Source organism: Verrucomicrobiota bacterium (assembly GCA_016200005.1).
Lineage (GTDB): Bacteria > Verrucomicrobiota > Verrucomicrobiia > Limisphaerales > PALSA-1396 > PALSA-1396.
On sequence record JACQFP010000012.1, the window covers coordinates 1 to 51583 of the forward strand.

A 51583-nucleotide genomic window follows, 5' to 3' on the forward strand; every position below is an offset into this window, starting at 1 on the left:
CCTTAATTACGGTGGTGACACCAACGGGCCTGGGGCTGCAAGCAGGACAGATTATTCCGGTGGAGCGAACACAAACTTCTGGGAAGGCCAGTTCCACTGGAACCAGCTTTTTGTAAGCTCGTTCCTCAGTGGCGCCATCACTAATGAGGACGGCAGTCCGCGGGCCGGCAATCCCTTCCACTATGTGGTCACACCGGGCCAGGTCGGGATTCCGATGGACTTTACCATCGCGTTCCGCGAGGCGGGTGTAACCCCTGACCTCTTCATGTTCAGCACGCACACCAATTTGCTGAATGACTACACGCAGGCTGAATTGGATCAGCAATACCTGAGTCCTCAGCTCACGGCATCCTCCTCCGGGACCAACGTCGTCGTGTCCTGGCCGGTTTCTGCCTCCTGTTACATTCTGGAGTCCACAAGCAGCCTCTCGCCAGTCAGTTGGACCGCGGTCCAGCAGGGTGCCGCTCTGTCGGGGAGCCGCTACAACTTGACCCTCCCGAGCCCGAGCGGCAACCAATTCTTCAGGCTAAGGCAACCCTGACGAAGGGCATCCAAGCCGGTGAACCGGCACGGCAATATGGGTCGCCAAGCTGCGAATTAGGCTTGGCGACCTTTTTATTACGAGGTTGGCCGACATGGATTTCGAGGAAGCATGGTAAGAACCGTAGGCACGAGCGGGAGGCTGCCGGATAAAGCCAACGCTCCAGGCCCAATAGGAACGCCACCTCTACGGCAGCCGCACCGTGTGATGGAATCTCGCACTATCCGAATTAGTGCGGGAGATGAACCGAGGCTATCCGAACTGCCGAGTGAACAAGAGAGTTGATAGTTGAGGGTTGATGCACAGGAGCAGGGAGCAGGAGTACGAGGAGCACGACAACAGTGCTCCTCGAGAATAGAAACGCGTGTTTTTGCTTCCACGGCCGAGAGCTAACGAACTTGCCCTCTTTCGAGCTTGCCCAGCTTCGAGCCGGATTGTTAATCTGCATTGCCCAATCCCAGGCCACGAATGACTGACCACGCGCGAAAGAACAAGAATACCGGACCACGCTCGCTGCCCGCGCCGTCCTGCCCTCGCCGAGCGCAGAGCGCAGCGAAGTTTCCGCTGACCGGCAAGAAAAAGTTGTCTGCTCAGGGCTTCGGATTGTCCAAATCGGTGTGGCGTTCATTCCTGTTCTCGTTTCTCGCCGTGGCGGTTCTACTGTGTACGATCCCGTTCGCCCGCGCGGTCGAAGCACGCTTTTTTCGGATTGTCGGCCCCGGCGCAACCACCATCACGGGGATTTCTGCGGACGGAAACGTCACCTGGACGAACGCGGTAACGAACGTCATTTGCACCGTTCAGGCGGCTGATTCCCTGACGGGCGCAAGTAACTGGGTGGACTACGTTCAAGTACCCATCAGCAATCACGTCGTCAGCTACCACTTCTTTGATGCCAATCCACCGGTGGGGATGGCGTTCATTCCAGCCGGTTCATTCACGATGGGCAATGCAATGAACCCCAGCGAGGGCGGCGGCGAGGAACTTCCGCTGCACACCGTCTATGTGAGCGGGTTTTTCATGGACAAATACCTGGTGACGGAGGCGCTTTGGAACGAGGTGAAGGCTTGGAACGGTGGCAACGGCTACAGCTATACCAACTCCGGCTCGGCACCGGCGACCAACCACCCGGTTCTCTTTGCTGATTGGTATGATATGGTCAAGTGGTGCAATGCGCGATCAGAGAAGGAGGGGTTGACGCCCTGCTTCTACACGGATGCCGGTCTGTCGGCAATTTACAAGACCGCGGAGGTGACTCCCTACGTGAAATGGGACGCCAACGGGTATCGTTTGCCGACGGAAGCGGAATGGGAAAAGGCAGCGCGAGGCGGGGCCAGCGGGCACCGCTTCCCGTGGACCGGCACCGACGAGATCTCGCACAGCCGGGCGAACTACAACGGCTACTCGCTGGCTTGTGACTGGAATTCCGAACTTTACTATGACCTGTCGTGTGGCTATCATCCGACCTTCAAGGATGCTGCTTATGCCACGAGTCCAGTGGGATACTTTGCGCCGAACGCGTATGGGCTTTATGACATGGCGGGCAACGTCTGCAACCGGTGCTGGGACCGGTACGGGGCGTATTCAAGCGATTCGCAAACCGACCCGCACGGGCCTTCGGCAGGTTCCCTCCGTGTGATGCGGGGCGGTAGTTGGTACAACTATGGCAACATCGCGCGGTGCTCCAATCGCTACCCCTTCAACCCGGCCTGGAACTTCTTCGACGTTGGGTTTCGTTGTGTGAGGGGGCATTAGTTTCTATGCTCTTAAACTCTTAGAAAACTTCCGCAAGCCGTTTGGTTGCGTGAGCTCGGCCGCTTCCAATCACATGTTGAGTCACAGAATTCATGCGGGCGAGCCGAAATACCACAGCTCGATGATTTATTGCCCGATTCTGGAGCGCGATTGACCAATGCTTGTGGTTGACCTGCGGTGAAAAATGATTAAAATATCACCACCCATAAGTATATGAACTGCCAGAATGAATTTAATTTCAGAGAATCACAGACGCTCCGAACCGCATTCACGTTGATCGAACTGCTGGTCGTCATCGCCATCATCGCGATCCTCGCCGGTTTGCTGTTGCCGGTATTGTCGAGGGCAAAGACAAAGGCCCAGGCCATTTCCTGCCTGAGCAACACGAAGCAACTCACGCTGGCGTGGATCATGTACAGCGGTGATAACCGGGATCAATTAATTCAGAATTATTTGGCAGACCAAACGTACGCCTGGGTTCAAGGCGATGTCAACGCGGCTCCCGGCGACACCAACGTCAACAACATTAAGAACGGAAAACTCTTCGCCTACAACACGTCCTTGGGAATTTATGTTTGTCCGGCTGATGATTACAAACGGAATGGGAAGAGGGCAACCCGGGTGCGAAGTTTTTCGATGTCAGGGCAGATGAACAGTGACGTTGACTGGGTCAACCCTGCTTACCCCGTTCGTAGAAAGTACTCGGACATTGTCAAACCTTCGCCAGTGGGTGCCTTGGTGTTCATTGACGAGAGCACCATAACGCTTGAAGATGCTTATTTCGCGATCCAGGTTGATAACCGAGTCTGGCAAAACAGTCCTTCCGATCGGCATGATCGCGGAGCCAACCTGAGTTTTGCTGACGGCCACTCCGAAATTTACAAATGGAAGGAGCCGAAAACTGGCAAGGTTTCGTGGAATGAGCCGGCGCAGAGGCCTGTCGATCGCGACTTCGACAGGGTAGCCGCCACGATCGGCACCAAGAATTAGAATTGATCAGGGCGAGCAAATGGAATGATTGCCGTCCGTATTCTTTCATCGGCGAAGCGATACGTTCCAAAGCCTTGCATTTGTTGGGTGAGGCGATGTCTTCCAGACCGGAAGAAAAGGACAAACAAAATATTTACATTTTGGGAAATCGCCGCTAGATTTTTCGCCAGAAGCCCAGACTGCCAAAACATGAATACCGTCAACCCAGGCGATGCTCGTTGTTTTCACCGCAGAATTCGCGAGCGGTGTGGTTTTACCTTGATCGAACTTCTTGTCGTCATCGCTATCATTGCCATTCTAGCCGGGCTGCTCTTGCCAGCTCTTGCCAAGGCGAAAAGCAGATCTCAGGCTGTCATGTGCATGAACAACGGGAAACAGTTGATGCTGGCTTGGAGGTTATACGCTGACGATTTCCGGGACACTCTCATTGCGGCTGAAGATAGCGTTCCCGGTCGCCCCAACTGGTTTTCCGGCTGGGTGGATTTTACTGGAAGCGCTGTCAATTGGGACATCAACAACGACATGACGAAAAGCCCGATGTGGCCTTACACCGGCAAATCTCAAAACATTTTCAAGTGCCCGGCGGACAAGGCCAGCGTGAAACCTGGGAGCGGCCCTTACGCTGGGCAGAGGGTGCCGCGGGTTCGCAGCATCTCCATGAGCCAGGTGTTTAGCTTCGGAAGCTGGCTTCCCGCTTCGGCTTGGAGAACTTATGGCAAACTGTCCACCATCACCCTGCCGTCCAAGACTTGGGTTGTCGTGGACGAACATCCCGACAGCCTCAACGACGCAGCGTTTGCGGTCCAGTGCCAGGGCGCAGATAAGCCGGGCACCGCGCAAATCATCGACATGCCGGCCAATTTTCACAACGGAGCGTGTGGGCTCTCATTTGCCGATGGGCATTCTGAAATCCACAAATGGCATGGCTCAAAGATTACAAGTGCCCCTGTTCGATACAGCCTGATGGGATTACCGGTCGGGCCTGCTGGCGACTCGTTTGTCGATGTAAATTGGATGGCCGACAATACGACCGTCAAGCAATAAGCCTGAAATATTCTTTGGCATCGGGTTTTCCGAGGTCGTCGCTACTTCAAACCAGCCAAGAACGCCACCAGGTCGCGCGGGTCTTTTCGTGAAAGCACCTTGATCCGATCCGGCAACATCGCCGACAAACCTTTTTCGCGGGATTTGATTTCGCTCTTGTTGAGCTTCACGATGCCGTCCTCGGGCGAGTTGAGTTCCAGTTCCGCATTGATCTCGCGCTTGACGATGCCGGCGTAGAGCATCCCATTTGTCATCCTCACGAGCACCCTCTCAAAGCCCGGCGCGGCTTTTTTGTTGGGATGAATAATCAACTCCAGCAAGTCTGCACGCGGCTGCCGCGTCGCGATGCCGATGAGCGCCGGACCTATGTCGTCGCCTCCGCTTGTTGAAATGTATCCCGCGTGCGTGTGGCCACCTTGTGGCCCCGCGCTACCATTCCGGCCATTGTTGCCCTGCCAGGCGATGTCGAGTTTGGGTTGCGCCAGTCCGATCATGAAGATCAAACTCTATCCCAAAAGCACGCCGATGAACGCACGGAATAGTTTCATAGCGATCGAAGTTCAGCGAACGCTGGCAAAAGCAGGAAGGGTTTTCAATCCTTGCCGCTGCTGCGCGGCCGCTGTTGCAGCGCCGTTTTCCCAAGGAGCGTAATTCACTGTAAGTCATGGTTCAAAACATTGCGCGTACAAAAGGGGCTGGGTATGATCGCCTCCATGCCTTCCTTGCCGTCAGGTGAGTCGGCCGTGATCCTGGTGATCGCGGTTCCCATAATCTACTTCGCAATGGTGTTCCTGGGCCGCCGGTTGAAACGGCGCGATGGCGTGCGCCTCGGTTTGATGTACCAGTTGTTTGCCATCACGCTGGCGTTTTACCTGCCCGTCACAGTGCTGGACATGGATTTCCCCAACCGGACGGAATTGGGGTCGGCGGTCATACTGCTGGGCGCCGTGTTCGTGAACGCACTCCTCAAACGCTTTCTCTTTGAACTGCATTATCAGGAACGGCGCCAGGCCAGCGTGCCGAAGTTTCTCAGCGAAGTGGTGGCACTGTTGGTCGTCGTGGTGGCGTTCATTCTGGTGCTGGCGTTTGGCTATGACGTTCGCATTCCCGGTTTGCTCACCGGCTCGGGCATTGCCGCCGTGATCATCGGCTTGGCGATGCAAGACCTGCTGGGCAATATCATCGCCGGTTTTGCGATTCATTTTGGAAAACCCTTTCGCGCCGGGGACTGGCTCATCATCGACAACAAGCACGCGGAAGTCGTGGAAGTCAACTGGCGCTCCACCCGGATGCGCACCAACGACGACGTTTACCTCGACATTCCCAACCGTGAAATTGCGCGCCTGACCATCGTCAATCTGCATTATCCGACCCGCCGCCATGCCCTCCGGATCACCGTCGGCGTGGACTACTCCGCGCCGCCCACGCGCGTCAAAGACATCCTGATTCACGCCACCGCCAACGCCGTCGGTGTGTCGGGTGATCCGCGCATAAAAGTGTTCCTGAAAAACTTTGGCGACTCGGCCGTGGAATACGAAGTCAAATTCTGGGTTGATGACCACGCCATTTACAACGAGGTCACCGATGCCATTCGCACCAACATCTGGTACAGCCTGAAACGCCACGGCATCAAGATTCCCTTCCCGATGCGGACGGTGCAGATCGAACGCTCGGCCCGCTCGCACGAACAGGAAATGCAGAACAACGCCCGCAACATCCTTCGCCAGCAACCGCTCTTCCAATGCCTCGACGATGCCCAACTGGACGCCTTGCTGCCGCGCGGGCGTTTGGAGCACTTCGGGCGCGGCGAAAAATTAATCCAACAAGGCGAAGACGGCGCGTCAATGTTCATCCTGGTGAATGGCGAGGCAAATGTCGTCGTGGATCGCGACGGGGACTCTACCCAGGTCGCCCGCCTACGCGCCGGGGATTGCTTTGGCGAGATGTCGCTGCTGACCGGCGAAAAACGCAGCGCGACCGTGGTTGCGCAAACGGATTGCGAAGTGGTGGAAATCGGCAAGCCCGTTCTGGCCAACAGCCTCAAGCAACAACCGGAGTTGCTCAACAAACTCAGCGAACTGCTGGCGCGACGCCAGTTGGAAACCGAAGGCATTCTGGCCGAGAACACTTCCCGGAAAGCCATCGCCGCCAGACAAACGGAATACGCCGTGACGTTCCTGGATAAATTGCGGACGTTTTTTGAATTGTGAGCGTCGGCACCGTCTTGACCTTCCCATCAACAGTGCCGGGATCGTCTCCCAAACTTTGTCGCATATGCGACAAAGTTTGGGAGTACCGGATTCCTGGTCACGATGCGCGAGATTGACGCCGTGGAAGCTCCCCAAGGAGAGGGAACAGCCGTCGCCCATCTTCCGTTTGCCCGACGACTTTGTTGCAGTTCCCGCCATGCAACATTCCATAACACCGGCGAACGCTTCTCCTCGGAGGAGCAGGCCGGGATGCGGGCGAGCATAAAAACCATCTTGATTTCACAGGCCGCGGACAGGGCGACCCAGTTGAGCGCACTGTATCCGGCCGGGCCGATGGCACGGCGTTTCAAACGCGAATCGTGCCGGGCAGAATTGATTCTCAACAACACCCGGCTGCGAGTGGGTGGTTATTTAACGATTTCCGCGGATAGTTGGCCCGGCGGACGGACGTCTTTCCCCTCGCGCTTGGTTTCTGAGTCACCCAGATCGTCGCGGCAATTTTCCAGCAACGCTTCGAGGCGCTTAACAACTTCGGGATGTTGATCGGCTACGTTGGTCGTTTCGCCGATGTCGATTTCGAGGTCGAACAGTTCCGCGCCGATTTTTTTGGTCGCGTACTTTCCGGGCTGGCCGCCACCACCGGGGGGTTCGGGATGGGTGTAGTTGTGTGGCGCGTGGAGTTTCCATTTTCCATTTCGCACGGCCTGCAACGCCTTTCCCCAATAGTAGAAGTACGCTTTGTGCGGACTTTTCGCGCCCGGCTGGCCGGACATCAAGGGCCAGAGGTCCAAGCCGTCGATTTTATGTTTGGGCAGGTCGGCGCCGGCGAGTTTGGCCACTGTTGGCAGAATATCCATCGTCGCCGCCACCTCATGACAGACGGTGCCCGCCGGGATTTTGCCGGGCCAGCGCATGATGCACGGCTCGCGCAGACCGCCATCGAACGTGGTGCCTTTGCCCTCGCGCAACGGCAGCGCCGTGCCGGCGTGGTCGCCGTAAAGCAGCCACGGACCGTTGTCGGAAGTGAAGATGACCAGGGTTTGATCGTCGAGACCGTTCTTCTTCAGCGCGCCAAGGATTTGTCCAACGGACCAATCGATCTCCATGATCACGTCGCCGTAGAGTCCGCGCGGCGATTTACCTTTGAACTTGTTGCTCACGTGCAGCGGCACATGCGGCATATTGTGCGCCACGTAGAGGAAGAACGGGCGATGTTTGTTTTGTCTGATGAACTTCACGGCGTGTTCGGTGTACCAGGTCGTGAGTTGCGTTTGATCAGGCGCCTGCTTCACGGCCTTGTCGCCTTCCATCAACGGCAATGGCGGAAACCGGCTGCCGGCGGTGGGATGGTTCGGCCACATGTCGTTGGAGTAGGGCAGGCCGAAGTAATCGTCGAAGCCGTGATGCGTCGGCAGGAATTGCGGCGCGTCGCCGAGATGCCATTTGCCGTAGATGGCGGTGGCGTAACCGCGCGGTTTGAGGACTTCCGCGATGGTCATCTCGTTGGAATTGATGCCGACCTTCGATCCCGGAGCCAGCGCGCCGAGGATGCTGACGCGATTGGGATAACAACCGGTCAGCAGCGCGGCGCGCGAGGCCGAGCAGACCGGCTGACCAACATAAAAATCCGTGAACCGCATCCCTTCCTTCGCCATGCGGTCGAGATTCGGCGTCTGGATATTGGGCGAACCGAAGCAACCGACATCTTGATAGCCCTGGTCGTCGGTGAAAATGATGACGATGTTCGGCGGGCGCTTTTCCGCCGCGGACGTGGTTGAAACGATGAAGAACGCCAGAAGAAGTTGGCTAAGGAATCGGGAAAAATTTGGGAATATTCTTTTCATGAGAAATTATCGGGTTTGCCAAAAATGATTCAGGAAAAGCAAGCGTGGTAGGGCGCGTCACTCCGTGCGCGCCGTCGTTTGCCCACAGTCGATTGCGGCGCGCACGGAGTGACGCGCCCTACCTCCCAAATCCGGCCATTTCGGGAACGTATTCTGTCAATCACTCTAAATCTCCAATGGTTTTTCATTCCGGTACGCCATTCGCGAATTGGTCCTCGTCTTTAAGTTCCTTCTTCAAACGATACAACTCGGTTTTGAGTTCCTGCACCGTGTCGGCGTAAATCGGGTCGGCATACACACTGTTCATTTCGTGCGGGTCTTTCGCGAGGTCGAACAACTCCCACTCGTTGATGTTGTTGAAGTAGATCAGTTTGTAACGTTCGGTGCGCACGCCGTAGTGCGGCTGGACGCGGTGATCCTGGGGATAATGGTAGTAGCGATAATACATGGACGTCCGCCAGTCTCTCGGCTTTTCGCCGCGCAACCACGGCGTGATGCTGCGGCCTTGAATGTCCGGCGGAATCGTGACGCCGGCGTATTCGAGAAACGTCGGCGCGAAATCGACGTTGAGAATCATGCGGTCGTTGACGCTGCCTTGCTTGATCTTGCCGGGGTAACGAATCAGAAACGGCATCCGCAGCGATTCCTCATACATGAACCGTTTGTCAAACCAGTTGTGGTCGCCAAGAAAAAATCCCTGGTCGGAAGTGTAAATGACAATCGTGTTCTCTTTCAGTCCAGCCTTGTCGAGATAATCGAGCAGCCGCCCGACGTTGTCGTCCACGGACGCAATGCAGCGGAGGTAATCCTTGATGTAACGTTGGTACTTCCATTTCTTGAGGGCGTCGCCCGTCAGTGTTTTCCTTTGGCCGTTGATCGTGACTTCCAGCTCCATATCGACGGTCTGATTCCATTTGGCGAGTTTAGGGCCTTTGAGGTCGGGTGGCGGTGGCGGATACTTGATGTCGCTGCGCGTGAGATTCCGGTCGATGCGCATCGTCGCTTCGGTTGCCGCGTCGGAGCGGTGCTTGTAATCGTCGTTGAAAGTTTCGGGTTCGGGAATGTCAACGTCCTCGTACATTTTGGCGTGTTTGGCGTCGGGCTGCCAGGGTCGATGCGGCGCCTTGTGATGACACATGAGGAAAAACGGTCTGTTCTTGGGGCGGGTTTTCAGGAAGTCGATCGCCAGGTCGGCGATGAGGTCGCTGACGTAACCCTGAATGACTTTTTTCTTTCCCATCTCGATCAATTCAGGATTGTGATAACGGCCCTGGCCGGGAAGGATGTTCCAGTAATCGAAACCGGTGGGGTCGCTTGTGAGATGCCACTTGCCGATCATGCCCGTGTGATAGCCCGCCGCCTGCAACAGCTTGGCGACGGTCGGCTGGCTGCCGTCGAAGCGGTTGAACACCGGCACGCCGTTGAGGTGACTATACTTACCCGTAAGAATGGCGGCGCGGCTCGGCGTGCAAATGGAGTTGACGACGAAACAACGCGTAAAGCGCATTCCTTCGTGCGCGAGGCGGTCGATGTTCGGCGTCTGGTTGATCTTGCTGTCGTAGGCACCGATGGCATGCGCGGCGTGGTCATCCGCCATGATGAAGAGAATGTTGGGGCGATCATCCGCGGCGTGAGCCAAGCCGCACCCAAGTTCTAAAACAGCCAAGAATAGCAGCGCGTGTCGAAAGTTGAAAAGTCCTGTTCGCATCAGTCAAGTGGCGCGGGATTGTTTGATGCCAACTCGTCTATTCGCAAATCCCAGTTCAAGCAAGCCACTTTTTTATTTTTTGACGGTTCATTAAGCTGGTCCTGCGCCTTTGCGGCGCTCGCGTTCCCAGCGTTGAAAGTTGTCGCGGATCGCCTGCCGAACGGCGTGCTGCTCCGCCCTTCGATTGGGGCGGATTCGCCGCGCAAGGTGGTCCACGTTGGCATAATCCAGATTGCCAGGCGGTCTTTTTTTTTGCTATGTTGACGGTCGTAGCCACCAAAAATCATAAACCAATGCCGGCATGTTGACAGTGCCCAATCTGCTGAGTGGAGTCCGGTTGTTGCTCGTTCCGCTTTTGGTCAGCCTGGCCTGGAGCGGCAACTCGCAGGCGTTTCTCTGGTGTCTGATCGCGTCGCTCGTCTCAGATCTGGCCGACGGCTTTTTCGCCCGCCTCCTCAAGCAGACTTCCGAGCTGGGCGCCAAACTGGATAGCTGGGGCGATCTGGCCACCTACCTAACGCTGCCGGTTTGCGCGTGGTGGCTGCAACCGGAGGCGCTGCGCCAGGAAGCGGCTTGGTTGCTGGCCGGACTCACCAGTTATGTCGCTGCCATCCTGTTGGGCTTTCTTAAGTTTGGACGGCTGACGAGCTACCACACGTGGAGTGGCAAATTGGCGGCGGTGCTGATGGGCGCGGTGGCGTTGATGCTGTTCGGCGCGGGCAAAGGGTGGCCCTTGCGAGTGGTCATGCCGATTGTCGTTTTGACCCAACTTGAGGAGATGGCCATCACCGCGAGCCTCTCCGAATGGCGCGCCGGCCTGCCGTCGCTCTGGCACGCGTTGCAAATCCGCCGGCAAGTGGAACAAGGAAAGTCGGCGGAATAGAATTATTGCCAAAAACATTTCCGAATTGAAAAGTGAATGACCTTTCAACCGGCCTGCGGCTGCCCTCCAAATACGCCCGGCTGGGATCCTCTCCCAAACTTTGTCGCATATGCGACAAAGTTTGGGAGGGGTGAGTTCAAGGTGCCGATGCGCGTCCAAAGTTGGAGGTGGAAACTCCCACGAACCGGTCAGGGTCACGAATACTGCTCCTGAAACCGGGCGCGTTGGTAGCTCGGCGTCGGCTTTGCCCTTGGCCAGCGTCGCGCAGATGTCGCTGACGTTTTTGTTATGCTCCACCAGTTTGGAAACGATGACCCCGACGTCATTGATGGGCAGCTTGCTGACCATGCCGGAAAGCAGGAGCACGAGTTCGCTGTGGGATTTTTGCCGATGCTCGATGACGCGTTCCAACAGGAATCGCAGCGCCTTGTTCTCCTGTTCGAGAGCGCTGCGCTCAGCTTCCAGTTGGCCGACTCGCAACTTCAGCTCATGCCATCCTTGCTGTATCTCCTCGACCGAAGTTACGGGTGGTTTCGAACTCACTGTCTCTGTCATACCTGACTTTCCCCGATGGCCAGACATCTTTCCACCCTTTTTTGAGCGGCCGATGTGGAGGAGCGGGGCGTAATGTGTCGTTGGTTAGCAGGAATCGCTTGGTGACGCTAACAGAAGTTCTGAAGTCACGATGACAGTGCTGGATCTGGTTAACTCGGCAATCGTTCGTGGCGCAAGCAACTGCGAGCGTGGCGAGCGAGCGTTTGCTGCCAGTGTTGTCGTGGAAGATCAACTCTCGGCGGTCACCACGATTCACCACGTGATAGATCGAACCAGGATACATCTTACAGAAACCATGCTGGATTAGACATTATTTTCGTCTTCTTTTTGACTCTCGATTTGCCGAATCGCTCAGTCAATCCTTTGTAGATCTCCTTGTGGATGCGTGAGGCGGTTGCTGCATGCTCGTTCGAGGGAATATCAGATGTTGCGACAACCAGATTACCGTTGGTCGGCTCCAGCCACACCGCCATGTAAATGATCGGGTCGCGATAGACTCCATTTGATCTGCGCACGTACAATGCCAGAAGGTTCGTAGCTGCCTTGTCCATTTCTAGACTCAAATGGTTAGCAATGGCAACATGCTGAACTGTATCAATCGCTTCGGACAACTCAGTCCGTGTCAAGCTCCCAACCGCTATTGTGGGCGAAAGGGTGACTAGCCGATCCTGCATGGTGAAGCAACCTACCAGACTACCAACCAAAATTAGGCTGTAGAGCAAGTGGTTAATGTTTTTCGTTTTGAAGCGTACCCCAAAACCATTTTTAGTCGTCATAATTCATTACCGATTTCAATTGGGCTAGTGTTGAGGACCATAAGGCAATCCTGAATAATCTGGGTTAAAGGGGGGGACGTTGGAATTGGTCCCGCCTTAATCAAGAAGAGCATAAAGGGGTCATAAAGGGGTCAGTCCCGAATGGCCCTTAGTTAAGCCCTCGATCATTGCGCGGGCGTCCCTTCCAGTAACGGCTGCGGTGGGAGATTTCCACGAACCGCCGTCGGGGTTGGTTGAGCAACGGGTAGGGTTTGGGCCGCCGTTTGACGGCAAGGGGTCAGTCCCGCAGATTCTCATATTTTTGCGTAACCACTGGCCGTTGCACAGACAAGCTGTCACATAGTGCAAGTCCTGAGTATTTACCCCAAGCGGAGTTTATGGCGGTTGTTCGATTCATTTGTGTTTTTCGCAATTTGCAGGCGGTTCGCTATATGCGTCCACGTTCCCATGTGCAATTGCACGGCAATCCATTTCGTCTAGCCACGCCTACTCTACTGCAATTTAACTGGCATCTGGAAGACAAAAGCATACAGCCGCGACAGCGTCGCGCCGGTGTGTTGCGCGCGCACATCCGAGCCAAATTGGAACGTCGCCGCGGCATCGAATTTTTGGAACATCATGCAGTAGGTGCTGTTCGCCATGACGCCCAGCAACTCGCCAGTTTTGCTGAACACCAGGTCGCCGCGCGAGGGATTGAATTTGCCGAACAGGCCCTTGAGGAAACTGTTGTCCAATTTCACGTAGCCCGGCGTGGACAGATCGATCTGGAACTTGCATTCGCCGTAATAGCCTTCTCCGGCGCCGACCAGCACCGCATCCTGGAACTTGAACGGGTCGGACGAGATGCGATAAACCTTGCCGCCCAGTTGACGGGCCTCCGTCGGGGTGACCGGTATCAAGAGCACGCGCGGGTCAGGCCAGCCGAAGGACAGGGAACGGATCGGCAACACCGTGCTGTTGCGGCTCAACGATCCCGTGAGTCCTTCCCAATCCGTGCCCGGAACCGCCAAGGTCAGCGGCGTGTCTTGCACGTGGCACAACGCGAACGTATTGGTGCCATCGGTGACCAGCACGGTTTGCGTTTCCTTGCGCTTCGTGGATTCACCGAACACGCCGGGTCGGGAAGCGTTGAACTCGGCTTTCACCCGGTTGGTCAGAAAGTCGCTGAAAATGGTGTTCGGGGCCAGTGGACGATTCTCCCGGATTTCCTGGGTCAACTCGCCAGATTTTGCGGCCAGGGTTTTGACGCCCTCGGCCAGTTTGGTTTTTTCTTCGCGCTCGATCTTCACTTGTTCCTGCATTCGGGCAGCTTGTTCGGTGGCATGACGTTTCTCCACTTCGGCCACCTGGAGCTGGCCGGCCAGACGTTGTCTTTCTGCGAGACCAACCTGGTTGCTCTTGGATAATTGCGCCATTTGTTGCTCCAGAGCGGCGGCTTGTTCCTTCTGCTTTCGCAATTCAGCTTCCATCGCGGCGAGTTTTTCCTTCGAGATCAAGGCATCGCTGGAGCTGGCCTGCACTTGGCGGGTCAGGGATTGGATATTGGTCTGGGCCGCGGCAAACTGCTGCTCCTTCGCTTGAAGTTGTTGCTGGAAAGTCTGCACCTGTTTCTCGCGCTCGCCGACCGTTTCGCGGGTCTGTTTGAGTTCGCCCAGCAACAGATCGCGCTCCTTGCGCTCCGCATCCAGCGCGAGTCGCATGACGGCAGCGAGGTCTTTCCCGCTGTCCACTTGATTGGTCGCGATGTCCACCTTGACCTGCGGCGCCGCGCCCTCCTCGGCCACCTTGTTGATATCGACGGTGGAAAACGCCAGCAGGCTCACCAGCAGGAAATCGCAAATGACGATCAGAATGCTGCGGTTCATGACATGGTAGTGAACGTGGGTTCGGCGGCCGGCGCCATGCGCGCAGTGGTCGCGGCGTCAGCTTCGAGCAACAATTTCCGGCGCAACGGGCGCAAATTGAAAATCTTGAACACCGACACGAAGATGATGCCGAACGACGTGGATGAGTAAGCGGCCATCAAGCTCGGCTTGATGACGCCCATCGACACCAGGATCAGCGAGATGATCGTGCCGGCGAAGCCCAGATAGAGGCCAGCGTCGAACAAGTGGTCTTCATTTTCGAGCAGCTTGAGCTTGAGCCGAGGTGTTATGTTCTGCCGGCGGATTTCCGCCAGCTTGACGAGGCAGGCCGTGTAGATCAGCGCCTGCAGCACGAAGAACAACAGCAAGGTTAACAGACTTAGTTGGTTCATAATCGATGCATGAGCGCCGGTGTTTCCGACAGGGACCACGCTGCCCACCGTGGGCAGGCGCAGTCGAAAGGGGAACTCCACTTTCTGACTTTCCTGAGCGAGAAACGGCTCGCTCAAGAGCAGCACAACAAGCAGAAACCCCAGCGCAAATAAACTTTCGCGGGCCAGATGAAACCCGCCCACCTGCAGCGGTCGCTCCAAAGCAGACACTGCCGGTCTCGCAAAATGCATGGCCGCAGCCAGCAGAAAACCGCCGATCAGGTATAAACTCCATTTCAAAGTCAGCGCAAGCCACGGTTTGCGCAAGGAATAATCTGTGGCAAAGTTAAAAAATGCGGACGGCGGAGCAAGTGCCGGCACGCGCTCGTGAAAGCTCGAAGCATACAGTTGTTGTTTGCGCCGCAACAGTTCATTCACTCCACCCTCGCCAAACCGGAGACTCGCGCCGAGGTCCTTCAGTCCGCTCTGACTGAACTGCATCAGGTATTTTGCCACGTCCGCCGGTTTGCCGGAGAGTTGCACGGCAGAGAAAAGCACGGGCAGTTGTGCGTCGGCTTTGCGGACATGATTGGCCAGCAGACGCAGCGTCTCGGCATCTTCAATCTTGCCGACGAATGCAGCGAGTTGACCCAAGTTAAATCGTTGACCGAGCGACATCAAATCCATCAGCACTTGTTCGAGCGGTTGCGAACTTCCACCACGATTCGCTTCCGCGGCCAGCGCCAACACGGCGTTGCTCAACGCCGGCGTCAAGCGACCTTCCTCCACCAGAAGCCCGCCGACCGAGAGCGCCGCATCGAAAGCCTGACCTGAAGCTGACTGCGAGGGTGGGAACAGAATCGTATTAGTCAACGCGCGGCAGCGCAGCAACTCTTGCACGCCGGGACGCGACGAAGCCTTCAACAGTTCGAGGACTTTGCCCCGGTTTTCTTGTCGAATAATTAATTCGATGAACGGCAGCGGTCCTACGTTCTTTCCGAACAGCGCTGCAACGCGAGGTTCGGGAATTCCCCAAACCTGCAAGTTCGGATTCTGTTTCGCCAGGTTCGTCACAGCCAGGCCGAGTTTCTCGCGATCGGAAATTTCCTCCTTCTGTGCCGTCTGCAACAGCAACTCGGCTGCTCCCAGATTTTTCTCATTCACCAACGCCAATCCACGCTCGACCAAAGTAGTGGTGTTCCAGCCGGCCTTTTGGACGACGCTGGCATCCACGGCCCGCAGATGCATCGGCACCAGCAAGCCGCCGACCAACATCCCCAGGCCGAGGACGGCGCACAACAGAAACAATAGCCAACGCTTCATAGTAAATTCGTTCAAACGTAATGCAGGCCCATCTGAAATCAGCATCCCTGGTCAATGGCAATCCCAAGCTCTCTTCAACTCGGGAAAAACCTGCATCAACCTTAGACTACACCGTTCGAAATCTTGTTCAATCGGAAATTTGGACGAGGTGAGGTGGTTGCGAGTATGAACCGTAACGATCCGCTGCTTGAGCAAGTTAGATTCGATCACCCACAAGCGCGGAAGAACGCAACTTTTTTGCCGCGAGGACGCAGCTGAGAGGCAGAGTTAATCGCAATACGATTAAGATTGCAGAAGGAAAATCAGACCACGAAAGCCGCAGGCACAGCCTGCCGACTACGCTTTAACGAGGACCGCCTTGTTCTCTTTCAAATATTTCTCAACCGTCGCTTTGCCGCCAACGGAGTTGGGGATTCTCACGGCGTCGGGTTTTGCCAGCTTGTAATGCACCAGCCATTTGCCGATCATTCCCACCTGAAGATTCAGTTCTGCGACTCGCCACACTTGACCGGTTTCCAGTGGTTTCATGGGTGTGCGGCGCGTCGGCTTGGTTTTTCTCATACCCGATTGTGCACCAGAGTTTTCAACTAGACCAGACAAATCGCAACGCGCCCAATTGAGATCAAGTCGTTAAAATACCTTTGACGCAACGCAGCGATGAAGGCCAATAATGGGCCAACAAACACCCACTCATTATGAAACTATTATTTGGAATTCATGGTTTTCTCGTGGCGTCCACCGCACTTTCAGTCGTTGCAAGCGACTGGCCGCAATGGCGTGGCCCAAACCGCGACGGCATTTCCAAGGAAACCGGCTTGCTGTCGGAGTGGCCCAAAGAGGGACCAAAGTTGGTTTGGCAGGTATCCGATATTGGTCGCGGCTACTCAACGCCTTCGGTGGTCGGCGACCGGCTCTACCTGCTGGGAAACGAGGGCATGGACAACGAATTTGTGCAGGCGCTCGCCGTCAAGGATGGCAAACGGGTCTGGTCCACGTCCCTCGGAAAAGTGGGGAATCCAAAACAGATGCCCAATTTCCCCGCCGCGCGCTCAACACCGACGGTCGAGGGTGAAGTTCTTTATGCGCTCGGCTCGGATGGCGATCTGGCCTGTCTTGAAATCGCCTCGGGAAAAGTGCAGTGGAAAAAGAATCTCCGCACTGACTTCGCCGGCAAACCTGGCGAATGGGCATACTCGGAGTCGCCATTGATTGACGGTGACGCGCTGGTCGTCACGCCGGGTGGTGGCGAAGCCACGTTGGTCGCCTTGAACAAAAAGACCGGGGAGATCATTTGGAAATGCCCCGCGCCCGGCGGCGACTCGGCCGCGTACTCTTCGGCCATCATCGTCGAAGCGGGCGGCGTGAAGCAGTATGTGCAAGTCCTGCAAAAAGGGTTGGTGGGCGTGGAGGCGAAGACGGGCAAATTTTTGTGGCGCTATGGCAAAGCCGTCAGCAAGTACGGCGCGAACATCCCGACACCCGTCGCCAGCGATGGTTACATCTACTGCGCCTCCGCCGGCACCGGTGCCGGGGCCGTGAAATTGAACTCCAAAGAAGGAGTCCTCGAATCTGAGGAAGTGTATTTTACGCCGAAGCTGCCCACCGCCATCGGCGGGGCGGTGAAGGTCGGCGATTATCTTTATGGCACTACGGGCCAGGCGATGTTGTGCGTTCAGTTTGCCAGCGGCGAGGTGAAGTGGGAAGAGCGCGCGCTGGGCGCGGCCTCGCTTTGCTACGCCGAAGGTCGGCTTTATCTGCACGGCGAGAACGGGGAGGTGGCGTTGGTCGAAGCCTCGCCCGAATCGTATCGGGAAAAGGGACGGTTCACGCCACCCGACCCACCGAAACATTCGCAAGCAATGGAAAAGTCGTGGGCCTACCCAGTGGTCGCCAACGCCAAGCTCTACCTCCGCGAGCACAACATGCTTTGGTGCTACGACGTGAAGGCCGGCAAGTAACTGGCCACTCCGATCGCCGGCCGTGAGAATCCATCACGAAACATCCGTCGAGAAGTTCGGGGCCATTGAACCTTCCGGTTCGTTCCACCGGTGGCTGCAGCTATGGAATGACTATTCGGTAGAAGCGGGTTGGCATTCGTGGTGCGTTCGCGTCCTCGAATTCAAACTCGCCTGAACCGCCGTCCGTCGCCACGCCGATTTTCTCCCAATCAATAAGATTAGTGGACGCTTCGATGACGTAAACGGGGCCTGGCGGCGCGGTGAAATGCATTCGCAGTTTGCCGTTGGCGTTGCGAGAAAGCTTTCCGATCTTGCCGTGCAGCTTATCTGAGGAGCAGCCGCCGCTCAGGATGCCAATGACCTCTTGCGCGGCCTGGTTTAGTTTCTGGGCCAGTGTTGGATCGGATGGTGCGACTTGAGCACCCACCTTGTTTTGGAACGCCTGAAGTTGGTTGATGGCCGCCGTCGCGTTGTCGCGGTTGAGGGACTCAATCGCCGCCAACAGTGATGCGATCAACGGCTGCGGTTTGGGAGCGTGTGAATTGACAGAGGTCATCAACCGTTCGACGGCTCGCGCCGAGGTGATAACTTCCACCGTGAAAGTTTGAGCGTTCGTGGACATGCCATCGTCAACGACCAGACGGAGCGAGTTGGTGCCCACCGGCAAAGTCACAACGGCTACAACTCCGGTGGCAAACGCGCTCGTCGCGGTGCCTTGGAACCAAAAGAATTGCAAAGGATCATCGTCGGGGTCGGACGAGCGTGACCCGTCCAACACAATTATCGGATTGCAATGTGCCGGAGCGATCACAAGCGGCGGCGTGGCGGTGGCGTCGGCCAGCGGCGGGCGGTTGACAGTCAACACCGCGTTGGAACTCTCGGCCACGCCAAACGCATTCGTGATCCGCACGGAGTATGTCCCGGCTTGGGCGAACTGCACGTTGGTCAAAACGATGGACGCGCCGGTCGCGCCGGGCAGGTTTACGCCGTCTCGCCGCCATTGGTATTTAAGGATCGGATTGCCGCTGGCGGCGACGGAAAATGTGGCGTCCGCGCCCTCGTTGACCCGGATGCTCACGGGCTGCGAAACAATGACCGGCGGTTCCTGGCACTTGCCGACGCCGCGCGACAGCATGATGGTTCGAATTTCCGCAGCGCTTAACGCCCGCGCATAGAGGCTCACTTCATCCAGCGCGCCGGCACCAGCTCCCCGAAAGGGGTCGAGGAATGTTTGATAACCAAGATAAACGTTGGCTGTGGTCTTGGGTGTGAACGTGCCCAGGTTTGTTCGGGTCACAGCACTGCCGTCAAAATAAAGGGCTGCTACTCCGGTTGCCTTGTCGTAAGTCAAGGCCACGTGTTGCCATACGTCGAGTGTCGCCAGCCCCTCCGGTGAACGGACCACGTGCGGACGGCCTTCCGAGTCCACCAGATTGGCTTCCCAAAAAATTGACGAGGATTTTGGCGCGGCACGAGTTATTGAGAGGCTGACGCCTTGCGTGACGATGCCGCTGTGCCATCCCACGAACTGACGCGAAGTAGAAAATACCAAACGGCTGCCGGAAAACTGTGGGGAGATCCAGGCTTCGATTGTCAGCCCCGGGCCCGCGCCGACGTTCAGATTGCTCGAAGCCGGAATTCGCACAAACCCGGTGTTGAACTGGATCGCTTTGCCCACGATTCCGGCTGTGTAGGTCACCGAGTTGGTGACGACACCATGACTAGCGTCCACGCTGTCGAGCACATTGGATTCGCCGCGCCACCATGCCACAAAGTCGGATGGCGGCGGCACGCAGGTCGGGGGCGGGGGCACACACTTGCCCGCTTCATCGGCTGCCACAATCGCCTGAATCTCGGTCGCAGAAAGCGCGCGCTGGTAGAGAGTCATTTCATCCAATCCACCGGAATAGAGCGAACGGGCCGAAGTCCCGCTTGGACGATACGCTAAATAGACGGGAGACCGGGTCAGAGGTTCCAGAGAACCAATATTCGTTTGGGTCACAGGAACTCCGTTGAGGTACACCGACGTCAGCCCTGCGACCTTGTCAAATGTCAGTGCGACGTGCTGCCACACCGAGGTGCCAATAATTCCGGGTGGCGAGCGGAGCACGATGCGGCGAATCGGTGTGGTGTTTGTATCCGTAAGGTAAGCTTCGAGTGCGGAGCCGTTCATGGCGAGGCCGGCGCCGATGCTGCCGTGGCTGTCGTTCCACTCGAGCAGCGGTCGCACTCCGGACACTGAATCGGGTCTGATCCAACCCTCGATGCTCAACCCGTCGCCAGCACCGAGGTTTAGATCGGCAGATGGAGGAACGAACAAGTAATTAGTCAGGCCGAAGCCGAACGAGCCGGAAAAGAATCGGAACGCGGCGCCCACTTTTCCAGTCGTGTAGAGAATCTCATTAAGCCGCGAGCCTTGAGGCAAGCCGTCGTTAATCCCAATGCTGTCCACAGTGTTGCTTTCGGCTCGCCACCAGGCCACCGCGCCGGTCGGAGCAGGAGTGCAGACCGGTGGAAGTAACGCGGTCACCGTCAACTGCGCCTTAGAACTGGTCACCGAACCCGAGCCGTTGCTGACGGTGACAAAGTACGGACCGGCCTGGTCGGACTGCACATTGGTCAAGGTGAGCGCCGCGTTGGTCCGGCCTGCCAATGCGTTGCCGTTGAAGAACCACTGATAATTCAAAGGCGGCGTGCCGCTCGCGATGACTGCAAGTGTGACGATGCTCCCGGGACGTTTGACCTGATCTTGAGGTTGGGTGGTGATGGACGGCGGACCACTCGGAGTCGGCGCGCACTTACCAGCGCTGCCGGCGGCGTAAACGGCTTGCAGTTCGACGGCCGACAAGACATGACGGTAAATGCTGACTTCATCAATCAGTCCGTCGAAGGCGGTCAGGTTGCCGGCCAACACCGCGCCGCGTCGCAGGTTGCCGATGCCAATGTGGTTCTGGTGAATGCCCGTGTCGCACGTGGGATCGGAGGCGCCCAGCACGCGGTTGTGTGGAGAATCCTGTGTGCTGTCGAGCACGCCGTTGAAGTAAATCTCGATCTTTCCCGTCGTGGTGCTGCGCGTCACGGCGATGTGCGTGAACGTGTTCAACGGGATCGCATTGCTGGAAATAAAGTTTGAATCAACCCCGGTGGCGGCGTTGCCAATGCGGACCACCAAGCGGCCATCCGGCAGCACCCCGGTGTGCCAGTCATCCACGACTCCGCACACTTCGTCGGAGACGAGCACGGAACCGAAGTTGTCGCCGAACGTGCCGCGCACACGCTGCAAGGCCCAGAGTTCAAGTGTGAAGCTCTCCAGCGGGATCGGGGGTATCTCAACGAAATTCGTACCGCGAAAGTCAAACGCGTTGCCAACTTTTCCCGGACTTAAGAGCACCGGGCCGAGGAATTCGGTCGTGATGATTCCATGATTACTGCCAGTGGTATCGTTGGCGTTGGTTTCGGCGGGCCACCAGCTTATCAGTCCGGCGGAAGGCTGAACACAGGAAGCCACGAAAGAATAACGGGCGCGGATCATGTGATTGCCGTTTACATAGGTATTCAACGGCGTGACCAAAGTGCTCGTTGCGATCGGCTCTTGCAAATCCAGCAGGCCGACACCGCTCGAGTTCTCGACAATCCATGACTGGCCCGGCTGCGGATGTGAGAGATCAACTCCAATCGCCGGATCGAAACCCGAGTCCCGGTCTGACAAGTAAGCGCCAACAAAGAATGAGCCTGTGACGGTGGTTGCGGGGATGTCATAGCTTTGAAAACTCGTGTTGTTCAGAATGACCACGTTTGGCGTAATGAAGATGGGGTAGATCATCAAAGGACGCGCATCCGATGGATTGCCATCGCCGTCGGGGTCGGAATATAAAGCAACCGTCGGGAAAACCCGGCTGGATAGTGGATTCCAAATCACGGAGATTTGATTTATCGCTACTGTGCGACCGGCGGTATGGAAATGATTAAGCGCCAAGAAGTCTCCTCCCGGCGTTCCGCCAAATGTATTCACAGTTCCGTCGTCCAAAGAGAATTGCTCCGCTTGAATAGCCGCGGGCAGAAGCTGCACCGCCAGACTGACGAAGAACGCTAACACGGAGGATTTGCTCGACTCGGAGTTGTTCCAGCTGCACCTCGAACTTTGAGCGTGTTTCCTAAATGCAGCGTCGCATGCCATCACGTCAGTGATATTCATAGGCGGAATTGTGGGCCTTGGCTGCAATTCTCCGTTTGTGCCGGGCAAATCCACCATGACTTTCCCATGAAGCATTGCGGACGGGTTGACAGCCAAGAACCAATGGAGGGAGAGAACAAACGCCCGATGATGTCTGCGAGAAGGTAGGAATTCCACTCCAACAGCCATTCCAACACCGTGTCTTCAACGGTGGGATGTTTCATGTTCCCGTGCTTAGATTGTTCAAGACCCGCAGTGGACATTTAACGCAGAACTCGGCGCGAATCTCAACAAAAATCTCGGCGACGCGGTGCTTGTGTGCGCGGCTTGGACGATTTCTTGGCTGGCTACAAACTACCGGACGGATCCCGGAAACTGTGCTCATTATGCCGGGTCAAAAAGGTTTGCCTGTCGCACTGATTGATTGCTAACTGGGCGGCATGACTTTCCTGCCTATCGTCGAGCGTGAACTGCGCGTGGCCGCGCGGAAACGCAGCACGTTCTGGCTGCGGGTGGTCGCGGCGCTGGTGGCGTTGGTCATCGGAGGTGGGTTTCTCATCTTGAGCACGTTCACAGGTTCGGTGTTTGGGGCCGCAAGCTTGGGCAAAGGATTGTTTGCCACGCTGACGTGGCTCAGTCTGGCGGTGGCATTGTCGGCCGGGTTGTTCTTCACGTCGGATTGTTTGAGCGAGGAAAAGCGCGATGGGACGCTCGGCTTTCTGTTCCTTACCGATCTGCGCGGCTATGACGTCGTGCTGGGCAAGCTACTGGCGACGTCGTTGCGGGGTTTTTATGCGCTGCTCGCCGTGTTCCCGATTCTCGCCATCACGCTGCTGATGGGGGGAGTCACGGGTGGGCAGTTTTGGATGACGTTGCTGGCGCTGGTCAATGCGCTGTTCGTGTCGCTGGCGGCAGGAATGTTTGTGTCGGCGATCAGCCGCTATTCCCAGAGGGCGCTGGCGGCGACGTTGTTTTTGTTGTTCGTCATCGTCACGGTTGGCCCGGCGATTGACGGGACATTCGCCGCCATCAAAGGGCGCGCCTTCAATCCGGTTTTAAGTCTGACGAGTTCCGGCTATCTTTTCGTGTCAGCGGGCGGTTCTGGCCAGTCACCATTCTGGCTGGGACTGGTCGCCAATCAAGCTGTTGCCTGGACACTTTTCGGCCTGTCTTCCGTGCTGCTCCCGCGCACATGGCAGGAACGGGCGCGGAAGATTTCAGCGGTCAAGGCAAACTGGTCGTACGCCTGGAAATTCGGCGGAGCGAAAAGTCGTCGGGTGTTCCGCCGAAAACTGATCGAGCCGAATCCGGTTCTGTGGCTGGCGTGCCGGGAGCGCTGGCAGTCCTGGGCGTTATGGATGCTTACCATTTTGATAGCGGGAGGATTTGTCGCGACGTTCGCGAGCAAGCACCGAGAGTTACTCGCGATGATCTGGAGTTCCTGCGCCGGTCTCTTGACTCTGGTGCTGTATCTGGGAACCGCATCGCAGGCTGGCCGCTTTTTTGTCGAAGCGCGACGCAGTGGTTTGATCGAATTGTTGCTGGCGACGCCGCTGACGTCGAAGCAGATTGTGCAGGGCCAGGGGCGCGCGTTGCTGCGAATGTTTGGCGCGCCGCTGGTGGTGTTGGTGGCGGTTCAGTTGCTTGGAACATTTTTGGCTCAGCAGATGACTTGGAGCCGAATCGCTGCTGTTACTCCTCCCACGCCAACGGTAGCGACAACGACCAACACCACAACTAACACGACGTTGGTAACGAGGACGACCGTGACGACGAGCAGGCTTGGAACCACGACGGCGGTTTCCGTTGGCGGATTTGCCGGGCCAAATGAAATCGTGATGCTGGTCATCTCCGTTGCAGGCACGCTCACGTTCCTCGCGAACCTGGCGGCATTGTGTTGGTTCGGCATGTGGATGGGAATGAATTCGAGGAACAACAACCTGGCCACGTTGAAGACGATCGTGTTCGTTCAGGTGATCCCCTGGTTTGTGCTTTCCTTTGCGTCGATGATGATCGTTCCGCTGCTGCTGTTGCCAGGCTTGATGAAGGGAGTTCCGTCCGCGACGTCGCAGATGATGACCTGGTATCCGCTGCTGGCCTCGGGGGTGGCGACTGTGCTCTATCTGGCCAAAGACGTTGGATTCTCGCTTTGGGCGCGGCGGAAATTGTATTCGGAATTCCGCGAGCAGGCCGTGCGGTCCGTGTCGCCGATTCTGCCGGCGCTGCCGCCACCGTTACCGGACGTAAATGTGCCGCCAGTAATTGCGCCGGGTTAAACCGCCAACCAAATGGTTCGGGAAGGCACAGCGGGATGAAGTAACGGGCGGCTCGCCTGGCCGCCGCCCGTTTCCGCATTGGCAGATCAGTTGGGGAAGGTGCGGTTCAAAAAGATTGTCGCGCCTTGAACGCCTTCGATGAGTTGACCGCGGGGGTCGAAGTTCAACAGCACTTCGCCCGGCTGGTCGGGTTCGGTGTCAAACTCGAGGTGGCCTTGGAAATCTCCTGCCACGTTGACCACGGTGATGGTGCCGCGATCCACGCCAGCGACACGCAATGTGTAGTTATCCGCAGGCAGGTTTTCGATTTCGACGCGGAAGTTCTGGCGGCAGTCACTGTCCTGACGAAAGCGCGCCTTGCCCTTGGCATCAGCGTCGATGCCGGAGTTGATCAATGGCACTTCGTTGTCCACGAGGCTGCACGCCCCGCCGTTGGTGCCTCCGCTGAACGTGGACGAGAAAAACGTCGTCGCCCCCTGTTTGATTTCGATGACTTGATTGCGCGGGTCGAACGTCAGCGGTAGTTCGCCGGGATCATCGGTCTCCGTGTCGAACTCGATCTCGCCTTTCGTACTGGCATTGGTGCTGACCACATTGATGCTGCCGCGCAAAGCGCCGGCGACGAACAAGTCATAGCTGCCGACCGGGAGTTTTTCGACTTCCACCCGGAAATCGCGTTCGCAATTGTCACGCACGCGGAAACGCGCCGAGCCAGTCGCGTCGGCATCGGCACCAGTGGAAGTCAAGCTGACGAGGGATTCCGAGACGGTGCAATCGTTCACGCCGGGAATTTGTGCCGCCATGCCGCCGGTGAAGAACAAATTGCCGCTTTGCAGGATGTCGATGGTCTTGTTGCGCGGATCGAAGTCCAACAGCACCGCGGGCGGGCGCGGCGAGGATTCGAATTCGATTTCGCCTTTTCCTTTTGAACCGACCGTGATGGTGCCGCGCAATACTCCGTCCACGAACAATTGGTAATCACCGGCGGGCACGTCTTCGATTTGGACCTTGAAACTGGAGCCGCTGGTTTTGTTGTAGAAGCTGGCCTCGGCATGGCCGCTTCCGGCCAGAGCAGTGGGTGTCAGGTCTGTGCTTTCACTCACGAGCGAACCGTCAGGTTCACCTTCGCCGGAGAACAGCAATTCCAAGACAGAATTCGTATCGTCGCTAATGCTGACCTGTTTACCGCGAGGATCAAAATCCAGCAATCGGGACGCACTGCTCGGCGGATTCTGAAAGTCCAGCGTGGTCTTGCCTGAGGAACTGCTGGTGAACGTGGCCCGCGTGACGCCGCCAACAATGAGGCGATAATCTTTGTCTGCCTCAAGCCCCTTGCACTTGATCAACACCTTCGACTTGGATGATTTGAGAGATGAGTTGATGGTGGCGGTCGCACTATCGTCAAAACCGGTGTTGTCAAACGAGCTTTTGCCTTTTGATTGTTGCTTGGCGGACGAACTTAGCGGCGCGCCGAGAGACAACGCTGCGATCAGCACTGCAACGGACGTGATACTGAGTGGTTTCATGATTTTGTACTCCTCATTAACGGTTGATGATGTTCAGGTCATGTTGTGACGGGTTTATGCGCATCAATGCTTCCGTGCCTCGGTGCGAACCTGCTGTGAATTCCGGAAGTTCGTCCGCGACTGGAAATCGACGCAGATAATATCATCCGCGTTTGCGAGGAACTTGCTACGCAGCTATTGGCAATTCCTGAGCGGATTTTGTCGTGCTCAGAAGCGGTTGTCCTGTTTTCGGATGTGTCGTCCTGGATGCCGAACGTGCCGTGTCGCCATGGCGGAGCGCGAATTGGGGATGGTTCTCAAACGTTGTACGTGGTGCTTGAAACCTGGCCGCCGTGGCCGGTCCAATTGGTGTGGAAGAATTCGCCGCGTGGTTTGTCAAGTCGCTCGTAAGTGTGCGCGCCAAAATAATCGCGTTGGGCCTGGAGGAGATTCGCCGGCAACCGTTCGGAGCGATAGGCGTCGTAGAAATTCAGCGCGGTGGAGAAGGCCGGCATCGGAATACCTTTTCGGGCTGCGACGGCGATCACGTTGCGCCACGAACGCTGGCAATCCTTGATGGCTTTCCTGAAGAACTTGTCGAACAACAAATTCGTGAGCTTCGGTTTGTTGTCGTAAGCTTCCTTGATTTTGCCGAGAAAGCGGCTGCGGATGATGCAGCCGCCGCGCCACATGAGGGCGATGCCGCCGTAGTTGAGATTCCATTGGTATTCCTGGGCGGCGGCGCGCAGGAGCATATAGCCTTGCGCATAGGAAACGATCTTGGACGCGTAAAGCGCCCGGCGAATGTCCTCGATGAATTTCGTGTGGTCGCCTTTGATGGATGGCTTAGGGCCTTTTAGCTTTTTGGCGGCAGCGACACGGTCCTCTTTGAGCGCAGAAATGCAACGCGAATAAACCGCCTCGGCAATCAACGTGATCGGGATGCCGAGTTCCTGCGATGAATTCACGGTCCATTTTCCGGTGCCCTTCTGACCGGCGGTGTCGAGGATTTTATCCACCAACGGCGCGCCGTCCGCGTCTTTGAACGCGAGAATGTCGCGGGTGATCTCGATGAGATAAGAATCCAGATCGCCTTTGTTCCATTCGGTAAAGACCTTGTGCATGTCCCCGGCGCTCAGGCCGAGGCCGACTTTCATCAAGTGATAGGCTTCGCAGATGAGCTGCATGTCGCCGTATTCGATGCCGTTGTGGACCATCTTGACGTAATGGCCGGCGCCGTTTTCGCCGACCCAATCGCAACAGGGCGAACCGTCTTCAACCTTGGCGGCGATGCCCTGGAAGATTTCTTTGACGTGCAACCACGCCGCGGGCGAGCCGCCCGGCATGATCGACGGGCCACGCCGCGCGCCTTCTTCGCCGCCAGAGACGCCGGTGCCGATGTAGAGCAGTCCCTTGGACTCGACATATTTTGTGCGCCGGATGGTGTCCTCAAAAAGCGAATTGCCGCCATCGATGATGATGTCGCCCGCTTCCAGGTGCGGCAGGAGTTGCTCGATGAATTCGTCCACGGCGCGGCCGGCCTTGACCATGAGCATCACACGGCGCGGTTTTTTCAAAAGCGCGACCAGTTCCGGGATGGAATGAGCGCCGAGGACCTTGGTGCCTTTGGCTTCGTTGGCGATGAAAGCGTCCACCTTTGAGATGGTGCGATTGAAGGCGACCACCGTGAAGCCGTGGTCGTTCATGTTGAGGATGAGATTCTGACCCATGACGGCCAGGCCGATGAGTGCAATGTCTGCTCTTGGTTCCATGTTGTCGTCCTTCCAAAAATTGCGACCTGCACGATACAAGAGGCTGAAGCGCGCGCCAGCTGTTTTTTTGATTTAGGAATCAAGAAAAGTCCGGACGATTTTTTTTCTATTTACATCGCGCTGAGTTGTGCCACTCTGCCCGCCATTGGCCTGAGACAAGAGAGCGGTGGGTGATTTTCACAGTTTGATGATCCAATGAAGATGAGCACGATGCGCACACTAACTTTGCTTTGCCTCGCTCTGGCGGAGACGCAGGCTGGTTGGGCGGCGGAGGCCGACCCGCCCAATGCGAAGCTGACCGAGCTAACGGAAATGAGTATGGAAGACCTCATGAACATCGAGGTGACCTCCGTTTCGAAGAAGCCGGAGAAGCTGGCGGACGCGGCGGCGGCTGTCACGGTCATCACGCAGGAGGACATCCGTCGTTCCGGCGTGACCAGCGTTGCCGAGGCCTTGCGGCTGGCGCCCGGACTGCAAGTGGCCCGGCAGGACGCGCACAATTGGGCGATCAGCGCGCGCGGTTTTAACGAAGTGTTCGCCAACAAACTGCAGGTCTTGATTGATGGGCGCAGCGTTTACACACCGCTTTTCTCCGGCGTGTTCTGGGACGTGCAAGACCTGATGCTGGAGGATGTGGATCGCATTGAAGTCATTCGTGGTCCGGGCGCAACCTTGTGGGGCGCCAACGCCGTCAACGGCGTCATCAACATCATCACCAAACCGGCGAAGGAAACCCAAGGCACGCTGCTCGTGGCCGGCGTCGGGACCGAAGAACAGGGCTTTGGCGCTGTTCGCTATGGAGACAAGCTCGGTGAGAACACTTATTTCCGCGTCTATGGCAAATTCGCCAACCATGATGACTCCGTTATTCCCTTCGGCGGCGACGCAAACGATGGCTGGTACAGTGGACGTGGCGGTTTCCGGGTGGACTGGACGCCTTCCGATACGCATTTGCTGACATTGCAAGGTGACGCCTACGAAGGTCGCGTCGAACAAACATTTACGAATGCGACGCCCACGCCGCCGTTCGTTCAAACTGTGATGGACAATTACATAACGCGAGGCGGAAATATGCTGGGCCGTTGGACGAGAACGTTCTCCGAGGACGCCAATCTCCAACTGCAGGTGTATTATGACCGCACGGAGCGCGACACCGCTATCTTTTCCGAAAAGCGCGACACGTTCGATTTTGACCTGCAGGATCGCTTTGCGCTCGGTTCGCGCAATGACCTGGTGTGCGGCGCCGGCTATTCGCTGTCGAGCGACAAGATTGGAAACACCTACACTCTGAGTTTCTCGCCGGCCCGCCGCAACACGCAATTGTTCAGTTCCTTTGTGCAGGACGAAATCAAGTTGTGGCCGGAACGATTGCGGCTGACGCTGGGCTCGAAATTCGAACACAACGATTACACGGGCTTTGAAGTGCAACCCAACGCGCGATTGCTTTGGACACCGCACGAAATGCACACGGTGTGGGCGTCCGTTTCGCGGGCGGTGCGCACGCCATCCCGCGCGGAAAACGATGTGCGATTGAACCAGCCGGGACCGTTCCCAGGCACGGTCACTTCCATTCTCGGAAGCCGCGCGTTTGAATCCGAGGAATTGCTGGCCTATGAACTGGGCTATCGCGTCCGGCCCCACGAGCGGTTGTCGTTCGATATGGCCGCGTTTTACAACGACTACGACAAGCTCCGGTCGTTCGAACCGGGCGCGCCCGTGCCGGGCGTGCCGGTCATCATTCCGCTGACAGTCAACAACCTGCTGGAAGGTGAGACGTATGGGGTGGAGTTTTCTCCCACCTGGCAGGCAACCGACTGGTGGCGTTTGCAGGCCGCCTATTCGTGGCTGAGTATTCAGCTCCACAATCGGCCCGGCAGTGCGGATCCGATCTCGCATGGCGCGGAAGGGCGCAGTCCGCAACATCAGTTTTTTGTGCGCTCGTTGATGGACTTGACGCGCCACTGGGAATTGGACGGCGAAGTGCGTTACGTGGACGGCCTGCCGAATTTGAAGATCAGCAGCTACGTGGTGATGGATGTGCGACTGGCCTGGCGACCCAACAAAAACCTTGAGCTTGCCGTGGTGGGCCAAAACCTGCTGGACAACCGGCATTCGGAATTCGCGCCAACCTTGTTGCGCACTCAGGCCACGGCGGTTGAGAACAGCGTTTATTTCAAAGTCACATGGCGTTTCTAGGTGTTGGCAAAACCGACCGTTGGGCGGGCGTCCCAATCGGACCTCGGCGCGCAGCTTGGGAGAGGAGGATGTCCGGCCGTCTTTGGTTGCTGGCGGGCAGGCTCCTTTTTCTTCTCGTACTTTTAGCGCCGGAAGGCATGGAGTGCCTGGCGCAAACTCCGGCGCCCACGGAATATCAGGTCAAGGCGGCCTTCCTGTATAACTTTGCCAAGTTTGTGGAGTGGCCATCGGTCTCCGCGGCCTCGAACGACGCGCCGTTTGTGGTCGGCGTGCTGGGTCGAAACCCCTTTGGTGCCGATCTTGATCAAATCCTCAAGGACAAAATCGTCAATCGCCGGCCGGTGAAGATCAAACAGTGCGAAACCGCGCAAGCGGCGCGGAACTGTCAGATTCTGTTCATCGGTGCCACGGAGGAAACGCGGCTGCCGCAAATTTTCGAGGCCCTCAAAGGCGCCGCCGTGCTGACAGTCAGTGATATCCGGCGATTCGCCGACCGCGGCGGGATGATTTGTTTCGTGATGGAGGAAAACAAAGTCCGCTTTGAAATCAACAAGAGCAACGCCCAACAGGCCGGACTCACCGTCAGCGCGCAACTGTTGAAATTGGCGAAAGTGGTGCACAACAACCCGTCGGAGAGGAAAGAATAACATGTGGGATTGGTCGCGCATTTCGCTGCGCCGAAAGATGATGTCGATCATTGTGGTGACCAGCAGCGCTGGCTTGCTGCTGGCCTGCGCGGCGTTTGTGACCTACGAACTGATTTCCGTCCGCCAGGCCATGCCGCGCGAATTGTCCATCCTGACCCACGTCATCGGCCATGACAGCATGGCGGCGCTTTCCTTCAACGATCCCAGGGATGCCGCGCAAAACCTCTCCGCCCTCCGCGTGCAACCCCACATTGTCCGCGCCTGCATCTACGACAAGGACGGGCAGGTTTTTGCCGAATACGTCCGGGACGGCAAGAGCGGCAGTAAGTTGTTCCCGCCCGTCGAGCACCAAGGCTCGCGTTTCGAGAACAATTACCTGGTGATGTTTGATCCGATGGTGCTGGATGGCATGCCGATCGGCACCGTTTACATCCAGTCTGATCTGGAAGCGATGCATTCCCGACTGCTGCTCTACGGAGAAATCGCGGCGGCCGTTCTGCTCGCCTCGCTCCTGCTCTCGCTGTTCCTTTCCCAGCGGCTGCAACGCGTCGTCACAGAGCCGGTGTTGCATCTGGCCCGGGCGACGCAGGTCGTCTCCGAGAAGAAGGACTACTCGGTCCGCGTTGCCAGGCAAAGCCAGGACGAACTGGGTCTGCTCGTGGACGGGTTCAACCAGATGCTGACGCAAATCCAGGAACGCGACCGGGCCTTGCACGAAGCGCGCGAGGAACTCGAACAGCGCGTGGAGGAACGGACGCTCGAATTATCCAAAGCCAACACCCAGTTGAAGGAGGAAATCGCCGAACGCCGCCGGGCCGAGGAGGAACACCAGAAATTGGTGGCTCTGGTGGAGAACAGCAACGATTTCATTGGCCTGGCCACGCTGGACGGCGAGGTGTTGTTCCTGAATGAAGCCGGTCGCAAACTGGTCGGGCAGGACCAGCTCGCGCAGGTCCAGGGCACCCGCATTATAGAATATGTGCCGGCGCAATCTCAGGCTCAACTGCGCGATGAAATTTTTCCCGCGATCAAGGCCGGGGGCGTGTGGCAGGGCGAGACTCAACTGCGCCATTTCAAGACCGGCAAGCCGATTTCCGTGAACATGAGTTCCTTTCTCATCCGCAATCCACAAACCAATGAGCCGATCTGCCTGGCCACGGTCTCCCGCGACATGACCGAGCAGCACAAGCTTCAAATCCAGCTCCGTCAATCGCAGAAAATGGAGGCGGTCGGGCAATTGGCAGCGGGCATCGCGCACGATTTCAACAACATCCTGACGGTGATTCAGGGGCATGCCGGCCTGTTGCTGGGCAACCCCGACCTCGACGACAACGCGATCGCGTCGTGCAAGCAGATTTCCGTTTCGGCGGAGCGGGCGGCCAACCTGGTGCGTCAACTCCTGGCGTTCAGCCACAAACAGATCATGGTGTCCCAGTTGCTGGATTTGAACGAGGTCGTCAGCGGCGTCATCAAAATGCTCCACCGGGTGCTGGGTGAGAACATCACCCTGAACTTCCAGCCCGGCCCCCATCTGCGCCCGGTCCGCGCGGATGCCGGCATGATGGAGCAGGTCATGATGAATCTCGCCGTCAATGCGCGCGATGCCATGCCCAAAGGCGGAAACCTGGTCATCAACACGCGCGCCCAGGAAATCGACGCGGCCTACGTCCAGCAAAATCCCGAAGCGCAAGCCGGCGACTTTGTCTGCCTGAGCGTCAGCGACACCGGCTGTGGCATGGACGCCGAGACGTTAAGCCATATCTTTGAACCGTTCTTCACGACGAAGGAAGTTGGACGGGGCACCGGGCTGGGATTGTCAACGGTCTATGGCATTGTCAAGCAACATCAGGGTTGGGTCGAAGCCACGAGCGAGCCGGGCCAAGGCGCTCTGTTCAAGATTTTTTTGCCGGCCAGCTCCGAGGGGGCCGAACCATTGCTGGACAAAACCACCCCGCCTGCCCCGCCCGCCGCGCGCGGCGGTTTGGAAACCGTCCTGGTGGTCGAGGATGAAACCCCGCTGCGCGTTCTGGTGAGAAATGTGCTGAAGCGCTACGGTTATCAGGTTCTGGAAGCGGAGTCCGGCGTGGAAGCCCTGCAGATCTGGCTGCAACAGCGCGGCCAGATTGATTTGTTGTTGACCGATATGGTGATGCCCGGCGGCATATCGGGCCGGGAACTGGCGGAAAAACTGCGAGCCGAGAAACCGCCACTGCGCGTCATCTACACCAGCGGTTACAGCGCGGATTTGGTTGGCGAAGGGACGCTGCAGTTGGACGGATCAAATTTTCTTCAAAAGCCTTTTGATGCCTCCCGGTTGGCGCGAATGGTGCGTGAGAGTCTGGATCTCGGTCGGTCGAAGGCCGACGGGAAAGGCTGAAGCCGACACCGGGCAGACCACCGGAACCACACACCGCTCAAGCCGCCCGGCCGCCCAATTGCAGCCGGGGGTCCGTTTCCAGCATGGCTTTCAAATTGGGCCAGTTGGCGCCATTCATGTCGTTGAACGCATTTAAATAGACCGCCGTGGCTTCCGGCGGATGTTTGGCGAGCAACGTATCGACCGCGCTGCGGAGCTTTCCATCGTCCATGGACGCGGGCAAATCCTCGACGGCACCCTGATCATGGGTCAAACCCAACGCGTCCAGGAAATCCACGAGCATGGCTTTCTGTTTCTTGATCAGCCACGAGCGGATCAGGTTTCCCGCCACCAATTCCATGGACGGCCGGGCCAGGGCGGTGAGGATGCCGGTGTGGCGTTGGGCGCGCGGTTGACGTTCGAGAAAAATGGGCCGCACTTTGCGTGAATCGGCGACCGCGTGGAGCGTGGCGCGGTAAAGGTCCTTGTCCTCTTCGAACGCGAAGGTGAGAATTTCGCCCGCGAGCGCCGGGGACATGAAGCCGAAAAGTTCGTGGCAGGTCAGCATGGGTCTGGTTCAAAATTCTGATTTCAACTGACAGTCGTCGCCGTGATCTTGTACCGTTTTGCCAGTTGTTCGCAAGTTTCCTGTTCCAACAATAACGTCTTGCCGCCTTCCAATGCCAGCACGGAAATTCCTCCCGCGGCGCAGACTTCCAACGTCTGCGGCCCGAGGCAAGGGATGTCAAAACGCCAATCGTGATTTTCCTTGGCGACCTTGACCGCGACGGCGCCGCCGTCTTTGCCAGCCAGTTCCCCGCCGCGCGCAAGACATCGGTCCGTCCCTTCAAATCCTTCGACGGCGAGCACGGTGCCGTTTTTCACCACCACCGTCTGGCCGATTTCCAGCCGCGACATCTCTTTGGCGATCCGATAACCGAACGCCACATCAGCCCGTTGCTCCGCCGACAACTTCGGGCCGAGACGGAAACCTTCGCCAGGCATCAACGGTTTCAGCCACGGCGTGGCGATGATCAACTCGACGCCGTCCTTTTTCAATTCGTCGGCAATGGCGCCAAAAATCGTGTGGGCATTTTTTTCCTTGAGCTTGAACAGCATGGCGACGGCCCGCAAGTCAGGGCGGATGTCGAACAGATTCTTGGGCGCAATTTGTCCCACCATGACGCATTGTTTGACGTTCCGCTCGGTGAACGTGCCGATCAATTTGGAAAGCTGACCGACCTTGAGCCAGACGATCTCATCGACGAGCGCCGCGAGGCCGGGGTCGGTTTCGCCTTCAAAAGCGGCAGCGACCAGCCGTTGGACGCCCATTTGGCGCGCCTGTCGGGCGAAGATCAATGGCAGGGAGCGGTTTCCCGCGATGATGCCCAGAGATTCCATGCGTGTCAGTAGTCGGCAGTCTGTAGTCGGTGGTTGTTCAACTCAGTTCGATGGCGGACATGCTACGTGGCAAGTGAGCAACTGACAACTTTTTTGCTTTGACAGTACGGCAAATTCCCAGTGACATCCTCGGACAAATAGAAACCATCAAATCACACAAATTATGCTAAAGCCCGTTTATCTTTGCTCGTCCATCCTGACCCTCGTTTGCTCACTGTCGCTCACTCCGTCCGCGCCTGCCGCCGGGGACAAGCCGTGTTATGAGTTGCGCACCTATTACGCGGTGCCGGGCAAGCTCGACGCGTTGCACGCCCGCTTTCGCGATCACACCTGCAAACTGTTCGAGAAACATGGCATTCAAAATCTCGGCTACTGGGTGCCTTTGGATAATTCTGAGAACAAGTTGATCTACCTGCTGGCTCATCCCAGCCGCGAGGCGGCCAAGACATCGTGGAAGGAATTCATGGCCGACCCGGACTGGCAGGCGGCTTACAAGGCTTCCGAAGCCAACGGCAAGCTCGTGAACAAAGTGGAATCTGTCTTCACGCAAGCTACGGATTATTCTCCGACGGAAGACCAGAACTCCGGCAGTGAGCCACGCGTATTCGAGTTGCGCACTTACAAGGCCGCTCCGGGAAAACTGAATGATCTTCATGCCCGCTTTCGCGATCACACCTGCAAACTCTTCGAGAAACACGGCATTCAGAACATTGGCTACGGCGTTCCGATGGACAAGGACAAGGGCGCGGATGACACACTGATTTACTTGATCGCCCACAAGAGCAAGGCAGCCGCCGCTGAATCCTGGAAGGCGTTTGCCTCCGATCCCGATTGGAAGAAAGCCAAGGCCGAGTCCGAAGCCAAAGCCGGCGGCCCGCTGACGGTTGAGGGTGGAGTCAAATCCGTTTATTTGAAAGCGACCGACTACTCGCCGATCAAGTAAACAGCCTGCTCGTTTTCACAATAGCTTCTCGGCGTAGGATGACTTGGTTTGACTTGCCTACGCCTCTGACGTAGTTTCTTTCGCGTGGTCTTTATCGAAACACCCACGTTCACGAAGCGCGTCCTTCAACTCATGGAGGACGAACAGTATTCGGCGTTGCAGTTGTATCTGGCGGCGCATCCTGATGCCGGGAAGGTAATCCGGGGGGTCAGGCGGAATGCGGAAGATTCGGTGGGCGGGTGGCGGGCACGGCAAGCGCGGCGGCTTGCGGCTGATTTATTACTGGTGGGTTGCCCAAGACCGCATCTCGCTGCTGCTCGTCTATCCGAAGAGCGAGCAGGATGACTTGAGCGCGGATCAAGTGAAACAGCTTCGGAGAGCGTTGGAGATTTGAACTTATGAAGAAAGAACTATTCGACGAACTGCTGCAAAGCGTAAAGGAAGCCGCGGGCATCGAGCGCGGCGATGCCCGGCCCTCCCGCAAATTCGAAATCAAGACTGCCAATGACGTGATTCGCGTCCGGAACAAGCTCGGTGTCTCGCAGACGCGGTTTGCCCGCTTGCTCGGCATAAGCGAGGACACACTTCAGAATTGGGAACAGGGCCGCCGCAAACCCACCGGCCCGGCCAAAGTGCTGCTCAAAGTGGCGGCGAAGCACCCGAAGGTTATTTTGGAAGCGGTGGCGTAAGAGAAGCCACCGTCGGGCGAGTTGTTCAAGGCCGCAAGCGAGGCGCCGACGAGCCGCTGATTTACCTGGTGGCGCACAAGAGCAAGGAAGCCGCCGCTGAATCGTGGAAAGCGTTTGCCTCCGATCCCGATTGGAGGAGAGCCAAGGCCGAATCCGAAGCCAAAGCCGGTGGCCCGCTGACGGTTGAGGGTGGAGTCAAATCCGTTTATTTGAAAGCGACGGACTATTCGCCGATCGAGTAACCGGCTGTTGGCGGTTCTTTGTCGCCAGCTCTTCCGTCGGGTAAGTCCAGATTTCGGCGAGCGTCGGATGATAATGCGGCATCGCCGCCAGTTCGTGAACCGTCATGCGCTTCTGCATGGCGGCGATGATTTCATGAATCAATTCCCCTCCCATCGGGCCGACGCAACAGCCGCCGATGATTTCGCCGGTGGTTGGATTGGCGAGCAGTTTCACAAAACCATCGAGCGCTTCCATGATAAGCGACTTGCCGTGGTCGTTGAAGGGATGGCTGGCGGCTAGAAATGGAATGTTACGCGCCGTGGCCTCATTTTCTGAGAGGCCAACACAGCCAATTTGCGGATCAGTGAAAATGACGGTAATTAATAGGCGATGGTCGATACTTCGCGGCCTGTCGGGATTAGCGATGTTATGGGCGGCGATTTCTCCTTCCTGGACCGCAATGTGAACAACTTCATGCCTGTTCGTGCAATCGCCCGCCGCGTAAATGTGCGCCGCGCTGGTTTGCATACGGTCGTTGGTCACGATGCGACCGCCTTCGGTGGACACGCCGGCATCGTCCAAGTTCAAAGAGCCGGTGTTTGGAACGCGCCCCAACGCAAGAAGAACTTCTTCAGCGGCAACGCGAACGGTCCGACCTTCGTGTTCAAACGTAACTCCCTTCAATTTTCCTTCGCACCAGGCATCGGTCAGTTTGGTGTTGTTGTAAAGCGTGATGCCTTCTCGGCGGAAAACCTTTTCAAGTTCAATGGCGGCGTCGGTGTCGAGGTGGCGCAGGATGTGTTCACTTCGTTGGATCAAAGTGACATTGACATCGAAACGCGTGAAGAACTGGGCGAACTCAACGCCCACAGCGCCGCCACCGAGAACGATCAGAGATTTCGGCGGTCGGGTCAGCGTCAGTGCCGTGTCACTGCTAAGGTAGTTGGCTCCGCAAAGCTGGGGCAGGGGAGGTGGCGCCACGACTGAGCCGGTGCTGATGATGAAATGTCCCGCCGTAAGATTCCCTCTCCTGTCGAGCGCGACCGTGTGCGGGTCAACGAATCGCGCGGATGCTCGAATGAACTTGAATCGGCCATCGGTGAGTTGTTTGCGCCGGTCATCCGCAAAGTTTTTGATCATCGCATTCTTGCGCGCCATGACTTGCGAAAAGTCAAAGCCAACGTCGCGTGCATGAATTCCCCATGTGCCGGCGTGGCGGGCAAGATGGATTACATCGGCGGCGTAAAGCAGCGCCTTGCTTGGCATACAACCGCGTAGAATACAGAGGCCACCGACCTCATCGCCGCCCTCGATGACGACGGTGCGCAACCCCGCAGCCGACGCCGTTCGCGCCGCGGCGTAGCCGCCACTCCCGCCGCCGATGACGGCAACGTCGTAGTCGAACTGATTCATGCTGCAGAAGATTAACCAGGGCGAGGCAGCGTCAAATGATTTTGTGGAAAGCTGGAGTCCCGTGTGTCGTCACCGACGTTAGGAGCCAGACACTGCGTTCTGGCAGTCTTATTTCTTCTTTGTCGGGAAGGGACAGGCCGCGCAACCCGGTAATGATACGAATTTGCTGTTTGACGCTTCGGGGGAATGTGGCCTGCGCCTCAACCGTTTAGGGGTTCCTCTTCTTGAACTCTCGCTTAATCTCCCTGAGTTGTATCGCGATGACGAAAACCAAGAGAACGACCGCAATCTCCAAAAGACGGTCTGCAGGAAACCGACCGAGCAAAATGATCTTATAGCCAAATGCTTTCGCGATCCTGTCGATCACGGCGAGCCCGAGCAACACGAACGCCCCCAAGAAGAAGAGGCGGGATGCCATCGAAATCACCTTTTCAAGAGTCATAGCTGTTCTCGATCTTCATATTCGGGGAGGCTCAAATCCAGGCTATTTTCGCGGAATCGTAAGCGTTTTTTCATGGATCCTCCCTTGGTCAATGTTCACAAATACGGCCGTGATCGTCCTGTCCGATTTCTGAAACCAGAGCCCGACCCACGCGGGATTCTCTGCGTTTTGGGTCACGCCGATCAGCGGTCCATAATCATCCGGGATCGCGTCAGCAAATTTGGTTGGATCGAGCTTCAACTGTCCCGCCCCATGTGTGTTGACCGGCTCGATCTTGGTGCATGAGAGTGTTGCTAGGCACAGGATGAGAACGCATAAAGTGCCAAGAAGCCTTTTCACCAAAGATAGAAAATTACTGTTTGACGCTTTGCAGGAGACGAAGAATTGCTTCTGCGTCTGGTTCATGTTTGAGGCATCGTATGCCTTCCCCACCAACTGTCAACATTTTTTTGGGACTCTTTAGGCACTAGGCACTCACCTCCGGCTCTTCAATCGCTGCTGCAAGTGCTTCGGCCACCGGCGGTAGAAACCTTTGATCGTGGAGGACAGCGCAAGCGGCTGCCTGCCTACCGTTCCGTGCCGCTGACTGATTGACAGGATTCGTTGTGCTCCTAACAATTCGTGACTTGAGCAACATCATTTATCCCCGCAGCCCGCGCGAAGTCATGGCCGGGTGGACATATCTGCCTCGCTTTGTTGATAAAATCCGCCTGCACCTGGCGGGGAAGCTGCACCCGGATTACCAGGAAAATTTCACCAAAGGTTTTGATGGCGCGTGGCTCAAGGCCGCCGGTTTGTCCGCCGAGCAATTCATCGAAGTGGTTAAGAATACCATCACTGACGGAGAAGTGTGCGATTGGGTGATCAAAAACGTGAAGAAGACGGAGGCTGAAAAGGCCACGCATCGAGATGCGATCTTGAATTATGGCAGGAGCGGGGACTCGGCGTTGCAGGCGAGACTGAAGCTGCGCAAAGAACAGGCCGGCCTGACTCACCGCGATGACATCGAGACATTCGTTGATTTCATCGACGCGGATGAGAAGAGGATCTAGTTTTTTTTGGGTTTGCACGATCTGGTGAAATCTTTGACCATTGGCGCCGGCAACAACCAGTCACACGCAACCAGTCAGAATATGAATCAAGCACTCAACTATTTCCGGCGCGACGCGGCTGAAGTTAAACCGTGGGCCGAAACCTGTGGACAAATCCGTCCGCTGATCGAAGAAAAGGATGGCGCAGCGGCGGAATTGCACCACCTCGAAATCACCGACGCCAAACTGCATTATCACGAGCGCACTGACGAAATTTACTATGTCTTCGGCGGTCAGGGTTGGATGCAACTCGACGACAGTAAGATTGACTTGCATGAGGGTGTGGCGGTTTATGTGCCCCGTGGCGTCAAGCACAGGGCCTGGGGCAATCTGAAGGTGCTGGTCGTCTGCATTCCCCGCGGGGTGTTGCACGACGTTCACGAAATCGAACCGACCTGACGGAGTGACGTGGTGCCGCGCTCATTATCTCGAGAGTCTTCGATCGTGCGTGCAGCGATCAGATGAGACTTGACGCCGCCTGCGGAAGCGCGAGCCTCCCGCTCCATGAGAATCTCGACATTTACTGGACGCTGGCTGAGGTCAAAGTTTCTGCCATCGGTCGCTCTTGTAATCTTTGGACCGTTAGCTTCACTGGCCCCAGCCAAGGAGCCGGCGCCCGGGCCAGAGTACGCGTTGCCGGTTTTCCCTCGCGAAGACTCGTTCCAGAAAGATCCCGAGACTGGCACCGACATGTTGTTTCTCACCGACGCAAAGTCCAAGGACACGCATCTGTACTTTCATCAACGCTCGTGGCTGGCGGACGGCTCGCTGATTTTTTTCTACTCGGCGCGCGAAAAAGGCGGATTGATGGCCTACGTCGTCGAGACCGGCGGACTGGTGCAACTTACGGCCGCAGACGGTTCGAAGGTAGGCAGTGCCTCGGCGGCGGTGAACCGTAATAGCGTGTTGTGCACGGCGGGGGAACGTGTGCTGGAAATCCAACTCGCCATCACAATCCAGGTCAAAGATGCGCACAAACATGCGCAAGTGATGGCGCGTGAGCGGCACCTGGGCACCGTGCGCGGCATGGATGGGACGCTCAACGAAAGCTGCGACGGACGCTACGTTGCCGTGGGTCAGCCGGCGGTGGCTGGCGGGGCCAAGGCGGGCATCGTGATCATCGACGCGCATACCGGCAAATCGGAACGCCTATGCGATGTTCCGGACGGCGTTACCTATCAGTGGCACGTGCAATGGAGCACGACCAATCCCTACTGGCTCAGCTTCGCCGGTGAACCTGATCGTCTTTGGGTGGTGGATATCCGCGACCGGAAACCGTGGTGCCCCTACAAGGCGCTTCCCGACGAACTGGTCACCCACGAATCGTGGTGGGTGAACGACCAGTTGATTTTCTGCGGCGGCGTTCAGCCGAAACCGACGGAGGAGTCGCACGTGAAGGTGATGGACCTGCATTCCGGCACCATCCGGATTATCGGCGCCGGCAGTTGGTGGCCGGGTGCCGCGCCGAAGGACATCGCCAAACGCAATTGGTGGCACACGTCCGGCAGCCCGGATGGACGCTGGATCGCCGCCGACAACTGGCATGGCGACATCATGCTTTTCGAAGGGAAGACAACGCGACCCCGCCTGCTCACGACGAATCATCGCACCTACGGTCAGGGTGAGCATCCAGAAGTCGGCTGGGACCGCAAGGGACGGCAGGTGGTTTTTGGTTCGCACAAACTCGGCGGGATGACGGTTTGTGTAGCAACGATTCCGGACGCCTGGCAGAAGGAGTTGACCGACATTCGCGTCGGCTTGGAGGCGAAATAGTTGAGCCGTCTGGCAATTTGTAAGCCGTCGCAATGCAGTTGAACACGCCCCTCACCCTCGCCCTCTCCCCATCCGATGGGGAGAGGGCGAAACTGCGGTGACGTTGCTGCAAATCACCGAACGGTGCGTGTCGTCCCTACGCGCGAAAACCTTCCCTCTCCCCGTCCGACGGGGAGAGGGCGAGGGTGAGGGGTTCGTCGGTCTGCATCGTTCCGGCCAAGCTGTGCGACACGCTCGTGTTGCGCGCACAACCCTCCTATGGGCCTTACTAATTTGGCGCATCCAGCGCACAGAGCTCGACCCAATAGTCTATGAGATTCTGGCCGGCCTGGCCGGTCTTTTGGGATTTGAGGAGGACGTTGAGATCTTTGAGTTGCGCGTTCGCCTTGGCGCGCGCGGGATGTCCCGCTGGCACTGTGGCATGGTTGTTGAGGCGGTCGATGGCGACTTGATAGTTCCGGTACGCAGCCAACTGGGCCTGGATCAAATAAACCTGCACGGGATGATCCCTCTCCACCTGTTCGCGGGCGCGTTCGATGTTGGCCACGGCGCCGTTATCACCGATAAGCAGCGCGATAACATCGAACAAGGACCCGTTTGCGAGGATCTTCGCGTAGGCCTGATCGGTCTTGATCAAACCCGGCAGCGCAGTAATCACTGCGCGATCACGGGGATAAATCTGATCGCCTCCGCTCTTCGTCGCCAGTTCCGCGGTGGCGATGGCCTTGTCAAACTGAGCGAGCCGCCACTGGCTGAGTGCCCTCAGAGTTTGTGCTGTGCCCCACAATCCCTCGTTGCGAAGTTGATCCTGGTCTTTGCTGTTCTCGAGTTTGTCGAGACTGAGCAACGCGCTCGCGTAGCCGCTCCGCACTGCGCCAAGGCTGGCCACGGCATCGGAAGCCTTGGCGTCGAAACGCAACGCGTTCTCGGCAGCGGCGGCTTGGTTGAATGCGTCCTGGGCCTCGCGCAGCCGGTTAACGCTGGCGCAACCGACGGCCAGTACCACGAGCAGCGCGATGGATGTGCCGGTCATTGTCCGAGCAATGGCGCGGTGCCGTTGGAAACTGCGAGTTGTCTTCATAGTCATTCGTGCGCTTCGGTTTGGTTCACGGAGCGGCCAGCACCGTCTGAAGCTTGGCCTCAAGCACCGGCAAATCCAGCGCGCCTCCCGCAGCGAGCAGATCAATCTGCTGTTTGATGAATGCCGCGAAGGCGGTCACTTTTTCTGCGGACAGCTTGGCTTTTGCAAGCTGATTGAGGCTGAGATTCACGATGGTGACAATTGTCTCTTTCCGCACCACCTGCCACGCCGCACTGGCCTGGAGTTGGCCGTCAAAAATTGTTTTGAAAATTGCGTCCAGAGCGGCGGTCACGAGCGGCTGGGCGCTGTTCGGAAGTTTTTCGAGGAATTCTTTCCGCAAACCGACTTTCATTACCACGGCCCGCAATACTTCGACGGCGGTGGCGGAACTCAGCCTGGCATCGGCGCGAATGCGCAAAACGCCGAGAGCGGCGTCGAGCGCCAGCTTGAGATTGTCGTTGACCTGTCCTGCCTGGTCGAGCAACCAGGTCGGATTCGCCGCCAGTTCGTCGAGCACGGCTCCAGCAACGGACAGAACGTCAGCGCTGCTGAATTGAAATTTCCATTTTTCATTCGCAGCCGGCGGGCGTGACAGAATCCGCAAGGTGGTGCTGGCCGCGGTGAGCAGGAGGTGTTTCTGCGGATTGTTTTCGAGGTCCGGCCAGAGCAAGGCCAGGTTCTCGCCGGTCTTTTCCAGAATCAGCCGCGTGAGTTCCGGCAACAGATCAGGCGTGAGCAGCGTGTCGAATTGACTGAGTTCGGTGGCAATGGCGGAGAGCAGTTTTTGCAGGCCGGCATTCTTGGATTTGACCAGGATTTCGGGATGTTCACCAACGACCGCGAGCGCGGTCTTGGTGATTTTCTCAAGACCCTGACGGCTGAGGAGGCGATCCAATTTCACGCCAGAATCATCCAGCACCAGACCCAGGACCGATTCACCGACTCGGCTGACGAGCGCAGCCTGGCCTTCTTGCTCGATGCCCAGGTAACGCTTGGGATTGGAAAGCACCAGGCCGCCCGCACTGGAGAGTACGCTGCGGAAAACCAGTTCCGCCCAGTCGCGCACGCGCTCGGCCTTGACGAGGTCCGTGCCACCGAGCTGGTCGAGACGCCGGGCCACATCCGTGCTCACCGATTTCGTCGTGACCTTCACAAGTTCCTGCACCTTGGCGTCGGCAGAAAGCAATTCGCTGTTTTCAGAAATCGTTTCCAATGCGGCCACAAACAATCGGCCCGGCAACTCGCCCAACTTTTCCTCGCTGAACTTGATCTCATGCAGTGCGTCGAGAAAACCGCCGATGGCCTTGCCCTGGCGGGAACTCTTGTCGAGCGCGCCGGGAACGTTGCCGAAGTAATCAACTCCAATCTCCACCAACGTGCCGGCAATGCGCTGGAGCGTCGAGGGATTCGGGTTGTCGCCGCGTTGCCATTGGCGGATCGTGATGAGCGCGTTCAGGTCGCGCGCATTGAGCGTCGAACCATCCCCGCCCACGCCGAGTCCGTCGCGTTTCGCCCGGTCGAGATTTTCGAATTCGATGTGATAAGTGCAGACTTCCGCTTCTTCCTCCGCGGTAAGAGTTTTGCCAGCCGTCTTTCGCTTTTGCAGCAAGGCGGCGAGTTTTGGTCGGTCGGCCAGGTACGCCTGCCCCTTGACATCGAAATAGTTGGCGGCTGAGACGATGTTGATCTCGCTGAAGAAATTTGGCAGCGGCAATACCAACTCGCGGTTCTTGGTCGAGTCCACGTAAGCCTGACGCATCTGCTGGCCCAATTTAATGGAACTGCGGATGGCAAACAAAACGAGGGCGGCAGCATCACTGATCATAAGGTGTCCCTTTCGTGCACTGTGGCTTGAGCGATTGCACAATTTCGCGGTGTGTGCTTAAGCCAATCTGAGATTGGAGCGGGTGAAGGGAATCGAACCCTCGTCTCAGCCTTGGGAAGGCCATATTCTACCATTGAACCACACCCGCTGTCTTCGCTGTCTTTCTAGCAAACCGGCGATGGGGACGCAACTATGCAGTTTGACCTTCGCATGGCTTGACGCTTCCACCCTCTCGGCGTAACAGTTGAACAAAGCGTCGCTCGTAAACATCGAATCCAGAAACCATGAATACAAAAATCAATCGCCGCGATTTTATCAAAGCCGGCAGTGTCACGGTTGCACTGGCCGCCCTCTGCCCGAATTGGTTGGGCGCCGCACCCGCCAAGCGCGACATCAAAAAAGCCATCATGTACGGCACCATTGGCTTCAAAGGTTCGGTCATGGAAAAATTTAAGGCCATCAAGGAAGCAGGTTTTGCCGGCGTCGAGCCGATGAGCCACATGAATCAGGACGAAGTCGTCAAGGCGCTCGAAGAAACGGGACTCAAGGCCGCGAGCGTTTGCTGCAACACGCATTGGGGCAAACCGCTTTCCGACCCCAACCCCGTCGTCCGCGAGGAAGGGTTGGCCGGATTGAAACAGTCCTTGCACGACGCCAAACGCTACGGTGCCACGTCGGTGCTGCTCGTGCCGGGCGTGGTGAAGGACGGCGTGAGCTACGAGGATTGCTGGATGCGGTCGATCGCGGAGATTCGCAAGGCGATTCCCGTGGCCGAAGAAACCGGCGTCAAGGTCGCCATCGAAAATGTCTGGAATAATTTCATCACCAAACCGGACCAGGCCGCCGCCTACCTCAACGAGATCAACAGCGCACACGTCGGCTGGCATTTCGACATCGGCAACGTCATCAAATACAGCCCGCCGGAGACATGGATACCGGTCATCGGCAAGCGCATCCTCAAACTGCACGTGAAGGAATTCAGCAAGACCAAAGGTTTCGGCGTTAAATTTTTCGAGGGCGACAACAACTGGCCCGCAATCATGAAGGCGCTGGATGACGTGGGCTATAAAGGCTGGGGCATCTCCGAACAACCGGGTGATCAGACGAAGGATAGCGAGAGCTTGAAAGAGTTTTCTGAGCGGATGGATAAGGCCCTTGCCAGTTGAATTGACATGGCAATAGCCAGGTGAGCTGCGAGTCGATCCGCGCGGCCAAATCCCCATTCAATTGTTTTGAGCACCCAATCGAATCCAGCCGTTCGCGCTTCGACCCCATCGCCACTTGTAACCAGGGCGATCACGGTTTATTTTGTCGGCAAGTCGCGAACACAAGATGCAACAGTTTCTGATCATTTGCAGTTCCGTTTGGTTGGTGGTTGCGTCCCCGTTACACGCCCAGACAAAGCTCGAACTCCCTACCATCACCCCCGGCTCCGAACACGTGCAGTTGGTCACCAACGGCGATTTCCAGGCTCGGGGGATGGTTCTCCTCGGTAGTCACCCGACTCCCGATGGCTGGTTGCGAGTGGGCGACATGTTCGCCGATCCCGGGATGAACATGGACGCGGCGGACAATGGTGTCGTTGCCAGCGGCTACGTCAGCAACAGCTCGCCGGTGGGGCTGTATCAACGCTCGGTAAATCTGGCAGCGAACACTGAGTACGTACTCAGCGGTTACCTTTGGAACATGGGCGACGCGGCGAACCACGTCACCGCGGTCTTCGACCTGAATGACGCTCCCCAGGAAGCGCAGATCACGTTGAGCTACGGCGATCCGAATGCCGACCTCGGTTACTTCGTGTGCGATTATTTCAATACCGCCGACACCGGCACCGCGCTGACCGTCCGGGCTTTTTATGACGGCTTCACCGGCACTGGCACCTCGCCCTCCTACTTTCCGTTGGCGGCTCAGTGGGACAACGTCGCAATCACGAAAGCCTCGGATTTCGTCCTGCCCCAGACGAACAGCATCGTCGCTTTGCAGCCCGCACAGACCGGCAACACGGTCTCGCTTTCCTGGCCGCTGACGGGAGTGGATTTGATTCCGCAGGCCGCGACGAATCTGACTCCGCCAACGCTCTGGAAGACCGTCACCAACACGGTCGTGATCAGCAACAATCTGAACAGCGTCACGTTGACGAACCCAAGCGGACAGAAGTTTTTCCGCATGGTGGACGCGGTTGATCCGACGACTCTGAACCGCAAACTGTTGATGGGTTATCAAGGCTGGTTTGTTTGTCCGGGAGATGGTTCGCCGGTCAACGCGTGGATTCACTGGTTTCGGAGTCAAACTCCGACAGCCACGAATGCGACGGTCGATTTTTGGCCGGACACTTCGGAACTGGACGCCGACGAACTGTTCGCGACCAGCATGACGTTGACCAATGGCAGCCCCGCAAAACTCTATTCTGCGTTCACCCAAAAGACGGTCGTCCGCCATTTTAAATGGATGCGTGATAACCATCTTGACGGCGTTTTTCTCCAACGGTTTTCCTCGGAATTGTCCGACCCAAACTTCTTCGCCTTACGAAATCAAGTGGCGGCCAATGTCCGCGTCGGAGCGGAGACTTACGGCCGCATCTTCGCCGTGATGTATGACATTTCCGGCCAGCCAGCGTCCTCTCTGGTCAGCCGGTTGACGAACGACTGGGCGTATCTCGTCAACACGATGAAGATCACCAGCAGTCCGCGTTACGCACGGCACAACGGCAAACCGGTGCTCGCCGTCTGGGGTTTTGGTTTCACTGATCGCCCCGGCACACCGCAAGACGCGCAAACGGTGATCAACTATTTCAAGTCCGCTGGCGTGACCTTAATGGGCGGCGTGCCGACGTATTGGCGCACGTTGACCGCCGATTCGCAGACCGACCCGGCATGGGCGACGGTCTATCGTTCGTTCGACATCATCAGCCCTTGGGCCGTCGGACGTTATGGAACAACCAACGAAGCCGACAATTTCAAGCAGAACCTCATCGTTCCCGATCTGGCGGATGCGAACTCACACGGTCTGGGTTACATGCCGGTGATCTTTCCCGGTTTCTCGTGGGTCAACTTGATGCAAGGCATGAACGGCTCCAAGTTGAATCAAATCCCGCGCATCGGTGGCCGGTTTTACTGGCGGCAGGCCTACAACGCCGTCTCCGCCGGTTGCACGATGATTTTCGGAGCGATGTTTGATGAAGTGGATGAAGGCACGGCGATGTACAAGCTTGCGCCGACACCGAATGAACTTCCGGTGCAAGGAACGTGGGTGCCGCTGAACATCGACGGTGAGGCGCTGCCGAGCGATTGGTATCTCCGTCTCGCAGACAAGGCGACGCGGATGTTGCGCGGCGACATTCCGCTGCAATCGTCCATGCCGATTACTCCTTAGCCAATACCGGGCAGAAGTTGGAACATTGATAGGGCGCGTGCGAGAAAATGTGTATTGAGGTTCGACATGTCCACGGTTAGTTTCGTGCGTGATGGAAAACAAAGGCGTAATGAGAGTTGTGGGACGACGCCAGCCTTACTCCGGCGGCCTGCAGGGGGCGCAAGGGTTTTTTGAAATGGTTATCAAGTTGCGTGGAGACCAGCCCTTCCTGCCCAAGGGGGTCTATCGCTTCAAAACTTACGATGAGGAGCGTGAATGGACGCTGAAAATGCTCACCCGACCGAGAGCCGTCCACCCACAGTAATCGACCTGCTCACCGTGTGCCGCAGCCTCAACGAGCAAGGCGCGACCTACATGGTGGTCGGAGGATTTGCGGTCAACCAGCATGGTTTCTCCCGCACGACGATGGATATTGATGTTCTCATTGATGACTCACCGGAGAACCAGGTCAAAGCCAAGCGCGCTCTCGAAATTCTTCCCGACAAAGCCGTTCTTGAACTCGGCGACGATGACCTGCGCAACTGGGTCGTCGTGCGCGTGTGTGACGAAGTGGTGGTGGACTTGATGACAAAGGCGTGCGGTGTCAGTTACAACGAGGGAGCATCGGAGATCGAAATCCACACGATTGACGGTGTGCCCATTCCGTTTGCCTCCGCGAAGCTGCTGTTGCGCACCAAGCAAACCTATCGCGAAAGGGACGCGGAAGACCGGGCCTTTCTGGAAGCCAAGATTGCGCGCGAAGGAAAGTGAATCTCTCCCGTCACTTCGACTATTGTGCTCCGGCGAATTATTAACCGCTGCGTCTGGTGATGCCGTGAATCGCAGCGCCGCCGCCGGCGAGCGTCAGGCATGCGCCGAGCAGCAACAGGGCGATGCTTTCGTTCGTCATTGAACCTTGATGTCGCCATTGCGCCAGCGCCGGCATGACAAAGCCCATCCCGACGAGGATCGCGATGACTCCGATGATGATCTTGAGTGTTCGTTTCATGTTTTTTTCAGTGCGTCTATTAACCGGCACCTTTTCTCACCTTCACTTTGCGTCGTCGAAAATATTCGCGAGCGTTTGCGGTTTGCGAGATACGCCCAGCAATGGCCGGAGTTCACCCACCGGTGAGGTAAACGAGGGGCTACGGCGACCCATGGATTCAAATTGCCACGACCACAGACTCCCATCGGCGGCGAGGCTCACAAGCTCGCCCATCATCGTTGCATTAACCGCGATCCAGTCCGAGTGCGTGCCAAGGCGGGCACAAGAAGCTGCGTCAGGATAGGTTATGGGGTCATCCGAAAAAGTCCACTTCCATAACGAGCCGTCGTTCTTGAGAGTTACCACTGATTCGCCGTCGCCAGCCAGCGCGATCCAATCTGTTTCCTTACCGAGTTGGAAATTTTGCTCTGCCATTGTCCACGTCGCTTTATTCGGCGATGGCTGCCATGCACCTGTAACGCGAAACGTCCCATCTTCGCGAACTCCTACCATGAAATTAGCTCCTCTGCGTGAATAAGCCGACACGTCACCACGTGACGAGAACAATTCGAAGTCAGCCACTCGGTAAAGCCATATTTCCTCATCAAGCTGGATTGCGTTTTTGACAGAACCAGCTCTCGAAGCAAAGCGCCAGGATTCCCCATTTGTTTTGCGGAAGTAAGTTTGGTCGCCATTGGAAAAAATCTCCGCCCAGTCTGAATCCGCCCCCAAGCGCTGAGGCTTAAAGGTGCGCAATCCCGGCCAGGGCTTTTTCCAACTTAACCGATTCGTTCCCAAGCGCCACAACGTGCCGTCCTCTTTCAAGAGGGTTGCGGATGTATCAGCTTCGCGCGCGGCACTCTTCCAGTTGTTGTCGGCGCCAAACCTCACCAACCCGGCTGGACTTGCTGTGTGCAATGCTGATTGTTCAAGCATGACCGGGTTTGTTGGCTGCTTGGAAACCCACAGGCTGCCATCTGATTTGACACCGACAGCCTCCCACCCATTGCAGATTGCAAAGCTTGACCAGTTCGTACCGTCGAAAAATCGGCCGCCAGGGAGTAGTGTGAAGCTCCTCCCCTCGCCAAGCAACAACGCGCCGAGACTTGGATCTTTGAACTCGAAACGGTCGGTCCAGATTCGCCCATCGGAAAGTCGTACCAGGAAGTCGCGACCACCGTTCCAAACCCCTTCGCATCGCAACGTCACACCTGGCGACGGCGTCAATCGCGCCACGCCGTGCGGTGGTTCAATGGGCGATACGAGTTCCCACACACGGTGGTAAGTCGCGCTCGCAAGTGTGACAACCGCCACAAGCGATGCGAGGAGGACGATCCCGTTTCGCCGCCACACTTTCCAGCCGACCAGCACTTGCTTGAAATTCCCATACATCAGCCACGCGAGCGCAACGGTGAGAGTCGGAATGCCGATCAAATAAGCGAGCCAGCCACGCCAGAGCAGTGCATCGACAATCGCTTCTGGATCGCTTCCGTTGATAACCAGAACCGAGGCGACAACGATGCCCAACGCCGTCGGCGCGAGCGCTTGCAGTGTGTTACGCGCAAGTGTCGAGGCAAAGAACGAAATCGTCGTAACTCCGATGACGATTGCGAGCTGCGGTAGTAAGGGCAGAAGAGAGTCGATGAAGCTCAATACCGCCCAGAGCAGATTTCCGTGGAGAACCTGTCCGTTGGAGGCGAGCGCGAAATTGCTGAATTTGGACTGAATGTCGGGAACGATCCGCCCGCCTTCGAACAGCAACGGAACGATAACACCAAAGCCGCATGAGAGCATCAATACGACCAGGAACTTGATGGCGAACTGTGTTCGTCGTCGTGACGAAAGACATAGCTGGGATTCAAAGGTTCCCAGCTTTCGCTCCTCGGCAACCGCTGCGCAGCCGATCAGCAACGGCATCACGACCCACAAAACCCAGAACTGGCCGGTGAGGAATTCCATCATCGGAGAATCCTTGAAACCGCCAGCCGCTTTTCTCGCCGCGACCATTCCCAAATGCAGGAAGGCGAGAATACCCGCGATCACAAATTGGGATTGGTGAAGTTGAATTTCCTTTTTCAGCAACGCCAGGCGCGGACCCCGGCTTTGCGTCGCTTTGGCGGCGACAAACATTCGCGGCAACTTCAGCCAGGCGGGCATGGCGATGTCGCCACCAGTCCACTGAACATCCTGCGCGCGCAGAAACATCCGTCTCGCCCAGAGAAATCCTGCGATGCTGTAAACCGTCAGGACAGCGGTTATCGCGTAGGTCGGATTTGCGCCGGCGAAAAACTTTTCTGTGAAATACCTCGTCGCCACCGTCAAGCCGGCCGGCACAAGCAGGGTAAACCAAAACGCCGCGGCCACCGTTCGGAACAGGAGCACGGTCCACAGCCCCCCTGAAAAAGCCGTGAGCAAGATCAGCCCGGTCGTCATCGCCAAATCCCCCAAGTCCGGTTTCGCGGCATTTAAGGCAGCGTGGCTTCGCCAGCCAAGGAAGGACAGCCACCAGACGCCAAGAACGAGCACAAGTGCGCCCGCCAGCGCCATCGTTTTCGTCCACCAGAGGCGCGAACGCGAAACGGGTTGCGCCAGCAGATTGGCGAACGTGCCCGAGGACATTTCCCGGCCGAACGAGTCCAGCGCCATAATCACAACCACCGCCGGGCAAAGCAGGAAGGGAAATACCGCTTCGAAAACCGAAAGCGGGCTGACCAAAGCTGAGTTGCTCGGTGCCAACCAGAGCGAGAGAGCCAGCAGCACGGCGATGCTGAAGCTCGGCAGCAATAGCTTGATTTCCTTTCGTACTAGCGCGTTCATGATTTCGATGGCACGAGGGTTTTGGCCGACACGAAAATTTCCTCCAGCGAAAGTGATTCCATCCGCAAGTCTTCCGGCTGATGGGCTTTCAACTTCGCGATCACTTCTTCGCTGCTGCCATTGGCCAGGATTTCCAGTTCGCGGCCGGTTTGTTTCACACTCACCGCGCTGGGCAGTTCGAACTTCGCAGGCGGTGTCGCGAAGCGCGCACGGATCTTCCTGAACCGATCGCGGGCACGGTCGGCTTCCATGGTCAGCAGTTCGCGGCCTTCCTCAATGATCGTAAATTCGTCAATCAATCCCTCAAACTCCGAGATGAGATGCGTGGAGACAAACACCGTGCGACATCCCGGATCGCCGGATTGATACGCGCCGATGACGGTTTCAATAAATTCGCGGCGCACGATGGGGTCGAGACCGGAGGTCGGTTCGTCGAGCAGGAGCAACTCGGGTTCGGGACAGATCGCGCCGATGAGGGCGAGCTGCGTCTTTTGACCTTTGGACAGTGTAATGGCTTTCTGGTCGGCATTCAGGCCAAAACGTCGGAGGAGGTCGGCTTCGGTATTGCGATTCCAATTCGCGCGGAATGATGCATGGTAATCCAGCGTGTCGCGCACGGTCATCCACGGATAAAACGCGACTGCGTCCGGCACATAGGCGAGCCGCGATTTGACTCCGACTTCATCCTTCTGTGGGTCGAGGCCGAACACGTGCACGCAGCCGCTGGTGGGGCGAAGCAGATTCAACAGGCATTTGATCGTGGTGGTCTTGCCCGCGCCGTTGCGCCCGAAGAAGCCG

40 protein-coding genes, 1 tRNA gene and 1 pseudogene are annotated in these 51583 nt (G+C 57.2%); 21 read left to right on the plus strand and 21 right to left on the minus strand.

Annotation, left to right across the window (positions count from 1 at the left end):
* From HY298_03660 to HY298_03675, 4 genes are all read left to right on the plus strand, one after another.
* On the plus strand, window positions 1-541 hold a 541-nt coding region (locus tag HY298_03660), incomplete at its 5' end, for a hypothetical protein (GenBank protein MBI3849379.1).
* A gap of 468 nt (window positions 542-1009) precedes the next feature.
* A complete protein-coding gene (locus tag HY298_03665; GenBank protein MBI3849380.1) occupies window positions 1010-2296 on the plus strand; it encodes a formylglycine-generating enzyme family protein in 1287 nt (428 codons plus the stop codon).
* Between the two features lie 213 nt (window positions 2297-2509).
* Window positions 2510-3286, plus strand: coding sequence for a prepilin-type N-terminal cleavage/methylation domain-containing protein (locus tag HY298_03670; protein MBI3849381.1), 777 nt, complete (start codon window positions 2510-2512; stop codon window positions 3284-3286).
* Between the two features lie 189 nt (window positions 3287-3475).
* Complete coding sequence (locus HY298_03675) at window positions 3476-4330, plus strand: type II secretion system protein (protein MBI3849382.1); 855 nt, start codon at window positions 3476-3478, stop codon at window positions 4328-4330.
* Between the two features lie 41 nt (window positions 4331-4371).
* Here the strand turns inward: HY298_03675 and HY298_03680 are convergent, their stop codons facing one another.
* Window positions 4372-4824: a hypothetical protein gene (locus HY298_03680; protein MBI3849383.1), complete on the minus strand. Its 453-nt coding sequence runs from the start codon at window positions 4822-4824 to the stop codon at window positions 4372-4374.
* A 207-nt stretch (window positions 4825-5031) separates the two neighbouring features.
* Here HY298_03680 and HY298_03685 point away from each other — a divergent pair, with 207 nt between their 5' ends.
* On the plus strand, window positions 5032-6540 hold the full coding sequence (locus HY298_03685; GenBank protein ID MBI3849384.1) for a mechanosensitive ion channel: 1509 nt from the start codon (window positions 5032-5034) through the stop codon (window positions 6538-6540).
* Window positions 6541-6947: 407 nt separating this feature from the next.
* Here HY298_03685 and HY298_03690 read toward each other — a convergent pair whose 3' ends face one another.
* Both HY298_03690 and HY298_03695 read right to left on the minus strand, forming a co-directional pair.
* Window positions 6948-8384: a sulfatase gene (locus HY298_03690; GenBank protein MBI3849385.1), complete on the minus strand. Its 1437-nt coding sequence runs from the start codon at window positions 8382-8384 to the stop codon at window positions 6948-6950.
* Between the two features lie 184 nt (window positions 8385-8568).
* Window positions 8569-10092, minus strand: coding sequence for a sulfatase (locus HY298_03695; protein MBI3849386.1), 1524 nt, complete (start codon window positions 10090-10092; stop codon window positions 8569-8571).
* A 301-nt stretch (window positions 10093-10393) separates the two neighbouring features.
* Between HY298_03695 and HY298_03700 the strand changes: the two genes are divergently transcribed.
* The gene (locus tag HY298_03700; protein ID MBI3849387.1) at window positions 10394-10975 is read left to right on the plus strand and encodes a CDP-alcohol phosphatidyltransferase family protein; all 582 of its coding nucleotides are present in this window, start codon (window positions 10394-10396) and stop codon (window positions 10973-10975) included.
* A 288-nt stretch (window positions 10976-11263) separates the two neighbouring features.
* Window positions 11264-11536, plus strand: a complete 273-nt coding sequence (locus tag HY298_03705; protein ID MBI3849388.1) for a hypothetical protein — start codon at window positions 11264-11266, stop codon at window positions 11534-11536.
* Window positions 11537-11814: 278 nt separating this feature from the next.
* On the opposite strand, the gene HY298_03710 is transcribed toward HY298_03705, so the two are convergent.
* The 4 genes from HY298_03710 to HY298_03725 all read right to left on the minus strand — a co-directional run bounded on the left by HY298_03710 (window position 11815) and on the right by HY298_03725 (window position 16393).
* Entirely contained in the window at window positions 11815-12306 is a 492-nt protein-coding gene (locus HY298_03710) for a hypothetical protein (protein MBI3849389.1), read from the minus strand.
* Between the two features lie 491 nt (window positions 12307-12797).
* Window positions 12798-14171, minus strand: coding sequence for a hypothetical protein (locus HY298_03715; GenBank protein MBI3849390.1), 1374 nt, complete (start codon window positions 14169-14171; stop codon window positions 12798-12800).
* The gene (locus tag HY298_03720; protein MBI3849391.1) at window positions 14168-15865 is read right to left on the minus strand and encodes a hypothetical protein; all 1698 of its coding nucleotides are present in this window, start codon (window positions 15863-15865) and stop codon (window positions 14168-14170) included. Before HY298_03720 ends, HY298_03715 begins: the two co-directional genes overlap by 4 nt.
* Before the next feature lie 336 nt (window positions 15866-16201).
* Window positions 16202-16393: a hypothetical protein gene (locus HY298_03725; GenBank protein ID MBI3849392.1), complete on the minus strand. Its 192-nt coding sequence runs from the start codon at window positions 16391-16393 to the stop codon at window positions 16202-16204.
* Window positions 16394-16560: 167 nt separating this feature from the next.
* Here HY298_03725 and HY298_03730 point away from each other — a divergent pair, with 167 nt between their 5' ends.
* The gene (locus HY298_03730) at window positions 16561-17823 is read left to right on the plus strand and encodes a PQQ-like beta-propeller repeat protein (GenBank protein ID MBI3849393.1); all 1263 of its coding nucleotides are present in this window, start codon (window positions 16561-16563) and stop codon (window positions 17821-17823) included.
* A 100-nt stretch (window positions 17824-17923) separates the two neighbouring features.
* Here HY298_03730 and HY298_03735 read toward each other — a convergent pair whose 3' ends face one another.
* A complete protein-coding gene (locus HY298_03735; protein ID MBI3849394.1) occupies window positions 17924-21919 on the minus strand; it encodes an immunoglobulin domain-containing protein in 3996 nt (1331 codons plus the stop codon).
* A gap of 518 nt (window positions 21920-22437) precedes the next feature.
* On the opposite strand from HY298_03735, the gene HY298_03740 reads away from it, so the two are divergent.
* The gene (locus HY298_03740) at window positions 22438-24273 is read left to right on the plus strand and encodes an ABC transporter permease subunit (protein ID MBI3849395.1); all 1836 of its coding nucleotides are present in this window, start codon (window positions 22438-22440) and stop codon (window positions 24271-24273) included.
* A gap of 86 nt (window positions 24274-24359) precedes the next feature.
* On the opposite strand, the gene HY298_03745 is transcribed toward HY298_03740, so the two are convergent.
* Both HY298_03745 and gnd read right to left on the minus strand, forming a co-directional pair.
* Window positions 24360-25799, minus strand: coding sequence for a hypothetical protein (locus HY298_03745; GenBank protein MBI3849396.1), 1440 nt, complete (start codon window positions 25797-25799; stop codon window positions 24360-24362).
* Between the two features lie 296 nt (window positions 25800-26095).
* Window positions 26096-27550, minus strand: coding sequence for a decarboxylating NADP(+)-dependent phosphogluconate dehydrogenase (gnd, locus tag HY298_03750; GenBank protein ID MBI3849397.1), 1455 nt, complete (start codon window positions 27548-27550; stop codon window positions 26096-26098).
* A 195-nt stretch (window positions 27551-27745) separates the two neighbouring features.
* On the opposite strand from gnd, the gene HY298_03755 reads away from it, so the two are divergent.
* The 3 genes from HY298_03755 (at window position 27746) to HY298_03765 (ending at window position 32770) form a co-directional block, all read left to right on the plus strand.
* A complete protein-coding gene (locus tag HY298_03755; protein MBI3849398.1) occupies window positions 27746-29746 on the plus strand; it encodes a TonB-dependent receptor in 2001 nt (666 codons plus the stop codon).
* Between the two features lie 68 nt (window positions 29747-29814).
* Window positions 29815-30393, plus strand: a complete 579-nt coding sequence (locus tag HY298_03760; protein ID MBI3849399.1) for a YfiR family protein — start codon at window positions 29815-29817, stop codon at window positions 30391-30393.
* A 37-nt stretch (window positions 30394-30430) separates the two neighbouring features.
* On the plus strand, window positions 30431-32770 hold the full coding sequence (locus HY298_03765; GenBank protein MBI3849400.1) for a response regulator: 2340 nt from the start codon (window positions 30431-30433) through the stop codon (window positions 32768-32770).
* Between the two features lie 37 nt (window positions 32771-32807).
* On the opposite strand, the gene HY298_03770 is transcribed toward HY298_03765, so the two are convergent.
* Both HY298_03770 and HY298_03775 read right to left on the minus strand, forming a co-directional pair.
* Window positions 32808-33317 carry a hypothetical protein gene (locus HY298_03770; protein ID MBI3849401.1) on the minus strand — a complete coding sequence of 170 codons (510 nt, stop codon included), beginning with the start codon at window positions 33315-33317 and terminating at the stop codon, window positions 32808-32810.
* Window positions 33318-33340: 23 nt separating this feature from the next.
* Window positions 33341-34150 (minus strand): LpxI family protein, encoded by an 810-nt coding sequence (locus HY298_03775; protein MBI3849402.1) that lies wholly within the window; start codon window positions 34148-34150, stop codon window positions 33341-33343.
* A 163-nt stretch (window positions 34151-34313) separates the two neighbouring features.
* Between HY298_03775 and HY298_03780 the strand changes: the two genes are divergently transcribed.
* The 3 genes and pseudogenes from HY298_03780 (at window position 34314) to HY298_03790 (ending at window position 35782) form a co-directional block, all read left to right on the plus strand.
* A complete protein-coding gene (locus HY298_03780) occupies window positions 34314-35093 on the plus strand; it encodes an NIPSNAP family protein (GenBank protein MBI3849403.1) in 780 nt (259 codons plus the stop codon).
* Between the two features lie 84 nt (window positions 35094-35177).
* A pseudogene (locus HY298_03785) lies at window positions 35178-35487 on the plus strand (type II toxin-antitoxin system RelE/ParE family toxin).
* 4 nt (window positions 35488-35491) lie between these two features.
* The gene (locus tag HY298_03790) at window positions 35492-35782 is read left to right on the plus strand and encodes a helix-turn-helix domain-containing protein (protein ID MBI3849404.1); all 291 of its coding nucleotides are present in this window, start codon (window positions 35492-35494) and stop codon (window positions 35780-35782) included.
* A 195-nt stretch (window positions 35783-35977) separates the two neighbouring features.
* Here HY298_03790 and HY298_03795 read toward each other — a convergent pair whose 3' ends face one another.
* From HY298_03795 to HY298_03805, 3 genes are all read right to left on the minus strand, one after another.
* Window positions 35978-37417 (minus strand): NAD(P)/FAD-dependent oxidoreductase, encoded by a 1440-nt coding sequence (locus tag HY298_03795; protein ID MBI3849405.1) that lies wholly within the window; start codon window positions 37415-37417, stop codon window positions 35978-35980.
* 208 nt (window positions 37418-37625) lie between these two features.
* On the minus strand, window positions 37626-37859 hold the full coding sequence (locus HY298_03800) for a hypothetical protein (GenBank protein MBI3849406.1): 234 nt from the start codon (window positions 37857-37859) through the stop codon (window positions 37626-37628).
* 42 nt (window positions 37860-37901) lie between these two features.
* Window positions 37902-38264, minus strand: coding sequence for a hypothetical protein (locus HY298_03805; protein ID MBI3849407.1), 363 nt, complete (start codon window positions 38262-38264; stop codon window positions 37902-37904).
* Between the two features lie 200 nt (window positions 38265-38464).
* Between HY298_03805 and HY298_03810 the strand changes: the two genes are divergently transcribed.
* The 3 genes from HY298_03810 (at window position 38465) to HY298_03820 (ending at window position 40723) form a co-directional block, all read left to right on the plus strand.
* Entirely contained in the window at window positions 38465-38911 is a 447-nt protein-coding gene (locus HY298_03810; GenBank protein ID MBI3849408.1) for a DUF5069 domain-containing protein, read from the plus strand.
* An 81-nt stretch (window positions 38912-38992) separates the two neighbouring features.
* On the plus strand, window positions 38993-39349 hold the full coding sequence (locus HY298_03815) for a cupin domain-containing protein (GenBank protein MBI3849409.1): 357 nt from the start codon (window positions 38993-38995) through the stop codon (window positions 39347-39349).
* 291 nt (window positions 39350-39640) lie between these two features.
* Complete coding sequence (locus HY298_03820) at window positions 39641-40723, plus strand: hypothetical protein (protein ID MBI3849410.1); 1083 nt, start codon at window positions 39641-39643, stop codon at window positions 40721-40723.
* Between the two features lie 268 nt (window positions 40724-40991).
* Here HY298_03820 and HY298_03825 read toward each other — a convergent pair whose 3' ends face one another.
* The 3 genes from HY298_03825 to HY298_03835 all read right to left on the minus strand — a co-directional run bounded on the left by HY298_03825 (window position 40992) and on the right by HY298_03835 (window position 43777).
* The gene (locus tag HY298_03825; protein MBI3849411.1) at window positions 40992-41804 is read right to left on the minus strand and encodes a hypothetical protein; all 813 of its coding nucleotides are present in this window, start codon (window positions 41802-41804) and stop codon (window positions 40992-40994) included.
* 25 nt (window positions 41805-41829) lie between these two features.
* Window positions 41830-43629, minus strand: coding sequence for a hypothetical protein (locus HY298_03830; protein ID MBI3849412.1), 1800 nt, complete (start codon window positions 43627-43629; stop codon window positions 41830-41832).
* A gap of 74 nt (window positions 43630-43703) precedes the next feature.
* Window positions 43704-43777: transfer RNA gene (locus HY298_03835), tRNA-Gly, on the minus strand.
* Between the two features lie 136 nt (window positions 43778-43913).
* Here HY298_03835 and HY298_03840 point away from each other — a divergent pair.
* The 3 genes from HY298_03840 (at window position 43914) to HY298_03850 (ending at window position 47751) form a co-directional block, all read left to right on the plus strand.
* The gene (locus HY298_03840) at window positions 43914-44795 is read left to right on the plus strand and encodes a TIM barrel protein (protein ID MBI3849413.1); all 882 of its coding nucleotides are present in this window, start codon (window positions 43914-43916) and stop codon (window positions 44793-44795) included.
* Window positions 44796-44961: 166 nt separating this feature from the next.
* Window positions 44962-47001, plus strand: a complete 2040-nt coding sequence (locus HY298_03845; protein MBI3849414.1) for a hypothetical protein — start codon at window positions 44962-44964, stop codon at window positions 46999-47001.
* 255 nt (window positions 47002-47256) lie between these two features.
* On the plus strand, window positions 47257-47751 hold the full coding sequence (locus HY298_03850; protein MBI3849415.1) for a hypothetical protein: 495 nt from the start codon (window positions 47257-47259) through the stop codon (window positions 47749-47751).
* A 40-nt stretch (window positions 47752-47791) separates the two neighbouring features.
* Here the strand turns inward: HY298_03850 and HY298_03855 are convergent, their stop codons facing one another.
* The 3 genes from HY298_03855 to HY298_03865 all read right to left on the minus strand — a co-directional run.
* Complete coding sequence (locus HY298_03855) at window positions 47792-47989, minus strand: hypothetical protein (protein MBI3849416.1); 198 nt, start codon at window positions 47987-47989, stop codon at window positions 47792-47794.
* Between the two features lie 42 nt (window positions 47990-48031).
* Entirely contained in the window at window positions 48032-50785 is a 2754-nt protein-coding gene (locus HY298_03860) for an ABC transporter permease subunit (GenBank protein MBI3849417.1), read from the minus strand.
* A partial coding sequence (locus HY298_03865) for an ABC transporter ATP-binding protein (protein MBI3849418.1) occupies window positions 50782-51583 on the minus strand: 802 nt, incomplete at its 5' end. The genes HY298_03865 and HY298_03860, both read right to left, overlap by 4 nt.

Bases quoted from the DNA above. Each gene is read 5' to 3' on its own strand.
- HY298_03665 (MBI3849380.1), top strand. From the start codon at position 1,010: ATGACTGACCACGCGCGAAAGAACAAGAATACCGGACCACGCTCGCTG.
- HY298_03670 (MBI3849381.1), top strand. From the start codon at position 2,510: ATGAACTGCCAGAATGAATTTAATTTCAGAGAATCACAGACGCTCCGA.
- HY298_03675 (MBI3849382.1), top strand. From the start codon at position 3,476: ATGAATACCGTCAACCCAGGCGATGCTCGTTGTTTTCACCGCAGAATT.
- HY298_03680 (MBI3849383.1), bottom strand. From the start codon at position 4,824: ATGATCGGACTGGCGCAACCCAAACTCGACATCGCCTGGCAGGGCAAC.
- HY298_03685 (MBI3849384.1), top strand. From the start codon at position 5,032: ATGATCGCCTCCATGCCTTCCTTGCCGTCAGGTGAGTCGGCCGTGATC.
- HY298_03690 (MBI3849385.1), bottom strand. From the start codon at position 8,384: ATGAAAAGAATATTCCCAAATTTTTCCCGATTCCTTAGCCAACTTCTT.
- HY298_03695 (MBI3849386.1), bottom strand. From the start codon at position 10,092: ATGCGAACAGGACTTTTCAACTTTCGACACGCGCTGCTATTCTTGGCT.
- HY298_03700 (MBI3849387.1), top strand. From the start codon at position 10,394: ATGTTGACAGTGCCCAATCTGCTGAGTGGAGTCCGGTTGTTGCTCGTT.
- HY298_03705 (MBI3849388.1), top strand. From the start codon at position 11,264: ATGCTCCACCAGTTTGGAAACGATGACCCCGACGTCATTGATGGGCAG.
- HY298_03710 (MBI3849389.1), bottom strand. From the start codon at position 12,306: ATGACGACTAAAAATGGTTTTGGGGTACGCTTCAAAACGAAAAACATT.
- HY298_03715 (MBI3849390.1), bottom strand. From the start codon at position 14,171: ATGAACCGCAGCATTCTGATCGTCATTTGCGATTTCCTGCTGGTGAGC.
- HY298_03720 (MBI3849391.1), bottom strand. From the start codon at position 15,865: ATGAAGCGTTGGCTATTGTTTCTGTTGTGCGCCGTCCTCGGCCTGGGG.
- HY298_03725 (MBI3849392.1), bottom strand. From the start codon at position 16,393: ATGAAACCACTGGAAACCGGTCAAGTGTGGCGAGTCGCAGAACTGAAT.
- HY298_03730 (MBI3849393.1), top strand. From the start codon at position 16,561: ATGAAACTATTATTTGGAATTCATGGTTTTCTCGTGGCGTCCACCGCA.
- HY298_03740 (MBI3849395.1), top strand. From the start codon at position 22,438: ATGACTTTCCTGCCTATCGTCGAGCGTGAACTGCGCGTGGCCGCGCGG.
- HY298_03745 (MBI3849396.1), bottom strand. From the start codon at position 25,799: ATGAAACCACTCAGTATCACGTCCGTTGCAGTGCTGATCGCAGCGTTG.
- gnd (MBI3849397.1), bottom strand. From the start codon at position 27,550: ATGGAACCAAGAGCAGACATTGCACTCATCGGCCTGGCCGTCATGGGT.
- HY298_03755 (MBI3849398.1), top strand. From the start codon at position 27,746: ATGAAGATGAGCACGATGCGCACACTAACTTTGCTTTGCCTCGCTCTG.
- HY298_03760 (MBI3849399.1), top strand. From the start codon at position 29,815: ATGTCCGGCCGTCTTTGGTTGCTGGCGGGCAGGCTCCTTTTTCTTCTC.
- HY298_03765 (MBI3849400.1), top strand. From the start codon at position 30,431: ATGATGTCGATCATTGTGGTGACCAGCAGCGCTGGCTTGCTGCTGGCC.
- HY298_03770 (MBI3849401.1), bottom strand. From the start codon at position 33,317: ATGCTGACCTGCCACGAACTTTTCGGCTTCATGTCCCCGGCGCTCGCG.
- HY298_03775 (MBI3849402.1), bottom strand. From the start codon at position 34,150: ATGGAATCTCTGGGCATCATCGCGGGAAACCGCTCCCTGCCATTGATC.
- HY298_03780 (MBI3849403.1), top strand. From the start codon at position 34,314: ATGCTAAAGCCCGTTTATCTTTGCTCGTCCATCCTGACCCTCGTTTGC.
- HY298_03790 (MBI3849404.1), top strand. From the start codon at position 35,492: ATGAAGAAAGAACTATTCGACGAACTGCTGCAAAGCGTAAAGGAAGCC.
- HY298_03795 (MBI3849405.1), bottom strand. From the start codon at position 37,417: ATGAATCAGTTCGACTACGACGTTGCCGTCATCGGCGGCGGGAGTGGC.
- HY298_03800 (MBI3849406.1), bottom strand. From the start codon at position 37,859: ATGACTCTTGAAAAGGTGATTTCGATGGCATCCCGCCTCTTCTTCTTG.
- HY298_03805 (MBI3849407.1), bottom strand. From the start codon at position 38,264: ATGAACCAGACGCAGAAGCAATTCTTCGTCTCCTGCAAAGCGTCAAAC.
- HY298_03815 (MBI3849409.1), top strand. From the start codon at position 38,993: ATGAATCAAGCACTCAACTATTTCCGGCGCGACGCGGCTGAAGTTAAA.
- HY298_03820 (MBI3849410.1), top strand. From the start codon at position 39,641: ATGTTGTTTCTCACCGACGCAAAGTCCAAGGACACGCATCTGTACTTT.
- HY298_03825 (MBI3849411.1), bottom strand. From the start codon at position 41,804: ATGAAGACAACTCGCAGTTTCCAACGGCACCGCGCCATTGCTCGGACA.
- HY298_03830 (MBI3849412.1), bottom strand. From the start codon at position 43,629: ATGATCAGTGATGCTGCCGCCCTCGTTTTGTTTGCCATCCGCAGTTCC.
- HY298_03840 (MBI3849413.1), top strand. From the start codon at position 43,914: ATGAATACAAAAATCAATCGCCGCGATTTTATCAAAGCCGGCAGTGTC.
- HY298_03845 (MBI3849414.1), top strand. From the start codon at position 44,962: ATGCAACAGTTTCTGATCATTTGCAGTTCCGTTTGGTTGGTGGTTGCG.
- HY298_03850 (MBI3849415.1), top strand. From the start codon at position 47,257: ATGGACGCTGAAAATGCTCACCCGACCGAGAGCCGTCCACCCACAGTA.
- HY298_03855 (MBI3849416.1), bottom strand. From the start codon at position 47,989: ATGAAACGAACACTCAAGATCATCATCGGAGTCATCGCGATCCTCGTC.
- HY298_03860 (MBI3849417.1), bottom strand. From the start codon at position 50,785: ATGAACGCGCTAGTACGAAAGGAAATCAAGCTATTGCTGCCGAGCTTC.